At 40.3% G+C, this 57,671-nt stretch carries 54 protein-coding genes and 3 other annotated features (2 of these 57 cut by a window edge); of the genes, 45 read left to right on the top strand and 9 right to left on the bottom strand.

Translation table 11 applies throughout. The features are described from left to right. The 6 genes from AWM74_RS06620 to AWM74_RS06645 all read left to right on the top strand — a co-directional run. Nucleotides 1-74, top strand: partial view of a LytTR family DNA-binding domain-containing protein gene (locus tag AWM74_RS06620; protein ID WP_026465508.1) — the 3' portion only. It extends 364 nt beyond the left edge of the window; the window shows 74 of its 438 coding nt (coding positions 365-438); its start codon lies beyond the left edge, outside the window; its stop codon occupies nt 72-74. Nucleotides 75-87: 13 nt separating this feature from the next. After that, nucleotides 88-495 (top strand): hypothetical protein, encoded by a 408-nt coding sequence (locus AWM74_RS06625; protein ID WP_026465507.1) that lies wholly within the window; start codon nt 88-90, stop codon nt 493-495. 215 nt (nt 496-710) lie between these two features. Further along, entirely contained in the window at nt 711-1,298 is a 588-nt protein-coding gene (locus AWM74_RS06630; RefSeq protein WP_051218155.1) for a chromate transporter, read from the top strand. Further along, nucleotides 1,295-1,864, top strand: coding sequence for a chromate transporter (locus AWM74_RS06635; protein WP_016897804.1), 570 nt, complete (start codon nt 1,295-1,297; stop codon nt 1,862-1,864). The genes AWM74_RS06630 and AWM74_RS06635 overlap by 4 nt, the downstream gene beginning before the upstream one ends. An 84-nt stretch (nt 1,865-1,948) precedes the next feature. Next, entirely contained in the window at nt 1,949-2,962 is a 1,014-nt protein-coding gene (locus tag AWM74_RS06640; RefSeq protein WP_201784315.1) for an LLM class flavin-dependent oxidoreductase, read from the top strand. 420 nt (nt 2,963-3,382) lie between these two features. After that, nucleotides 3,383-3,631, top strand: a binding site (T-box leader). A gap of 76 nt (nt 3,632-3,707) precedes the next feature. Beyond that, nucleotides 3,708-4,544 carry a MetQ/NlpA family ABC transporter substrate-binding protein gene (locus AWM74_RS06645; protein ID WP_026465504.1) on the top strand — a complete coding sequence of 279 codons (837 nt, stop codon included), beginning with the start codon at nt 3,708-3,710 and terminating at the stop codon, nt 4,542-4,544. 121 nt (nt 4,545-4,665) lie between these two features. On the opposite strand, the gene AWM74_RS06650 is transcribed toward AWM74_RS06645, so the two are convergent. Further along, nucleotides 4,666-5,694 carry a 3-deoxy-7-phosphoheptulonate synthase gene (locus AWM74_RS06650; RefSeq protein WP_026465503.1) on the bottom strand — a complete coding sequence of 343 codons (1,029 nt, stop codon included), beginning with the start codon at nt 5,692-5,694 and terminating at the stop codon, nt 4,666-4,668. 179 nt (nt 5,695-5,873) lie between these two features. Between AWM74_RS06650 and AWM74_RS06655 the strand changes: the two genes are divergently transcribed. The 7 genes from AWM74_RS06655 to celB all read left to right on the top strand — a co-directional run bounded on the left by AWM74_RS06655 (nt 5,874) and on the right by celB (nt 11,526). Next, on the top strand, nt 5,874-6,467 hold the full coding sequence (locus AWM74_RS06655; protein WP_026465502.1) for a histidine phosphatase family protein: 594 nt from the start codon (nt 5,874-5,876) through the stop codon (nt 6,465-6,467). Between the two features lie 252 nt (nt 6,468-6,719). Beyond that, complete coding sequence (locus AWM74_RS06660; RefSeq protein WP_026465501.1) at nt 6,720-8,135, top strand: glycoside hydrolase family 1 protein; 1,416 nt, start codon at nt 6,720-6,722, stop codon at nt 8,133-8,135. Between the two features lie 18 nt (nt 8,136-8,153). Further along, nucleotides 8,154-8,858, top strand: coding sequence for a GntR family transcriptional regulator (locus AWM74_RS06665; RefSeq protein ID WP_026465500.1), 705 nt, complete (start codon nt 8,154-8,156; stop codon nt 8,856-8,858). 30 nt (nt 8,859-8,888) lie between these two features. Next, entirely contained in the window at nt 8,889-9,233 is a 345-nt protein-coding gene (locus tag AWM74_RS06670; protein WP_026465499.1) for a PTS cellobiose transporter subunit IIB, read from the top strand. Nucleotides 9,234-9,249: 16 nt separating this feature from the next. Continuing rightward, nucleotides 9,250-9,567 carry a PTS cellobiose transporter subunit IIA gene (locus tag AWM74_RS06675; RefSeq protein ID WP_026465498.1) on the top strand — a complete coding sequence of 106 codons (318 nt, stop codon included), beginning with the start codon at nt 9,250-9,252 and terminating at the stop codon, nt 9,565-9,567. A gap of 34 nt (nt 9,568-9,601) precedes the next feature. After that, nucleotides 9,602-10,099, top strand: coding sequence for a hypothetical protein (locus AWM74_RS06680; protein ID WP_026465497.1), 498 nt, complete (start codon nt 9,602-9,604; stop codon nt 10,097-10,099). 35 nt (nt 10,100-10,134) lie between these two features. Beyond that, entirely contained in the window at nt 10,135-11,526 is a 1,392-nt protein-coding gene (celB, locus tag AWM74_RS06685; protein ID WP_026465496.1) for a PTS cellobiose transporter subunit IIC, read from the top strand. Nucleotides 11,527-11,603: 77 nt separating this feature from the next. Here celB and AWM74_RS06690 read toward each other — a convergent pair whose 3' ends face one another. Together AWM74_RS06690 and AWM74_RS06695 are read right to left on the bottom strand one after the other, a co-directional pair. Continuing rightward, entirely contained in the window at nt 11,604-12,593 is a 990-nt protein-coding gene (locus AWM74_RS06690) for an aldo/keto reductase (protein ID WP_026465495.1), read from the bottom strand. Nucleotides 12,594-12,632: 39 nt separating this feature from the next. Further along, the gene (locus AWM74_RS06695) at nt 12,633-13,469 is read right to left on the bottom strand and encodes an HAD family hydrolase (RefSeq protein WP_026465494.1); all 837 of its coding nucleotides are present in this window, start codon (nt 13,467-13,469) and stop codon (nt 12,633-12,635) included. Nucleotides 13,470-13,670: 201 nt separating this feature from the next. Between AWM74_RS06695 and licT the strand changes: the two genes are divergently transcribed. The 18 genes from licT to AWM74_RS06785 all read left to right on the top strand — a co-directional run bounded on the left by licT (nt 13,671) and on the right by AWM74_RS06785 (nt 33,627). Continuing rightward, nucleotides 13,671-14,501 (top strand): BglG family transcription antiterminator LicT, encoded by an 831-nt coding sequence (gene licT / locus AWM74_RS06700; protein WP_026465493.1) that lies wholly within the window; start codon nt 13,671-13,673, stop codon nt 14,499-14,501. A gap of 223 nt (nt 14,502-14,724) precedes the next feature. After that, nucleotides 14,725-14,955: a binding site (T-box leader), on the top strand. 93 nt (nt 14,956-15,048) lie between these two features. Beyond that, nucleotides 15,049-16,251: an aminotransferase-like domain-containing protein gene (locus AWM74_RS06705; protein ID WP_026465492.1), complete on the top strand. Its 1,203-nt coding sequence runs from the start codon at nt 15,049-15,051 to the stop codon at nt 16,249-16,251. A gap of 421 nt (nt 16,252-16,672) precedes the next feature. Further along, nucleotides 16,673-18,658, top strand: a complete 1,986-nt coding sequence (locus tag AWM74_RS06710; protein ID WP_026465491.1) for a beta-glucoside-specific PTS transporter subunit IIABC — start codon at nt 16,673-16,675, stop codon at nt 18,656-18,658. A gap of 18 nt (nt 18,659-18,676) precedes the next feature. Then, nucleotides 18,677-20,116, top strand: a complete 1,440-nt coding sequence (locus AWM74_RS06715) for a 6-phospho-beta-glucosidase (RefSeq protein ID WP_026465490.1) — start codon at nt 18,677-18,679, stop codon at nt 20,114-20,116. Between the two features lie 382 nt (nt 20,117-20,498). After that, nucleotides 20,499-21,917: a glycoside hydrolase family 1 protein gene (locus tag AWM74_RS06720; protein ID WP_026465489.1), complete on the top strand. Its 1,419-nt coding sequence runs from the start codon at nt 20,499-20,501 to the stop codon at nt 21,915-21,917. Nucleotides 21,918-22,167: 250 nt separating this feature from the next. Then, nucleotides 22,168-22,506: a hypothetical protein gene (locus tag AWM74_RS06725; protein WP_026465488.1), complete on the top strand. Its 339-nt coding sequence runs from the start codon at nt 22,168-22,170 to the stop codon at nt 22,504-22,506. Nucleotides 22,507-22,691: 185 nt separating this feature from the next. Next, the gene (locus AWM74_RS06730) at nt 22,692-24,077 is read left to right on the top strand and encodes a L,D-transpeptidase family protein (protein WP_026465487.1); all 1,386 of its coding nucleotides are present in this window, start codon (nt 22,692-22,694) and stop codon (nt 24,075-24,077) included. A 175-nt stretch (nt 24,078-24,252) separates the two neighbouring features. Beyond that, the gene (locus AWM74_RS06735) at nt 24,253-24,999 is read left to right on the top strand and encodes a methionine ABC transporter ATP-binding protein (RefSeq protein ID WP_026465486.1); all 747 of its coding nucleotides are present in this window, start codon (nt 24,253-24,255) and stop codon (nt 24,997-24,999) included. After that, nucleotides 24,992-25,675: a methionine ABC transporter permease gene (locus AWM74_RS06740; protein WP_026465485.1), complete on the top strand. Its 684-nt coding sequence runs from the start codon at nt 24,992-24,994 to the stop codon at nt 25,673-25,675. The genes AWM74_RS06735 and AWM74_RS06740 overlap by 8 nt, the downstream gene beginning before the upstream one ends. 111 nt (nt 25,676-25,786) lie before the next feature. Next, nucleotides 25,787-26,638, top strand: a complete 852-nt coding sequence (locus AWM74_RS06745; protein ID WP_026465484.1) for a MetQ/NlpA family ABC transporter substrate-binding protein — start codon at nt 25,787-25,789, stop codon at nt 26,636-26,638. Between the two features lie 650 nt (nt 26,639-27,288). Continuing rightward, nucleotides 27,289-27,526: a binding site (T-box leader), on the top strand. Between the two features lie 101 nt (nt 27,527-27,627). Beyond that, nucleotides 27,628-28,194 carry an NAD(P)H-dependent oxidoreductase gene (locus AWM74_RS06750; protein ID WP_026465483.1) on the top strand — a complete coding sequence of 189 codons (567 nt, stop codon included), beginning with the start codon at nt 27,628-27,630 and terminating at the stop codon, nt 28,192-28,194. Further along, on the top strand, nt 28,176-28,736 hold the full coding sequence (locus AWM74_RS06755; protein ID WP_026465482.1) for a GNAT family N-acetyltransferase: 561 nt from the start codon (nt 28,176-28,178) through the stop codon (nt 28,734-28,736). Before AWM74_RS06750 ends, AWM74_RS06755 begins: the two co-directional genes overlap by 19 nt. An 83-nt stretch (nt 28,737-28,819) precedes the next feature. Further along, the gene (locus AWM74_RS06760) at nt 28,820-29,599 is read left to right on the top strand and encodes an amino acid ABC transporter permease (RefSeq protein WP_026465481.1); all 780 of its coding nucleotides are present in this window, start codon (nt 28,820-28,822) and stop codon (nt 29,597-29,599) included. Continuing rightward, nucleotides 29,599-30,432 carry a transporter substrate-binding domain-containing protein gene (locus AWM74_RS06765; protein WP_026465480.1) on the top strand — a complete coding sequence of 278 codons (834 nt, stop codon included), beginning with the start codon at nt 29,599-29,601 and terminating at the stop codon, nt 30,430-30,432. The genes AWM74_RS06760 and AWM74_RS06765 overlap by 1 nt, the downstream gene beginning before the upstream one ends. 25 nt (nt 30,433-30,457) lie before the next feature. Next, nucleotides 30,458-31,297 (top strand): transporter substrate-binding domain-containing protein, encoded by an 840-nt coding sequence (locus tag AWM74_RS06770; RefSeq protein WP_051218151.1) that lies wholly within the window; start codon nt 30,458-30,460, stop codon nt 31,295-31,297. Nucleotides 31,298-31,324: 27 nt separating this feature from the next. Further along, nucleotides 31,325-32,155, top strand: coding sequence for a transporter substrate-binding domain-containing protein (locus tag AWM74_RS06775; protein ID WP_026465478.1), 831 nt, complete (start codon nt 31,325-31,327; stop codon nt 32,153-32,155). A gap of 18 nt (nt 32,156-32,173) precedes the next feature. Continuing rightward, nucleotides 32,174-32,887, top strand: coding sequence for an ABC transporter permease subunit (locus AWM74_RS06780; RefSeq protein WP_026465477.1), 714 nt, complete (start codon nt 32,174-32,176; stop codon nt 32,885-32,887). Next, nucleotides 32,884-33,627, top strand: coding sequence for an amino acid ABC transporter ATP-binding protein (locus AWM74_RS06785; protein ID WP_026465476.1), 744 nt, complete (start codon nt 32,884-32,886; stop codon nt 33,625-33,627). Before AWM74_RS06780 ends, AWM74_RS06785 begins: the two co-directional genes overlap by 4 nt. A 363-nt stretch (nt 33,628-33,990) precedes the next feature. Here the strand turns inward: AWM74_RS06785 and ald are convergent, their stop codons facing one another. Together ald and AWM74_RS06795 are read right to left on the bottom strand one after the other, a co-directional pair. Next, nucleotides 33,991-35,103 (bottom strand): alanine dehydrogenase, encoded by a 1,113-nt coding sequence (gene ald / locus AWM74_RS06790; protein ID WP_026465475.1) that lies wholly within the window; start codon nt 35,101-35,103, stop codon nt 33,991-33,993. 77 nt (nt 35,104-35,180) lie between these two features. Continuing rightward, a complete protein-coding gene (locus tag AWM74_RS06795; protein ID WP_026465474.1) occupies nt 35,181-36,293 on the bottom strand; it encodes a YkvI family membrane protein in 1,113 nt (370 codons plus the stop codon). A 233-nt stretch (nt 36,294-36,526) separates the two neighbouring features. Here AWM74_RS06795 and trmL point away from each other — a divergent pair, with 233 nt between their 5' ends. The 9 genes from trmL to AWM74_RS06845 all read left to right on the top strand — a co-directional run bounded on the left by trmL (nt 36,527) and on the right by AWM74_RS06845 (nt 50,280). Further along, a complete protein-coding gene (trmL, locus tag AWM74_RS06805; protein ID WP_016897767.1) occupies nt 36,527-37,042 on the top strand; it encodes a tRNA (uridine(34)/cytosine(34)/5-carboxymethylaminomethyluridine(34)-2'-O)-methyltransferase TrmL in 516 nt (171 codons plus the stop codon). Nucleotides 37,043-37,760: 718 nt separating this feature from the next. Further along, the gene (locus tag AWM74_RS06810; RefSeq protein ID WP_034257983.1) at nt 37,761-39,515 is read left to right on the top strand and encodes a DUF4153 domain-containing protein; all 1,755 of its coding nucleotides are present in this window, start codon (nt 37,761-37,763) and stop codon (nt 39,513-39,515) included. Between the two features lie 279 nt (nt 39,516-39,794). Further along, nucleotides 39,795-41,888: a transglycosylase domain-containing protein gene (locus AWM74_RS06815; RefSeq protein ID WP_026465471.1), complete on the top strand. Its 2,094-nt coding sequence runs from the start codon at nt 39,795-39,797 to the stop codon at nt 41,886-41,888. A gap of 169 nt (nt 41,889-42,057) precedes the next feature. Further along, a complete protein-coding gene (locus AWM74_RS06820) occupies nt 42,058-42,441 on the top strand; it encodes a YlbF family regulator (protein WP_026465470.1) in 384 nt (127 codons plus the stop codon). A 247-nt stretch (nt 42,442-42,688) separates the two neighbouring features. After that, nucleotides 42,689-43,966, top strand: a complete 1,278-nt coding sequence (locus AWM74_RS06825; protein WP_034257981.1) for a metallophosphoesterase family protein — start codon at nt 42,689-42,691, stop codon at nt 43,964-43,966. A 2-nt stretch (nt 43,967-43,968) separates the two neighbouring features. Then, entirely contained in the window at nt 43,969-46,716 is a 2,748-nt protein-coding gene (locus AWM74_RS06830) for an ATP-binding protein (protein ID WP_026465468.1), read from the top strand. A gap of 24 nt (nt 46,717-46,740) precedes the next feature. Next, complete coding sequence (locus AWM74_RS06835; protein ID WP_026465467.1) at nt 46,741-47,784, top strand: 3'-5' exoribonuclease YhaM family protein; 1,044 nt, start codon at nt 46,741-46,743, stop codon at nt 47,782-47,784. 486 nt (nt 47,785-48,270) lie between these two features. Beyond that, nucleotides 48,271-48,681, top strand: a complete 411-nt coding sequence (locus AWM74_RS06840; protein WP_034257996.1) for a hypothetical protein — start codon at nt 48,271-48,273, stop codon at nt 48,679-48,681. Between the two features lie 21 nt (nt 48,682-48,702). Next, nucleotides 48,703-50,280, top strand: coding sequence for a bifunctional metallophosphatase/5'-nucleotidase (locus AWM74_RS06845; RefSeq protein WP_026465465.1), 1,578 nt, complete (start codon nt 48,703-48,705; stop codon nt 50,278-50,280). A gap of 367 nt (nt 50,281-50,647) precedes the next feature. On the opposite strand, the gene AWM74_RS06850 is transcribed toward AWM74_RS06845, so the two are convergent. The 3 genes from AWM74_RS06850 to AWM74_RS06860 all read right to left on the bottom strand — a co-directional run bounded on the left by AWM74_RS06850 (nt 50,648) and on the right by AWM74_RS06860 (nt 52,681). Beyond that, nucleotides 50,648-51,766, bottom strand: coding sequence for a peptidylprolyl isomerase (locus tag AWM74_RS06850; protein WP_026465464.1), 1,119 nt, complete (start codon nt 51,764-51,766; stop codon nt 50,648-50,650). A 116-nt stretch (nt 51,767-51,882) separates the two neighbouring features. Further along, nucleotides 51,883-52,245 carry a YtxH domain-containing protein gene (locus tag AWM74_RS06855; protein WP_026465463.1) on the bottom strand — a complete coding sequence of 121 codons (363 nt, stop codon included), beginning with the start codon at nt 52,243-52,245 and terminating at the stop codon, nt 51,883-51,885. A gap of 1 nt (nt 52,246) precedes the next feature. Continuing rightward, entirely contained in the window at nt 52,247-52,681 is a 435-nt protein-coding gene (locus AWM74_RS06860) for an HIT family protein (RefSeq protein ID WP_026465462.1), read from the bottom strand. Nucleotides 52,682-52,896: 215 nt separating this feature from the next. On the opposite strand from AWM74_RS06860, the gene AWM74_RS06865 reads away from it, so the two are divergent. From AWM74_RS06865 to trmB, 4 genes are all read left to right on the top strand, one after another. Then, complete coding sequence (locus AWM74_RS06865) at nt 52,897-53,643, top strand: ABC transporter ATP-binding protein (RefSeq protein WP_026465461.1); 747 nt, start codon at nt 52,897-52,899, stop codon at nt 53,641-53,643. Beyond that, nucleotides 53,630-54,877, top strand: a complete 1,248-nt coding sequence (locus AWM74_RS06870) for an ABC transporter permease (protein ID WP_026465460.1) — start codon at nt 53,630-53,632, stop codon at nt 54,875-54,877. Before AWM74_RS06865 ends, AWM74_RS06870 begins: the two co-directional genes overlap by 14 nt. 139 nt (nt 54,878-55,016) lie before the next feature. After that, nucleotides 55,017-55,835: a phosphotransferase family protein gene (locus AWM74_RS06875; protein WP_050857392.1), complete on the top strand. Its 819-nt coding sequence runs from the start codon at nt 55,017-55,019 to the stop codon at nt 55,833-55,835. Between the two features lie 354 nt (nt 55,836-56,189). Further along, a complete protein-coding gene (trmB, locus tag AWM74_RS06880) occupies nt 56,190-56,831 on the top strand; it encodes a tRNA (guanosine(46)-N7)-methyltransferase TrmB (RefSeq protein WP_026465459.1) in 642 nt (213 codons plus the stop codon). 48 nt (nt 56,832-56,879) lie between these two features. Here trmB and AWM74_RS06885 read toward each other — a convergent pair whose 3' ends face one another. Continuing rightward, nucleotides 56,880-57,230 carry a hypothetical protein gene (locus AWM74_RS06885; protein WP_016897751.1) on the bottom strand — a complete coding sequence of 117 codons (351 nt, stop codon included), beginning with the start codon at nt 57,228-57,230 and terminating at the stop codon, nt 56,880-56,882. A 397-nt stretch (nt 57,231-57,627) separates the two neighbouring features. Between AWM74_RS06885 and ytpR the strand changes: the two genes are divergently transcribed. Next, nucleotides 57,628-57,671 carry the start of a YtpR family tRNA-binding protein gene (ytpR, locus tag AWM74_RS06890; protein ID WP_034257975.1) on the top strand. The gene runs 592 nt beyond the window's last position, so the window shows 44 of its 636 coding nt (coding positions 1-44); the start codon lies at nt 57,628-57,630; its stop codon lies off the right edge, out of view.

Raw genomic sequence — 57,671 nt, forward strand, 5'->3', positions numbered from 1 at the left:
AATTACTGAATTTAGAAAAATTAGTGATCAATCGTCATTATACAAAGAACATTAAAGCATATCTAAACATATAAAGGAGAGCATCAAATGAAAAACTTTTTGAATTATAATCTTGCTAATATGACATATATTTACTCAGTACTAGTTTTACTAAGTGCTATTTCCTCAGCTATTGGAACCGAGAATAAAAATATTTCAAGTTTGGATTTGATTCTAATCGCGGTATTGGTTTTATTAATGACTATAATTGCCAATATAGTGGCTACTATCGATTTTAAAACAGCTATTCAGTATCACCTTGCTAACATTTCTGCTCAACTAGGGGGATTAATCCTCCTCCAAGTTATCTTCACACCCAAACCGATAAATGTTATACCATTACTTGGGAATATAATGGTTTTCTTATTGATATATCTTTCAGTTTATAAGATCCATAAAAATAGAATGGAATACTTGGCTACAGAAATAAATCGTAAACTTGGATACAAGCAATAACAAATTTATTTATCTATAATGAAGCATGAGTAAGGTGCCATTCATGTCTGAAAAAATGTTTTTAATAATTATCTATAACCTCTTTTTTTTATTTTGATTTCATTGTATTGGATGAAACGCATGCCATATCAAGGAGTTATTTTTCAAATTCTCAGGGCCAATTCTGTATAATGGAGGGTGAAGATAAGATACGGATTTTATGGGGAGGGAGTCTTATGGAGAATAAACAATCAGATAATCAGTTAGCGATTTTACGGCAATTATTTATGTCGACCCTTATTTTGTCTGCTTTCACTTTTGGTGGGGGTTATGTGATTATCACCTTGATGCGGAAGACTTTTGTGGATGAATTGGGTTGGATTGATAAAGATGAGATGTTTGATTTGGTGGCGATTGCCCAGTCGGCACCGGGTGCCATTGCGGTTAATGGAGCGATTGTAATTGGTTATAAGTTGGCAGGGTTGGCAGGCGTTTTAACGGCTGTGGTTGCAACGATTATCCCGCCGTCTACCATTATCACCCTGATTTCTTTCTTCTATGACGCTTTTCGGTCTAATGTCTGGATTTCCTTGTTACTAGAAGGGATGCAGGCAGGGGTGGCTGCAGTCATTGTGGCGGTAGTCTTTCAAATGGGGAAAGAGGTCACTGACACCAAGAATCCATGGTTAATTACGGCCATGTTCCTGGCTTTTGTGGCCAATTATATCTTCGACATCAATGTGGTCTTGATTATTTTAATGGCTGCAGCTTTAGGTTTGGGTAAATTCTTGATTGACCATTTTAAAGGAGGGAAAAAGGCATGATCTATCTACAACTGTTTCTTTCTTTTTTAAAGGTGGGTGCTTTTAGCTTTGGGGGTGGGTATGCGGCCTTACCTTTAATCCAGGATGAAATTGTGACCAACCACCAATGGTTAAGCCAGCAAGAGTTTACGGACTTGATTACCATTTCCCAAATGACGCCAGGTCCGATTGCTATAAATTCGGCGACTTTTGTGGGCAATCAGATTGCGGGTATACCAGGTGGGATTGTGGCGACGCTTGGATCGGTCTTTCCATCGATTATTTTGGTAACCATTTTGGCCTATGTTTACATGAAATACCGGAATTTGGATTCATTGCAGTATGTTCTAAAAGCTCTTCGTCCAGCGGTTGTGGCTATGATTGCGACGGCTGGGATGTCTATTCTAGTGACGAGCTTTTGGGGCGACCAAGTGGTGGGGGTACAAACCATCAACATCGTTGCGATTGTCATTTTTGCTATATGTTTAACTTTATTATTTAAAACCAAGTGGGACCCGGTGGTGATTATGCTATTGGCTGGGGTCTTGAATGTGGTGGCTTATTTAGCACAAGGATTAGTTTTTTAATTAAAGTCAGGATTAGTCAAGTCGTATTTCTTTCTAGTTCAAGATGCACCGGCTATAATAGTAGGGAGCATAAGAATAGAGAGGATGTTTTTTGTGGAATTAGGCGTGCACGATTTAGTGACGATAAATAAAGGGGAATCGGCTGAGGGTGCGGTTGAACGTACCATGCGATTTGTCCAAGAGATTGAGAAAATGAATTATAACCGGTATTGGTTTGCGGAACATCATAATATGCCAAGTTTGGCGTCGGTTTCACCGGAGATGTTGGTGGCTTATGCGGCGGCTAAAACGGACCGCATTCATTTGGGTACGGGCGGTACTATGATTATGCATTATTCACCACTGAAGATTGCAGAAAACTTTAAGTTGCTGACGGCTTTAGCACCAGGACGGATTGATATTGGGCTAGGACGGGCACCGGGTTCAGGACCTGATGAGATTAAGGCACTAGCTGAAGGGCGGCCACAAACCTTTACAGACATGTATGATAAAATCCAAGTCATTTTAGATTATTTGGCGGATAAACAAGCACCTGATTTTTATGGTAAGGTCCGGGCCATGCCACAAAACCTCAAGCACCTGACTGAACCTTGGATGCTAGGGTCTTCAGGTCAATCAGCCATGGTGACGGCACAAATGGGCTTGGGTTATGCCTTTGCTAAATTCTTTGGGATTGAAACGGATCCGGACGTTTTTAAATTGTACCGGGACCGGTTTGAGCCGAGTGCATTTTTCCAAAAACCCAAAGTCATGGTGTCTTATATGATCATTGTGGGCGAAACAGATGAGGAAGCAGATTATTTAGCTAAGCCCATTGAATTGATGCAAATGGGGATTCGAACTGGTCAACTCTTGCCGAATATGAGTCCTGAAGAAGCCAAAGACTATAGTTTAGGAGCAGGCGCACAAGCTATATTGGATGATTATCTAGCTAAGCGATTTATTATTAAGGGATCAAAAGAAACGGTGAAAGCTATTTTAGATGATGAAATTGAAAGTCTAGGTATCGATGAAATCTTAGTTTACGCACCAATTTTTGATGAAGACAAGCGGCTACAATCATACCGTTATTTAGCGGAGATGTTTGATAAAATTTAATTTGGTTAAGCGATAACGATATATTATGTGGGAACTGTCTGCTGATGGTTCCCTTTTTTTATGGACGAAAAATGGCAGTTTTTTGAAAGCCAAATTGTCCGGCAAATAAGAATTTCAACAAATTAAATACCTTGCTGACAGAAAGGTATATTGTGTACTACACTTATCGAAGCAGTTCAATTGATTAGTTTTAATATCAATAATTCAGAAAAGGTTTTTGATTATGAAATATAGATAACCAGCGTTGGAGAAGGTGTCTGAAGAGACGAAATATTCAACTTTTTTGATTTGGAAAAGGGTTGTTATTTTTTCAAAAATAAGTTGCAAGGAATGTGATAGTTAATTTCGATTAATTTTGATATAAATTCAAAAAACACCAATCATTGACAGGTTTAATTGATTTGGATAATATTTAGATAGACATTACCGAAGACGGGATAAGTAAATAGGCATCAATTTAAGAGAGGTTTCGTTTGGTGAAAGAAACTATTGATAAGCATTGAAGATGGTCCTTGAGGTTGAAGTGATTCGAGTGACAATTCGTCATAAGATGAACTCGTGTGGCGCCGTTATCCGCTAGCCCTATTTTATATTTTTAATATGATGCGGGGATAAGGGAAAGAAGTTCTTTCTGAATTAAGGTGGTACCACGTGAAATACGTCCTTAGTCGAGATAGCTAGTTTAGCTGTTTGGACTAAGGACTTTTTTATTGAAAAAATAGGAAAATGAAAAGGGGAAATAATGATGAAAAAATTGGTTAAATTAATTGGATTTACTTTAGGTGCTTCATTGCTTTTAGCTGCATGTGGTAGTGGGGAAGATACCACCGTAAAAGTTGGCCTTGTAGGTGATGATACAACAGTTTGGGATAGCGTCGCTGAACGAGCTAAAGAAGAATACGATATAGATATTGAGTTGGTTAAATTTAATGACTATAATACACCCAATGACGCATTAGCAGACGGTTCAGTTGATTTGAATTCATTTCAAACAATCATCTTCATGAATAACTATGAGGAAGCTTCTGGGAATGATTTCACTCCAATCGGTAATACAATCATTACACCTCTAGGGATTTATTCTGAAAAACATGAATCAATTGAAGGAATTGGTAAAGGACAATCAGTGGCCATTCCAAATGATGTAACGAATGGTGGTCGTTCTTTAAACTTATTACAAGAGGCTGGCTTTATCACACTTGATGAAGAAGCGTCTGCATCATTTACACCAACTGTTGATGATATTACAGAGAATCCGTATAATTTAGATATTCAAGAAGTTGATGCAGCACAAACTGCCCGTTCAGTTAACGATGTTGACTTCTCAGTGATTAATGGTGGTTATGCAGTGGACGCAGGTTACTATCCTCAAGAGGATGCCTTATTCTTAGAGCCAAATTCTGAATCAGCTCAACAATATATTAATGTAATTGCTGCTAGAACAGATGAAGCTGATAGTGAAACATTTAAACAAATTGTAGAAATATACCAAACAGAAGAAACGGCAACTTTAATTGACGAGGTATATCACGGTGGTCAAGTACCTGCATGGGATGACTACGGTTTTGCACCAGTTGAATAATATCTGACCTATCTGCAGTTATATAGAAATATTCGTCAATTCGTGAACTTTATCAAAAAAACGAGCTACTTGAATTAAAAAATTCATGAGCTCGTTTTTTCTTGTTTGTTATGATACATTTTTAAACATTTTCGGCGATGTAACGTACTAATTGTTCTGATTTTTCCCAACCTAGACATGGATCAGTGATTGATTGACCAAATACGTCGCCACCTGGTTCTTGACGGCCATCTTGTAAGTATGATTCGATCATGAAACCGCGAACGTAAGCTTTGATGTCTTCGTTCCATTGACGGTTTTGTAAGACTTCTTGAACTATTCGGATTTGATCCAAGTAGTTTTTACCAGAGTTGTCATGGTTTGTGTCGATCACAACAAATGGGTTATGGTAGTCTTCTTTTTTGTAGTTATTGATGGTTTTTATTAGGTCTTCGTAGTGGTAGTTTGGCACTACTTCTTTATTTTCAAGTGTACCCCCACGCAAGATAATATGGGCATAAGGGTTACCACTTGTTAATACTTCTTGACCTGAATACATTAACTCTTGTGGTTTTTGCGCCGCATGTAGGGCGTTAAAGGTCACAGTTAGGTTACCTGATGTCGGGTTTTTTAAACCAACAGGGCAGTCTAAACCAGAAGCAACGAAACGGTGTTGTTGGTTTTCAACAGAACGAGCACCTACAGCGTGATAAGATACTAAGTCTTCAACAAATTGTAAGTTATCTGGGTATAACATTTCGTCTGCAGTTGTCATGCCTGTTTCAGTGATAACACGACGGTGCATGTTACGAACAGCTTTCATACCGCGGATTAAGCTTGTTTCACCAGTTGGATCTTGTTGGTGTAACATGCCTTTATAACCGTCACCATTTGTACGTGGTTTGTTGGTATAAACACGTTGTACAATAAAGACTTTATCTTTCACTTCTTCTTGTAATTTGGCTAAACGGTGTGCATATTCAACTACTGCTTCCTCGTTATCAGCGGAACATGGTCCGATAATTAATAAGAAACGATCGTCCTCACCAGACATAATTGCACGTAATTCTTCATCGCGCGCTTCTTTAATTGCATTCTCTTCATCAGTTAACTTTGCATGTGACTTGATCACATCAAAATCAACAGTTTCACTTATTGGTTTAAAGCTCATCATTTACCCTCCTGTAATCATAGCTCTAAGTATATTCTAACAAATTTGTAACCAAATAGCATTGTTTATCAACATTTCTTGTTAATTCTGCAGTTATCCTTTTAGTGAAATAATTGAAAACGCATTCCTAATCTATTATTATCATGATATACGACATTTTGAACGGGGGACGAGTAACTATGACAACAAAAATATACTTAATGCGCCACGGGCAAACATTATTTAACAAGCTGCATAAGATCCAAGGGGCATCGGATTCACCACTAACTGCTAAGGGTATTCGCCAAGCTGAAATTGCGCGCGATCATTTTGAACGTGAAGGGATTACTTTTGACGTAGCCTACGCATCAACATCAGAACGTGCCAGTGATACATTAGAAATTGTTTTTGGACAAAATAAAGACTACCACCGCTTGAAGTCATTGAAAGAATGGGACTTTGGTACATTTGAGGCAGAATCAGAACATTTAAACCCGCCTTTGCCATATGGAGATTTTTTTGCGGGTTATCAAGGTGAAAGAGAAGTAGATTTTAGAAAACGAATTAGCCAAGCCGTTCAAGAAATTGCGGACAACCATCCCGACCAAACGGTCTTAATTGTTAGTCACGGAGCTGCCATCGCACAATTCTTTAAAGATAAAACTAACTTTGAAGGCTCTATTTCAAAAGAAATTGGCTTTACAAACTGTTCAGCTTTGATTTTCGATTACCAGGATGGGGCTTTTGAGTACGTCGATGTTCTAAATCATGACTATAGTGAGTTAGCAGATTAAGGAAGCAGAAAAATTATCAATATTTTTGTAGGTTTAAGGCTTGTAGGATAAGACTACAGGTCTTTTTTTGCAATTAAATCTTGAAAATATTTTTAATATGTAAGCGATTTCTATTGACTGAATCATTTTGTACCCTTATAATTGTTTTCAGAGATGACAATTCGTTTGTTTGTGTAGATAGAATTATTGAGGGAATATTTTTTTCTCAAAATGTGTAAGCGGTGTCATCGAAAGAAGGGTGGAGATGGTTGAATGAATAATGGCAGTATTAAGTTTCCGGAAACGTTTTTCTGGGGTGCATCTACGTCAGCATATCAAGTTGAGGGTGCGAGTTTAACGAATGGGAAAGGACCTTCTAGTCAAGATACGAAAGAATTGCCTGAAGGGACAGCAGATTTAACAGTATCAGTGGACCACTATCATAAATTTAAAGAAGATATCGCTTTGATGGCAGAAATGGGCTTTAAGTCATACCGATTCTCCATCTCATGGTCACGAGTGATTCCTGAAGGTACAGGACAAGTGAACCAAGAAGGCTTAGACTTCTATTCAGACTTAATCGATGAATGTTTGAAATATGGCATTGAACCGATTATCACCATGTTCCATTTTGATATGCCAGCTGCCTTAGATGCACGTGGATCATGGGGTAACCGTGATTCAGTTGAATGGTTTGTCGACTATGCCAAGCTACTCTTCGATAATTATGGGGACCGAGTGAAATACTGGTTAACTATTAACGAACAAAATATGTTAACACTAGTTGGTAATGTGATTGGTACTTTACGTGTTCCTGAAGGTACTGAGAATGTGACCAAAGAAATTTACCAACAAAACCACCATATGTTGGTTGCTCAAGCCAAGGCAATGGAAATTTGTCACCAGCAGTTACCAGAAGCGAAAATTGCGCCAGCACCAAATATCGCCATCGCTTATGCAGCCAGCATGAACCCTGAAGATACACTTGCAGCGCAAAATGCCAATGCCATCAGAAACTGGTTATACCTTGATATGGCCGTTTACGGTAAGTATAACAACTTAGTTTGGACTTGGTTAGAAAGCCAAGACGCCTTACCAGATATAGTAGAGGGGGATTTTGAATCCTTAGCCAACGCTAAACCGGACTTCTTAGGGATTAATTACTACAATACATTAACAGTGAAAGCTTATGAAGCACCTGAATCTGGTAAAGTTGAATTCAAGAGTCAACAAGAAAATTCTGGTTTAGAAAACATGTTCCTTGGGGTAGACAACGAATTCTTACCAAAAACTGAATTTGGCTGGGAAATTGATCCAATCGGCTTTAGAGCAACCCTTCGTGAGATTTACTCACGCTACCATTTACCGATTTTAATTACGGAAAATGGCCTGGGTGCTTATGATGAGCTGACAGCAGATGGCAAGATTCACGATGACTACCGAATCAACTACCTACGTACCCACATTGAGCAAATGAAATTAGCTGTTGGAGATGGGGTAGAGATGCTAGGTTACAATCCTTGGTCAGCCATTGACTTGATTTCAACCCACGAAGGGATTCGTAAACGTTACGGCTTCATCTATGTAGACCGTGATGATGAACAAGTGGGCACTTTAACCCGTTACCGAAAAGATTCATTCTTCTGGTACCAAGGGGTGATTGCGAATAACGGTAGTGATTTAACTTAATAATTGGGAGGTGGTTTCATGGTTAAATATAAAAAAATAGCACAGGAAATCACCAACTACATTGTAGACAACCAGATGAAACGACACGATAAATTACCAGTGATTGATGAGATGGCCATTGATTTCAATGCCAGCAAGTCAACCATCGTCAAGGCTCTAGATATTCTAGAAGCCAAGGGGCAAATTTATCAGGTCCAAGGGTCGGGGATATTTGTACGAGATGTCCATATTCCTGGAAAAATCAACTTAAACCGTCCTGAAGGGCTGAGTCGAACCCTAGTCGGTGCGACCATTGTGAGTCGGGTGGTTAAGGTTGAAATCATTAAACCGAATGCTACTATTCAAGAATATCTTGAATGTGACCCAGATGAAGATATTTATATGGTAGAACGGACCCGATATATTAAAGGGGAGATTCATTCCTATGAAAAGTCTTACTTTAGAAAGAAATACGTCCGTTATATGAACGAGCAGATTGCTAGAGGATCTATTTTTACCTATTTGGAAGATAACTTAGATCTGACGCCTAGCTTTTCAAACGCCTTCTTCCAGGTGAAGCAAATGGGCGTTGAAGTTGCTAGCTACCTGGAGTGTTCGCCCGAAACATATGGCTTAGAATTGATTAACCAGTTTTTCCTATCTAATGGGGCCATATTCGACTATAGCGTCTTGTGGTACAGCCCAGACCATGCCCAGTTCTTCGTACCATCTAACTTTTACTAAAACAATTTAATTTATATTGGAGGAATTATTATGAAAAAAGCACTTATCATTTGTAACGCAGGGATGTCATCATCATTAATGGCGAAGAAGGCAACTGACTTCTTTAAAACGAAAAATGTGCCAATTGAACTCGACGCAACCACTGTAAGTAAGTCATCTGAATTCTTTAAAAAAGGCGAGTTTGACTTATACCTAGTGTCACCGCAAATCAAAATGTACTATGACCAAATCGCCAAAGAAGCAGAAGCAGCGAATAAATTAGTTGCCAATATCCCACCACAAGCATATATCCCAACAGAAGATGGGGTATCTAACTTAGCCAAATTGACCTTCACTGAATTGAAACCTTTGTTACAAGCTGAAAAGAACGGATAAGAGGGGAGGATAAGCAATGGAATCAGCAGAAATTCAAACAATCGCATTTACCATCATTTTACATGCGGGAAATGGTCGGACATTAGTCCATGAAAGTTTCCCATTAATGCGTGCTGGTAAGTATGAAGAGGCAGAGGCGAAATTAAAGGAAGCGAATGATGCATTAGTTGAAGCGCATAATGCGCAAACTGACTTATTACATCAATACGCGAATGGTGAAGATATCAATATGGAAATTATCATGGTACATGCACAGGATCATTTGATGACCTCAACGACCCTGCGTGAAATGGCAGTTGAAATGTTGGAAATGTATAAGGTAATGAAGGCTTAAAGTTAGGATAACTAGAGAAAAGGATGCGGTTGACGTGGCAAGAAGTAAAGAAATTAAGAAACATGAAAAAGAATTGGCTTTGCGGAATTTTAGGTTTAATCGTTTCCTCTTTATTCGTTATGCTTTAGCCTTTAGTGTCATTGCTAATTTATATTGGCTGTTTATGAACTTGTTTACCCAAGTTTCATCAATCATCCTACCGGGTGCGATGGTGGTACTTGGTGGTATGGCCGCATTTGAATACTTGCGGATTTACTGGACCCATCAAAATACATTGAAGTTTTCAAAAATCTATTTCCAAACACAAATTGTTGTAAATGTCCTTTTATTTTTTGCAACTTTTAATGAATCCGTATTCAGTTATTTATATCCCTTCTTAGGGGTGTCAAACGAAGCAATATTACTTGTTTACATTATCCTGGGAGTGGGGTTAGTGGTAGCAGGTATATCTTTATTCAAAGTGCTACGAATCGCTAAAAATAAAGATAAGAAATATCAATATATTCAACGATATGAAAAATACACATCTTAACTGATGAAAAAATTTGAAGAAAAGAGTTGTTGAACATGTCTGAAGAAAATAAATCTACCGGCTTTTTTGGTATCTTAGAAAAATATATTATGAACCCCTTAGGTAAATTGGCGACAACTAAATTTGTACGTGCCATTATGAATACGGGTATTGCCGTTATTCCATTTACCATTGTTGGGTCAATGTTCTTGGTATTAAACGTTTTACCAACAGCTATTCCAGCTTTACAGGGTATTTATGACGCAACGATTGGTAACTTCACACAATTATACATGCTAGCCAATACAGCCACTATGGGTGTGCTTGCCTTATACTTCTCAGTAGTTTTAGGGTATGAGTTTACAAAAGTTTACGTTGACGACGATGGCATCGACATGAACCCAGTCAACGGTGCCTTACTATCACTTTTTGCCTTCTTAATGGCTATCCCACAATTGGTTTGGGAAGACGGCGCGATGGTTCGTACAACTGAAATTACTGATGCTTCAACTATTATTAATGGTTGGGCAATGGGTGGTGACGGGGTAACGCGTTTTGGTACCATTGGTATCTTTACAGCCATCATCATGGGTGTTTTAGCGGTTCAATTATACCGTCTATGTATTGTAAACAACTGGGTAATTAAAATGCCAGATGCAGTGCCGCAAGGTGTTGCTAACTCATTTACTGCCCTAGTACCTACTTTCGTTATTGCCTTCACAGTAATTATCTTAAACGGTGCCTTAGTAATGTTCGGTACTGACTTGTTCCAATTGATCCAAGCACCATTTGGATTCGTAACGCAAATCACGGGCACTTACATCGGGGTACTGGTTATCGTATTCTTAATCCATGCTTTGTGGAGCGTTGGTATTCACGGTTCTACCATCATTTCTTCCTTAGTTCAACCAATCTTATTAGCGAATATGGCTGAGAATGCTGCTGGTGGGAACCACGTCTTAGCGGGTGAGTTCTGGAACTCATACGTTATCGTCGGTGGTGCTGGTGCGACTTTAGGTTTAACTATTTTCCTTGCCTTCTTTGCTCGTTCAGAGCAATTGAAAGCTTTAGGTAAAACAGCTATCGTCCCAGCATTCTTCAACATTAACGAGCCGATTATCTTCGGGGTACCAATGATCTATAACCCATCGATGTTTATTCCGTTTATCGGTGCGCCAATGGTTGCCGCTACAATCGGTTACTTTGGTACACAACTAGGTTTCGTAAACAATATTATTGCACAATCACCATGGCCAATGCCTGTTGGTATCGCAGCATTTATCGGTACAACTGACTGGCGTGCAATTATTCTAGCAGTGATCTGTGTGGTTGCAGCCTTCGCTGTTTACTACCCATTCGTTACTAAATACGACAAAGCCTTATTTGTAGAAGAGCAAGAGCGTGAAGCTGCAGCAGAAGGCGATGATGACGACTTCTTTAGCTTCTAATATGGCTTAATGCATTTAAATATAAGAAAAAGAAAGGTGATTGCGCTTGACGCAATCACCTTTTTGAATACAATATTTTAATTGTTGTTAGCCATCACACCAACTAGTGGATGGGGTGAATACAATTCTTCTAAATAGTGAATGTCTTCAGCTGTCAACTTTAAGTTGACAGCAGCTACGGCACCATCAATATGGTGGACTTTGGTTGCCCCAACAACAGGGGCAGTGGCCTTGGTCAATAGCCAGGCAAGGGATACTTCGGTCATAGTGACCTGGTATTTTTCCGCGATTTCATGGACGCGTTGGATAATCTCCTGATCTTGAACAGCAGTATCTTGGTACTTACTTTTAGCGAAGTTGTCCAGGTTCATTCGCTGGCTACTATTGTCCCCTGCTAGTCTTGATAGACGGCCAGAAGCAAGGGCAGAGTAGGGTGTGAGTGCAATATTATTTTCATTTGCGAACCGGTTCATTTCCCGTTCTTCTTCTCTGAAAATCAAATTGTAATGGCCTTGGATAGACACAAATTCGGTCAGTTTATGCGCACGGGCGTAGGCGTTAGCGGTGGCAATCTGGTAGGCATAGGCGTTAGAAATACCGATATATCTGGTTTTGCCAGCCTTAACCAAGCTGTCTAAGGCCTCCATAATGTCTTCCATGGGGGTGTGGTAGTCCCACATGTGGTAAATATAGAGGTCGACGTAATCCATGCCAAGGTTATTTAAACTGGCATTGAGTGACCCTTCGATATGGTCTCGGGCTGAAACCTTATTTTGGCGCTCTTCTTCTGTCCGGGGGAGGAATTTTGTGGCAATGACCACATCGCCTCGCTTGGCTAATTGACTGAGGGCCTTACCAACGTACTGTTCACTAGTCCCGCCTTGGTAGGCGATGGCCGTATCGAAAAAGTTAATGCCTTGGTCTAAGGCATGACTGATAATCGCGGTCGTGGCTTCTTGGTCTAAAGTCCAAGCGTGTCCGCCTTTGTTTGGGTCACCAAAGCCCATACAGCCAAGGCAAATACGGGAAACAGACAAGTTTGAATTACCTAATTGTACATAGTCCATGGTGGTTAGCTCCTTTTATAACTAGTCGAATAAAATAAATCAAATCAAACCGAAATGTTTGAAGGCATTGTATAAGCCGTTATCTTCAGCGGCATCTGTGATGTAGTCCGCAGCAGCCTTGATTTCACCGCCACCATTCCCCATAGCAACACCCGTTTCACAGATGTTAAACATAGGGATATCAATTTTAGCGTCACCGAATGCGAAGGTGTCTTTTGGATCGACATTTTCATGGGCCAATAAGTCTTGGATGGCCGTTTCCTTAGTGATGTTGGCTAGGGCCACGTCACCAAATAGGGCATGCTCACCGCGTCCACCCCAAGTGCCGACTTGGTAGTCTTTGAAAGCTTCTTTGGCATCTAAATAGTCTTGGTAAGATTCAAGGACGAAGGAGATCTTGTTGATATCATCTCTGTATAAGTTTTGATCAAACAACATGTCTGGGAAGATAGATTCTACTGACGCGTCTTGTGCATTATCTTTTCCTTTGTAAGCGACATAAGATTGGACAGTTTGACGGCCGCGTTCTCTAAAGTTTTTAGACCCATATAAGCCAGAATTTGATTCCAAATAAAATTCTAAATTACGGTCTAGTAACCAGTCGACGATTTTGCGGGTTTCTTCGCCTGTTAAATGCTTGTGGTAGATTACTTCATCCGCCAATTCGATGTAGTTACCGTTCCCGCCAACATAGCCGTCAAAGCCGATGTCTAGGATTTCTTTGTACATTTCGGCTTTGGACCGGCCAGTCACTGTGAATACCTTGTGGCCATTAGCTTGGGCTTGATGGATAGCTTCGACTGCGGATTCTGGAAGGACGTTTTCATAAGAAACTAAAGTCCCATCTACATCTAGAAAAATATACTTACTTGTCATAAATCATACTCCTTTTTCGATTATGTTTGATCGAATGTTGAAAGTAAAGCGTTTTCAAACTTTACATGCTAATGATAGCCGATAACGTTCATATAAGTCAAATTGTATGGTTCTAATTATTTGATTCAGTAAAGGTTGAAAAAGAAACCGGTAACATGATATATTACTCTACATAAGATAAAAATGTTTGGGGGTGGCAGCGTGCAAATTGTTCGTATATTTAATAACAATGCGGTACTAGCGCTTGATGAAGAGGACGACGAAGTGGTCGTAATGGGTAAAGGTCTAGGTTTTAGTCAACATGTGGGCAACGTGGTGGATGAAAGTAAGATTGAAAAGATTTTTAAAGAAAACGCGGTGGATATATCGGTTGAGGAATTATTTGTGACCTTGTCCACCCCTGAAATCGATAGTCTGCTAGCCATTATAGACCTAGCCACGACGAGTCTTGACGAGAAATACCAGGCCAACTTGTATATCACCTTGGCGGACCATATTCATTTTGCCTTGGAACGGTTTGAAAAAGGGCTCGTTATCACGAATCCACTGGCTTGGAATATTCGTCGGCTATTTCCAGATGAGTATCATATTGGTTTTAAAGCGCTAGATATTATTCAAGCCAATCTTGGCGTCAGGTTGCCGGATGATGAAGCCTCTTCAATTGCCTTGCATTTGGTGAACGCCCGGATGAACCAAGGTGAGATGAGTCAGACTATGGAAACGGTGAAAATTGTCCGGGGGATTTTAGAAGTGGTTACCCTCTTTTTCGGTCAGAAATTTGATACCGAATCTATTGCCTATAACCGGTTTATGACCCACTTGCAGTACTTTGCCTTGCGGGTGATTCAGGGGGAAGCGCAGAATGGGTCAGGTCAATTTCTCTATGACCAAGTCAAAGAAAATTATCCTAAAGCCATGGCTTGTGCAGAGAAAATCGATGACTACATTTACCATCAGTACGCCTATCGGATTACAGCGGAAGAGAAATCTTACTTGGCTATTCATGTAAACCGGCTGATTGAGTCTAATTAATAGCATCGAATGAATAATTGGGAAAAGAGCATACAAGGTCAATACAATGATCTCATTTTTTGAAACATATCGTCTAGTATTCTGATAGGCGAATGCTTTCAAACGGTGAGATTTTTTGTTTTTCAGAAATTATGACGAAATACTTTACAATAAAAACAAAAAAGTTGACAGGACGCCTTAAAAACAATAGAATTCTCATCATAATGTAATATATTTTTAATTTAAAAAAGCTTTGAAGAGAAGAGTAACTGAATTATTTTCTGATGCAGAGAACCCTTGGATGGTGAAAGAGGGACTGAAAATATAAGTGAAGATGAGCTCTGAGCAACCAAGCGGTTAACGCCTCTTGGTCGGTCGCAACCGTTATATTGCCGGGTTCTATTTGGAACCCTGGAGGTGCTATGTTCATAGCATAAATTTGGGTGGTAACACGAAAAGCATTTTCGTCCCTTCATTGTACGGATGACGTATGGTGGAGGGGCTTTTTTTTCAATCAGCGTAAATATAAGGACAAAAGCTAGGAAAGATTCGGAAAAGGAGTATTTCAATGACAAACAATTTTGCGAAACGAACTATCGGACTTCAGACGTCTCCCTTAAGAGAGAACGCCAAAAAAGCAGGGACAGATCCCAACACAATTTCTTTCTCGTTTGGTTATCCATCAAAAGATGCCTACCCAATAGACACATTGAGACAGATATCTGATAATCTTTATGATAATGAAGAGCCAGATTCTTATTTACAATATGGTCAAACGGAAGGAGTCCCAGAACTAAGAGAAGCCTTAAAAGAAAGATTAGCGAAAAAAATCCAGTTAGAAACAGACGAAGATTTAATCATCACTTCCGGTGCTACCCAAGGGATTGCACTTTCGGTCAAGTTATTTTGTAATGAAGGGGATATAGTTTTATGTGAGGCGCAAACCTTTCACGGAGCAGTGACTTCTATCAAATCAAACGGCGCTATACCAGAAGGAATTCCGAGAACAACAAGCTCTAATATCGATTTTGATTATTTAGAAAAAAGACTTAGTGAAGATGTGGATAAACGGATTAAATTGCTGTACTTAATTCCGACCTTCCAAAATCCTTTAGGCACAAGTCTTACTTTAGAAGAGCGAAAGACCATCTATGAATTAGCTAAAAAATATGATGTCGTTATCATAGAAGACGATCCATACGGCGAATTACAGTATACAGGCGAAGTGATCCCGCGCATTAAGTCGCTTGATGAGGATGGTCGCGTAATCTATGTGGGTTCTTTTTCAAAAATCCTCGCACCTAGTACGCGTTTAGGTTTTATGATTGCTTCAAGTGACATTCTTGAAAAAGTGATCGTCTTAAAACAAGTGGCAGACTCCCATACCAACAACTATTGGCAACGAGTCTTACTGGGCTTTATCAAAGAATACGACTTTGAAGGCCATGTGGCTTTTTTGAAAGACTATTACGGTCAGAAATGCCAACTTATGGTCGACAAGTTAAATGAAATGCCATCAGAATATATTGATTTTACGGTACCAACAGGTGGTTATTTTATCAATTGTCAGCTTAAAGAAGATGTGGATATTGAGGCCTTCTACCAGTATTTGGCGGACCGTCATGTGGTGGTGATTCACGGTAATGTGATGAGCGTAGACCATGTTGGCTTCGAAGATAATTTTCGGTTGAATTTCACAAGACCGTCCACTGAGGATATTGAAAAAGGGATTGAAGTCATCAAAGAAGCTCTGATAGTAGCAAAAAAATAATGAATTACTACCTACCAGCTAAGGAGATAAACTTTGGCAGCATTAAAGCGATTTACCAACACCAATTTAAAGAAAAATACCTTAACCATTTAGGGTCTGGTGAATGATGATAGTATGGAATCGCCAATTTTTTAGAGACCTTATCACCTGTCAATAAGCGGGCTATGATCACTTTTGTATGCCACCGAGCATTTAATTTCCGCAAAAAGGATTGCCTTTTCCAAAAGACCGTGATAAACTAAAAGTATAGTTAAGCGCTTACATAAAAATAACATACATTCCACTACGGATTGTTACTGGTCAGCAGGCAAAACCTAAATGGAAACATAGTAGAGAGGGAGACTCTTTCTTTTTGGCTATGTTTTTGTTTGGGTTTTTTTATACGAAAAAAGCTATAAAAGAAAGAAAAGAGGGTTTAGAAATGGCAATAAAAGATTACAAAGCTCTTGCAAACGATATTGTAAAAAATGTCGGTGGCGAAGAGAATGTCGATGGGTTACGGCATTGTGTAACCCGGTTACGGTTCAATTTAAAGGATGAATCAAAGGCTAATACGGATACCATCAAAGGTTTAGATGGGGTCGTAACAGTCATGAAAGCATCCGGCCAATACCAAGTAGTCATTGGGAATGAAGTAGCAGATGTTTATGAAGCTATCGTTGATACCACTAAGCTTGGTGGAGACGAAGCGAGTGGAAGCAGTAACAATGCACCTGAAGACGATGACCGTAAACTTGCGGACAAAGCCATCGACTTCATCTCGGGTGTATTCCAACCCTTCTTGATGCCTCTTGCAGCAACAGGGATGATCAAGGGTATCGTGGCTATTTTAGGAACATTTGGCTTAAACGCTACCAACAGTGGTTTATATTTACTGCTTCAAGTAGCTGGGGACGGGTTCTTCCAGTATCTACCAGTTATGGTTGCCTTAACGACGGCTAGAAAATTGAAGATGAATGTATTTACGGCATTAGCCATCGCAGTAGCTTTCCTCCATCCGGCCCTATCAACTTCAATGACCAACGACGTTTTATACACCTTATTTGAAGGGACACCCTTTGCTTCAGATATTTATTCAACGGTCTTTGGCCTACCGGTTATCTTACCGTCAAATGGTTACTTCTCAGCAATCATTCCAATCATTGTTGCGGTATGGTTAGGGTCTCGTCTTGAAAAATGGTTCAAGCAACGCATTCCTTCTACAGTGAATTCATTCCTAACACCATTCTTTACGATTATCATCGCTGTACCAATCGCCTTGATGGTTGTTGGACCAGTTGCCACATGGGCAGCCAGCCTAATCGGCGTATTCTTCACTTGGTTACAAGGGGTATCACCATTAGTCTTCGGTGCTTTACTAGCCGCTTCTTGGCAGTTATTAGTGATCTTCGGGTTACACTGGGGTATCATCCCAATTACCTACTTACTATTAGCTGAAACGGGTTTAAACCCACTTGGGCCACTAATGCAAATTTCAACATTCGGTATCCTTGGGGTTCTATTAGCTATGTTAATTAAGGGTAATGAGAAGAAACTCAGAGATATCGCCATTCCTGGTGCGATTTCGACCTTATTCGGGGTGACTGAGCCAGTTATCTATGGGATTATGATTCCACTGAGACGTCCATTCATCTATGCCATTATCGCCAACATCTTTGCCGGTGCTTATGCAGGTGCCATGGATACCTTGGCTTACCGTACTGGTGGTTTAGGCATTTTCAGTTTAATGAACATGATCGACAACGAAGGGAACTTAGGGGCTAACTTCTGGAACGTGGCCATTTCTTATGCCATCGCCGTCGCCATTGGTTTTATCCTACAAATGGTTTTCCCAGTGAATCGTTTGGAAGAAGAGTTACCAGCCGAAGCATTAGCAGCAGGTGACGCTTCGGGAAATGAACCATCAGCATCTCAAGCTGTGGTTTCTGACGCTGAAATGGCAGCTTCTGCCAAGGAAGAAATTATCGCTAGCCCCTTAGTGGGTGACATTTTGCCATTAAGTGCGGTCGCTGACGAAGTATTCGCCAGTGGTGCTTTAGGCAAAGGGGTTGCTATTCAACCAAGCGAGGGGAAAGTCCTAGCACCAGCCAATGGAACAGTTTCTGTACTATTTCCAACGGGACACGCAGTCGGGATTACGACGGATACTGGGGTTGAATTGTTGATTCATATTGGCTTGGATACGGTGAATCTTGATGGTCGCGGTTATACAAGTCATGTGGAAAAAGGGCAAAAAGTTTCAGCTGGGGATTTACTGGTCGAGTTTGATATCGCTACCATCAATGAAGCTGGTTATGATACCATTACTCCTGTAATAGTGACCAATACGGATAACTTTACGGATGTATTAACTACGAATGAGCCGGTTGTCGCTCGAAATGATTATTTATTTACTATTGTTAAGTAAGAGAAAAGGAGTATGAATATGTCTAGAAAATTACCTGATGGATTCTTATGGGGTGGCGCTACAGCCGCAAATCAATTAGAAGGTGGCTACCTTGAAGGGGGCAAGGGGTTAACAAGTGTTGACTTAATTCCTCATGGCGCACAACGTTACGCGGTTACAGCTGGCGAAGTGCATTATTCGGAAGTAACTGAAGGATCACATTTCCCTTCTCATGAAGCGATTGACTTCTACCACCACTTCAAAGAAGATATCGCCTTGTTTGCTGAAATGGGGATGAAATCTTATCGTTTCTCAATGGCTTGGTCTCGTATCTTCCCAACTGGATTTGAATCAGAACCAAATGAAGAAGGGTTGAAATTCTACGAAGACGTGATTGATGAATTGTTGAAATACGGCATTGAACCTGTTGTAACAATCAACCACTTCGATGTACCCAAAACATTGATTGATGAATTGGGTTCTTGGCGTGACCGTCAGATGGTTGACCTATTCGTTAACTACGCGACAGCTTTATTCAATCGCTACAAGGGTAAAGTAAAATACTGGATTTCTTTCAATGAAATCAACATGTTACTACATTTACCATTTATGGGTGCAGGCATTTACCTTGGCGACTTAAGTGAAGAAGAACGTACCCAAGTCTTATACAAAGCAGCCCACCATGAATTATTAGCGAGTGCTAAAATTACCAAAGTGCTTCGTGAAATCGATCCAGAAGCTAAAATGGGTTCAATGTTGGCAGCTGGTGAGTACTATCCATACTCATCAAACCCAGAAGACGTTTGGGCAGCTAACTTAAGCAACCGCGATAACTACTTCTTTATCGACGTACAAGCGGGTGGTGAGTACCCTGAATGGGCGAAAATCATGTTTGAAAACGAAGGTATTGATATTGGTATCACAGAGGAAGATGAAGCGATTTTACGTGAAAATACTGTAGACTACATCACTTTCTCTTATTATTCAAGTCGTGTATCTAAAGGCCAAATCGCTGAAGATGATATTGTCACAGGTAATGCCTTCTCAGGTGTAAAAAACCCATACTTAGAAGAATCTGAATGGGGTTGGGCCATTGATCCACTAGGGTTGCGTACAACAATGAACGCCCTTTGGGACCGTTACCGCAAACCATTATTTATCGTTGAAAATGGTCTAGGTGCGATCGACACAGTTGAAGAAGATGGGACAATCAATGACGACTACCGGATTGAATACCTTAAAGCGCATATCAATAGCTTCATGGATGCTGTTGAAGAAGATGGTGTACCATTATGGGGTTACACACCATGGGGAATCATCGACTTAGTATCAGCTGGTACAGGTGAAATGTCTAAACGTTACGGTTTAATCTACGTTGACCGCCAAGACGACGGGACTGGTGACTTACACCGTTCTAAGAAAAAATCGTTTGACTGGTATAAAGAAGTTATCGAATCAAATGGACAAGCAGCCCGTTAATTATCCAAGTTATATTTGAATTTCCAAGCCACTCTTTCTATTTAAAGGTGGCTTTTTTATTTTAGAAAATAAAATGGTCATAGCAAGGGACAAAAATATATAAATCGCTCACATTAAAACTTAGTAAGATTATAAATAAGGAGGGGGCCTTTCCAGTAGAACGACACAACATCGTCATGAAACAGCTCTTGCTTTCCTCTCCAAAAGGCATCAATGTGACGGACTTGTATGACCCCTTTTATCTTGGCAAAAACCCCAACATTATTTGTACGGGCATAATCGTTTAAAGTGGTGATTATTTTACAAGAAAGCGTTTTAATGGTATGGTTAGGCTGTAAATAAATTGAACTATACAAGAATATGGAATGGAGCGAATTGTAGAATGAGTCAATATAGATTTCCAGATGGTTTCTTATGGGGCGGGGCTGCCGCGGCCAATCAATTTGAAGGTGCTTTTGATGTAGATGGTAAAGGTTTGTCTGTTCAAGACGTTACACCAAATGGTGGGATGGGTGAGATTACTGATGGCCCGACAGAAGATAACTTGAAGTTAGTGGGTATTGACTTCTATAACCGTTATAAAGAAGATGTGGCTTTATTCGCTGAAATGGGCTTTAAAGTTTTTCGTACATCTATTGCTTGGTCTCGTATTTTTCCAAACGGAGATGACGCAGAACCAAACGAGGCCGGACTACAATTCTATGATGACTTGTTCGACGAGCTCCATAAATATGGGATTGAACCTTTGGTGACTTTGTCTCATTATGAAACCCCATTAAACTTAACCAAACAATACAACGGTTGGACCAACCGTAAATTGATTGGTTTCTTTGAGAAATATGCCACAACTGTATTTACGCGTTACAAAGACAAGGTCAAATACTGGTTAACTTTCAATGAAGTGAACTCTGTTTTACATGCGCCATTCATGTCTGGTGGGATCGATACACCACCTGAAGAATTGTCGAAACAAGACTTATACCAAGCTGTTCACCATGAGTTAGTGGCCTCTGCATCAGTAACGAAAATCGCCCACGAAATCAATCCAGACTTTCAAGTGGGTTGTATGGTGCTTGCCATGCCAACGTACCCAATTACACCTAATCCGGATGATGTAATGGCTGCACACTTAGCTGAAAACCAAAACTACTTATTCTCAGATATCCATGCACGCGGGGAATACCCAGCATATATCAACCGTTATTTTGCGGAAAATAGTATTGAGATTCAATTCGCTGACGGGGATAAAGAGTTATTGAAAGAAAATACAGTGGACTTTATTTCCTTCTCTTACTACATGTCGATTGCTGAAGCGGCTGACCACAGCCAATATGAAGCTGGTGAAGGGAACATTATGGGGGGGATTCCAAACCCATACCTAGAAGCATCAGAATGGGGATGGCAAGTGGACCCTGTTGGTTTGCGTTTAATCTTAAACCAATTCTATGACCGCTACCAATTACCATTATTTATTGTAGAAAATGGTTTAGGCGCCAAAGATGTCTTAGTTGATGGCCCAAACGGCGAGAAGACCGTCGAAGATGACTACCGAATCAAATACATGAACGACCACTTAGCCCAAGTTGGTGAAGCCTTATTAGATGGCGTGGACATCATGGGTTACACAAGTTGGGGTTGTATCGACTTGGTGTCAGCATCAACTGCCCAAATGTCTAAACGGTATGGTTTTATCTATGTTGACCGTAACGACGATGGTAGTGGTACGCTAGACCGTTACAAGAAGAAATCATTTAGCTGGTACAAAGACGTGATTGCAACAAATGGTGGCAACTTAAACTAATCCCTAGATTAAGGCTGGATAGTCGAGGAAAACGGCTATCCGGTTTTTTTATTTGGCTGACATTATTCAGAAAGAAATTTTTTAATTGACGTTAGTGAAAGAAATGCGGGTGTTTTCTGGGAAAGATTTTAAAAGACCGGTTTCGAGGTAAATTGGACTTTCTTTCTATTAAAGTTATATAATGCAGTCAATCGCACAAGACTGAATTGTTAAAAACTAGTAAAGTAGGGCAATGTTTGGAGGGTAAACGATGAATAAACATGATGTAAACCGTAAAGGGACTGAGGACGATCATTCATTTCGAAATGTCTATAAAATTGAAATCAGTGGCTTACATGGGAATAACTACGACGAATTAGACGACAATAATTTGAAAATCAGTATTAAAAGTATCCTATTGAAGGTTGTCGTATCCCTGCTTGTGGGTGTCATTACTTTCTTTATTTTTAAAGAAGATATGTGGTCTACAGATACCAAGGCAGCTTCCTTGGCTAGCATCTATTTTATTGTGACAACGCTGGTTGTGAGCTATTTAGGCACAATCTTAGTGGACCTATTATTCGGTCGGAAAAAGAAAAGCAAGAAATAAGCTGACTGAGTGATTGACTAGTTTTTTATAGTCAAAGGGGTGGCTATGTCGCCAATGAGGGGCTTGTCAATTGGGGGTGATTTTTAAAAATATGATAAATTTATTAATGTTACAGAAATGTTACAAGAAATAAGGTACAATAGGTGAAAGCTTTAAAAGAGTCAATTGGGAAGGGAGATAATTGAATGAAGAAAGTTTCGATGTGGGTATTGGGGGTAGTCTTAGCATTATTAATAGTGGGCTACGGTGTAGGTGTGTATTATTATCAATCACATTTCTTACCGGCGACGACTGTTTCTAATGTAAATGTCAGTGGGATGACAAAGTCTGACGCGGAAGCTGCAGTAGCCAAGGCCAATAATGAACGTACCATGAAAATTACAGACCAAGGTCAAGAAGTGGCTACGATGAATTTACAAGAAGCCGGCTTTCAACCAGCAGAAAATGACTCGTTTGATACGCTGCTAAAACAACAAACGACTTTCACATGGCCAGTAGAATTTGTTAGCAATGCTTTAAAATCAGTAGATGCTAATGAGAATAATGAATGGACAGTTGATCGTGATACCTTTAAGGCATATTTTAATCAATTAAATATTGAGCAAGAAGAGAGAAAACCGTCAACTAATGCGCAAGTCGTGATTAATGATGATACTAAGGCTGTGGAAGTAGTTCCTGAAACTCAAGGAACGGAGGTTTCAGCAGATTCGTTAGCGGATGCTATCTTATCAAAAGTTAAATCGGGCGCAAGTGAATTGGCCTTATCTGATGCCTATGTGAAGCCATCAGTGACAAGCGATGATGAAGCTATTCAAACGACGAAAGCTAAATTGGAAAATATTTTATCAGCGACAATTGGATTACAAATTGAAGATGAAGTGGTGAATATTCCAAGTGAAACGCTGGCTGCATGGGTAAGTACGAATGATCAAGGAGAAGTTCAAGTAGATGAAGAGGCAATTGATCAATACTTGTATGAATGGAACGTTGAAAATGCTGGTTTAAATCAAGACCATCAATTCCAATCTACTGAATCAGGTGAAGTTACGGTGACATCTGGTATTTATGGTTGGTATATTGAGCGTGAAATGACTACACAATTGGTTTCTGAAGCTGTTCTTTCTGGTGAAGATACAGTCGTTGAACCAAATATTTGGGGTGGCGGCTATAATCAAGATGATTTCTTCGGTACATCTTATATTGAAGTAGATTTAAGTAAACAAAAGATGTTTGTTTATATTGATGGTGAACAAAAAATTGCTACTGATATCGTAAGTGGGAATACAGGTACTGACACGGTGCCAGGCGCTTATGAAATCTGGAACATGGAAAATCCATCTGTTTTAAAAGGGTACAATCCAAGAACGCAAAAAGATTATGCACAACCAGTAGATTATTGGATGGCCTTTGACTTTACGGGACAAGGAATCCATGACGCCGACTGGCAATCAAACTTTGGTGGAGATGCTTACCAACAAAATGGTTCTCTAGGTTGTATTAATACACCGCCAACAACAATGGCAGAAGTTTACGAATTAGCTTATATTGGCTTACCAGTTATCGTATTTTAAAAAGAATAGCCTATAAACTACTAAGGTCGAGAAATTATTTTCTCGACCTTTTTTCTATCTGTATAAATAGTTATATAACAGAATGCCCACAAAAGTATAACAGTAAAATGTGCTAGACAGCAATAAAAAATGCTGGTAATATGAAACACAAGATGTAGAAGAAGGTGAAAGATACATGATTGAATTTAAGCAAGTAGCGAAAGAATTTATGAATAGTGGTAACCGCATACAAGCGCTCGACCAAGTGACACTAACCATTCAAGATCAAGAAATATTTGGTTTGGTTGGCGAGAGTGGTGCGGGTAAGTCAACTTTGCTACGATTCATTAATGCTTTAGAAAGACCCACTTCGGGGCAGGTAGTTGTAGACGATGTCTCGGTGAATGAATTATCTGCTAAAGAACTACGGACCTTTCGAAAAGATATCAGCATGGTCTTTCAACAATTCAATCTTCTCAATAACAAAACAGTGGCTGAGAATGTGGCTTTACCCTTGAGTCTACATAAATATGATAATCCCTTAACGGTAGATGAAGTGCTAGGGTTTGTGGGTTTGGCAGATAAGGGTAACCATTATCCAAGTCAATTGTCAGGTGGGCAGAAGCAACGAGTTGGTATTGCTCGAGCTTTAATAACACGTCCTAAATTCTTATTAGCTGACGAGCCTACATCGGCTTTAGATACGCGAACTACGGGTGAAATTGTTAAGGTTTTAAAGGCAGCTTATGATGCTTATCCTATGACCATGATTGTGGTGACACATGAGTTAGAAGTGATTAAGGCATTGTGTCAAAGAGCAGCTATATTAGAAAATGGACAAGTCAGTCAAGTGCTAGCAGTTCAATCAGATATACAAGCTGTTTCTGACAATAGCCAATCTTACGCTCAACAGGTCTTGGAGGTGCTAGCAGGTCATGAATAACTTACAAGTTTATTGGGAACGGTTGCTTGATTTTATGCCTGATATCATTGAAAGTCTTGGCGAGACAGGTATTATGATGGGATTCGCTATGATAGCGGCGATTATTTTAGGTTTGCCTTTAGGTACCTTTTTATTTTTAACTAATGAGGGTAATCCACGAGCAAATAAAGTTGTCTATCAGATTTTGTCCTTCATCGTTAATATTATCCGGTCATTTCCCTTCTTACTTTTGGTGGTATCTATGCAACCATTAATTCGAGCGACTTATGGTCGTGCGACAGGGGACCCAGTAGCTGCATCATTTCCGATGATGGTGATTGCCATCGCGCTCTATGCCCGATTTGTTGAGCAGTCTTTAATGGATGTAGACCGGGGCGTCTTGGAAACAGCGGATGCTTTAGGGGCTAATACTTGGCAATTGGTAACCAAATTCTTATTCGTGGAAGCCAAGTCATCCTTGATTATTGGCTATACAACGGCTTTTGTGTCTTTCATTTCCTACTCAACGATTATGGGGGTTGTCGGCGGAGGGGGTATAGGTGACTTCGCCATTCGCTATGGCTACCAGCGTTATGAAACCGACATGATGTACACGGCTATCGTTTTGATTATTGTGATCGTACAAGTTTGTCAGTGGTTAGGACTTAAACTAGCTAAGAAAGTCGACCACCGTTAAGTTAGTGGTTGTTGAGGCACCATTCATTGGAAAATAGTTTTATTTTCCTTAAGTTAGCGCCAGCTTAAAATATGGTAATCTTTTTTACAAAAAAATTTGGAGGTAAGGTTTATGAAGAAAGGTTTATTGTTTACAGGGGTATTTTCAGCAGGTTTGTTGCTTGCGGCATGTGGGAACGGGAGTGAAAGCGCTGAGTCAACGGCGACTGAATCAGCAGCTTCAAGTGAAGATACAGTAATCAAAGTGGCGTCTCATACGACACCAATGACTGATATCGTGGAATTAGCTGCTGAAGTGGTGGAAGAACCCTACACAATTGAATTGGTAGAAGTGTCCGATAATATTCAATACAACGAAGCGGTTTTAAATGATGAAGCGGATGCATCTTTTGCCCAACATGAACCATTTATGGAAGTTTTTAATGAAGAACGTAACGGTGACTTAGTAGCTATTCAACCGATTTACAATGCTGTCGTTGGTTTCTATGCACCAGCATATGAAAGTATTGAGGATATTGAAGATGGCGCAGAAGTGGCTATTCCAAGTGATATGACCAATGAAGCGCGTGCTTTACATATTTTAGACGCTCAAGGTTTGATTGACGTACCGGATGAAACTTTTGTAACAGTTGATGATATTACGGAAAATGACAAAAACCTAAACTTTACCCATGTCGACTTGTTGAATTTAAATGCTTCGTATCAAGATGGTGTGGACTTAGTCTTTAACTACCCAACTTATATTTCAGAAATTGGTTTAACACCAGAAGAGGCGTTATTCCTTGAAGAAGACGATTCTAACCGTTTCGCCTTACAAATCGTAACTCGTGAAGGCAATGCAGATTTAGAAAAAATACAAGCATTGAAAGCAGCCTTTACCTCACAAGAAGTCTATGACTATTTAGAAGAACTAGCTGCAAGTGGTCACTTAGAACCAGCCTTCGAAAATCCTTCAGAACAATAATTTGAACCAGTAATTAAGTAAGATTTCGGCTTATACTTTATCTATCATTGCCTTAAAAAGCAGTGGGCATGCTAGGTAAGCTCCGTCTGAAACTCTTTCTAGTAGAGATTAATAGGCTAACTTAATAAGTAAAAGCTATTAATGGCACGTTACTTATTATTGTTCAAGGCATTCTTCAATTATGAGAAACAAATATTTTGTAACATAGGCGTGATCATCAATTGGTCATGTCTTTTTTTAGGTCATTTTTGATAGGTGCTTACTATTGATCGCTTATTCAGGTCAAATGATAACCGGAAAAGTTTATCAAGTTTTTTGTCAAAAGTCTGACAAATACTGATATTAGGGTGTTTTTTAATGAATATGATTTGCTTAAAAGGCACATAAAATACAATAATTGTGTTTTATGTACCTTTTTTTGATCGCTATTTTTGCCACTTCTATATCAGTGATGATAGCGGTTAACGATTAAAAGAAGATGATAATTAGATGAAAACCTAAGAGGGATAAAGGGTTTTGTCCTTTTTTCAAAAAAAGGCGATCAGACGAAAGTGAATTCATTGATTGTTTTTCCTAGGCAGTAATATTGATGTAGATGCATGAGATTTGTTAAATTTACTGCAAGCAAAAGTTGCAAATCTTTTTTATAACCAATTGCTTTGATGAGTAGAGTAATTATGCAGGTAATCCACAGCGAGTCTGAATTTGGTGAAATCAGATGTTTACCGGTAATGAAAATGAGCTCTGAGCATCTAGTCAGTGAAAGCTGGTTAGACGGGTGGGACCGTTATTTCTTTCAGTATGTAAGGTATTTACTGGATAAGAGATTGCTCGCGAGGGCAATTTGAATAAGGGTGGCACCGCGATTGTTAACCAATCGCCCCTTCCTAATAGACAAGGTTGTTTATTAGGGAGGGGTTTTTATTTTTCAAAAAATGTCTAGACGTATGAAATCAGTGAAAGCAATCACCAAAGAAAGAGGTAAGAATATGACAAAAGTAACTTTAATTGTAGGCGCAAATTCATTATCTTCACGACTGAATGGTTTGGTGGCCTATGCCCAGCAGGTGTTATTCGAATATAAGATTCAAACGCAGGTGATTCAGGTCCATATGTTACCAGCTGAAGCTTTGATGACGGCGGACTATACGGATAAGACGATTCAAGCGGTCAACCAACAGGTATTGAATTCAGATGGGGTTTTGGTATTTACGCCAATCTTTCAAGGAAGCTACTCAGGGATTTTAAAGGCATATCTTGATGTATTGCCGCCAAAGGCGCTGCAGGACAAGGTGGTTTATGGCTTGGGATTAGGTGGGTCGAAACACCACTTGTTGGCCTTACAATATGCTTTGGAGCCTGTCTTGAAGGAACTGGGTACAGAAGAATTGTTACAGTCAACCTTTGCAACGCAAGACCAAGTAGTGAAAGATGGTAGAGATTTTATTATCGAAGACAGTGTAACCAATCGAATAGATGAACAACTTTATAGATTTACCAGCCGTATCGGCCATGAGGTTATTAAGGAGGAAGCAAGATGGGAAAAGATCGTATAAGAATTGCTACTAAAGAGGACGCACCAGCATATTTAGCCCTTATTCAAGAGTCATTCCAAGAGGTGAAGGATTTAGGTATTGATTGGCCGTCAACAAACGCTACGTTAGAATCGGTCACTGAAAATATTGAAACGGGGATTGCTTTAGTCTTAGAGCGGGATGACCAGTTAATTTCAACCATCACGATTCGACAACCCTGGGAAAATAACAGCCCCATTTCACATTATCCTTTCTTGTGGTGGTTTGCGACTGCGAACGAATTTAAGGGACAAGGGATTGGGAAGAAATTCCTGAAACAAGTGGAAGAGGAATTCTTGGTGAAAACCTTAAAAGCACCAGCCTATGTCTTAGGAACTTCTGGTAAGAGACATCCATGGTTACTGGATATGTATTTGAGAAATGGCTACCAAGTCTTAGGCACAAGAGAAGATTCGAATGATATCGGGGTTTCCTTGTATAAGGTCTTGATTCCCGAACGGTTTGATGAAAGCGTCCTTCGGGTTGAAGCACCTTATTATGAGTACCAAGATTTGACCATTTAATGATTTTAAATTTTAGTGAATGAAATGATAGTGATGGCTGAATAGCCGACTTAACAGTTCCAACAAATAGGAGGAGAAAACTCATGTCAGAATTTTTTAAATGGGAATATGTTGTATCATTTTTCCCGAAAATATTATCCGCACTCCCTACGACACTAGCCATTGTGGCAGTTGCCACTGCAGTCGGAATGGTACTCGGCTTGGCCATTGCTTTTGTGAGAATTGAAAAAGTGCCAGTCTTGTCACAAATTAGTCAGGTGTTCGTGTCTTTCATCAGAGGTACGCCAATTCTAGTGCAATTGTTCTTAATTTATTACGGGCTACCGATTGTCTTTACGGCTTTAGCCAATATTGAAAAGATTGACTATGTTTACATTACATACGGTTTGAGTACGGCGGCCTTTTTCTCAGAAATCTTTCGGTCAGCGATTTCAAGTGTCGCAACCGACCAGAAGGAAGCGGCAGCCTCTGTTGGCTTGACCAAACTGCAAACCTACCGCCGAATCATTTTGCCACAAGCAGTACGGATCGCTATTCCTGCTACAGGAACCATGATTGTAAGCCTATTGCAAGATACATCACTGGCCTTCTCACTAGGGGTTATCGATGTGATCGGGAAGGTTCGGGCCCTAGCAGCCTTAACGTATCGGTCGCTTGAAGGGTATTTCGTGGCAGCCATCATCTTCATCGTCTTATCTATCGTCTTGGAGCGGGTATTTGCTTGGTTAACCAAACGATTCCAATTCCAATCAAAAGCGAAAACAGAAGTGGCACAAGCTGGACTTGATCCAGAGATTTTAATTAAAAATGATGAACTATTTAATACATATACACTTAAAAGTGGAAAAGGGGAGACCTACTAATGAAGAAGAAACCAACTTTTTTACGATGGGGATTATTAACTTTTGCAGCAACAGCAGTCCTTGCAGCTTGCGGGTCAGCTGAAGCAACGGATGAAGACGCAGCAGCATCCTCTAATCCAGATGCAGAGACAGTTGTCGTTGGGACAGGGAATGCCTACCAACCATTTGTTTACTTAGATGAAAATGGCGAATTAACAGGATATGATGTGGCTGTCCTTGAAGCAATTGACGAAAAATTAGACGACTACAATTTTGAATATGAATCTTCTGATTTCAAGAATATCTTGACCTCATTGTCAGCTGGGAAGATTGATTTAGCGGCCCACCAATATGAATACAATGATGAACGAGCGGAGAAATACCTGTACGGGGAGGTGGGCTATACCGACTATACCCTATATATTGTCAATATTGCAGGTGACAAGCAATATGCAACTTTAGATGACCTACAAGGGAAGAAAGTATTCGCTTCACCAGGATCTAACGTGGCTTACTTATTGGAACAATATAACAGTGAACATGAAAATGCAGACGAACAAATCTCCATTATTTATAACGAAGGTGCCAATGAAATCTTTGTTTCAGGCTTACAAAACGGGACCGCTGATGCAGGGATTTTAACTAAATACGATACCAACAAATACAATGAACAATTCGACGCCAACTTAGAAATTGCCTCTGAACCGATTTCGGTATCAAAAACCTATTTCTTGTATGACAAGGTTGACGAAGAGTTGAAAGAGGCTGTTGACGGTGCCTTACAAGAGTTGATTGATGACGGGACTTTGGCAGAATTATCGGTTGAATACTTAGGTGACGATTACACCAAATAGAAGAGGAAAAGGTGGACAGCACAGTATGCAGAAAATTTTTGGCAATAAAATTAAAAAACGGTTTGTGTTAACGGGTATTGCCTCAGCCTTATTACTTGGGGCTTGCGGGAATGCGGATGCTTCAGAAGACGACCAAGAATCGGCGGCCAATCCGGATGCAGAAACGATTGTTGTTGGGACTGGGAATGCCTACCAACCATTTGTTTACTTAGATGAAAATGGCGAATTAGAAGGTTATGACGTGGCCGTTTTGAAGGCCGTCGATGAAAAATTAGACCAATATAACTTTGAATACGAGTCGTCAGACTTCAAGAATATCTTGACTTCCCTACAAGCTGGGAAAGTTGATTTAGCGGCCCACCAATACCAATACAATGATGAACGAGCGGAAAAATATCTCTTTGGTGAAGTTGGCTATAACAATATCACCTTACATATTATTTCGATTGAAGGTGAGGGCGAATACAACAGCTTAGACGACCTACAAGGGAAAAATGTGATCGCCTCACCAGGAGCTAATGAAGCCCATGTTGTTGAAGAATACAATAGCGAACACGGGGAAGATGAACAAATCAACATCGTCTATAACGAAGGTGGTAGTGAAATCTTTATCTCCAGCCTACAAAACGGTACGGCTGATGCAGGAATCCTAAAAGAATATGACGGTAACAAATACAACGAACAATTCGATGCCAACTTGGCCATCTCAGAAGAACCAGTTAGTGGTTCAAAAGCCAATTTCTTATATAGAAAAGGCGAGGAAGAATTACAGCAAGCCGTTGATGGCGCTGTCCAAGAGTTGATTGATGAAGGAACTTTAGCAGAATTATCCATCGAATATTTAGGCGATGATTATACACAATAAAAGTGAGAAAGTGGGATTTAGAATATTATGAAGAAAATGATACAAGCAAGATTCAAAAAACAGTTTATATTTACGGGTATTGCCTCAGCCTTTTTACTAGCAGCTTGCGGATCAGCTGAAGCAACTGATGAAGAAGCCACAGCTAATCCAGATGCAGAAACCATTATTGTGGGAACAGGAAATGCTTACCAACCCTTTGTTTACCTAGATGAAAATGAAGACTTACAAGGTTATGATATTGAAGTCTTGCGGGCAGTGGACGAAAAGTTAGACCAATACGACTTTGAATATGAATCTATGGACTTCAAAAATATCCTAACCTCACTTTCAGCCGACAAGGTCCAACTTGCAGCCCACAACTACGCTTATAACGACGAGCGCGGGGCCAAATACCTATACGGGGAAGAAGCCTACAACAATTACGCCCACCATATCGCAGCCGATGAATCTACCGGTCAAGTTTACCAATCTTTAGATGACCTTAAAGGCAAAAAGGTATTTGCATCCCCAGCTAGCGAGGTAGCCAATATTTTAGAGACCTATAACGCTGAAAATGACGATGCTATAGAAATTGTCTACAGTGAAGTGAATGGTGAATTATTGGTCTCTGGTCTACAAAATGGAACAGCAGACGCAGCCATTTTGACAAAATTTGACGTTGATAAATACAACGAGCAATTCGATATCAACCTACAAGCCTCAGATGAAGCCCTAAAAACTGCTGGTATCTACTACGTCTTCCAACAAGGTGATGAAGAATTACAAACAGCCGTAGACGGGGCTATCAAAGAATTACGAGAAGAAGGGACCTTATCAGATCTTTCAATCGAAATCCTTGGCGCTGACTACACCGAATAAAGAAAGGAGGGCGCCACAATGCCCATCGATTTTACAGCAATAGTAGAAGCCTTTAAAGCGGCCGTTCCATTTATCCCAGTCACCTTACGCTTGGCCTTCATTCCCTTATTCATCGGGATGATCTTTGGCCTACTCATCGCACTGGCACGTTTCTTCCAAGTGCCTGTCTTAAGCAAATTTCTCGCGGGTCTAATTACCATTGGAAAAGGGGTACCAGTTGTTCTAAGTTTAATGGTTGCTTACCTACTTTTCTCAGACTTGTTCGATCAAGTAGCCACTAGCTTAAGCTTGCCGATACGTTTTTCAGATATCAACCGTGAATACATTGGCATTTTTGTCCTTAGTTTCACGGCAACCATTTCCCTTTCGGAGATTTTTCGTGGTGCCTTATCTGCCATTCCAAAAGACCAATGGGATGCAGCGGCATCCATTGGTTTGACCCAATTTCAAACCATTGCCCGGGTCATTTTCCCACAAATGATCCCCATCGCATTACCCATGATTTGTAGTCAATTAATCGTCTTAATCAAGGCATCTTCATTGGTATCCTTGGTCTCAGTGGTCGATGTCTTGAACGGGGCTTTAATTACAGCGACAACAAGCTATACCTTCCTAGAATCTTATATCGCAGCAGCCGTCATTTATTGGGGGCTGTCGATTACAGTGGAACAAGCATCGCAATTATTTGAACGCAACTACACCAGAAAATTTGTGAAAGGAAGTGCCCTATGATACAAGTTGAAAACATCCACAAAAAATTTGATCAAAATGAAATCCTTAAAGGGATCGATTTAACCATTAACCAAGGTGAGGTGGTCGTAATTATTGGCCCATCTGGTTCAGGGAAGACCACCTTCCTTCGCTGCCTAAACTTTTTAGAGCGTGCGGATAAAGGACATCTGAAAATTGGTGACCAACAAGTAGACTTTGAAAAAGTTTCTAAGAAAGAAATTCTAGATATTCGTAAGAAAACGGCTATGGTTTTCCAACAATATGCACTATTTTCAAACCGGACGGCTTTAGAAAATGTCATTGAAGGTTTAGTGATTGCTCGTAAAGTGCCTAAGAAAGAAGCGACAGAAAAAGGGCGTGACCTCTTAGCTAAGGTTGGCTTGGAAGGGAAAGAGGACCACTATCCACATGAACTTTCAGGTGGGCAACAACAACGGGTGGGGATAGCGCGTGCTTTAGCCCTGAACCCAGAAGTTATTCTATTTGATGAACCAACATCGGCCTTAGACCCAGAATTAGTAGGGGAAACCCTGGAAGTCATTAAAGATGTAGCCCAAAGCGGGTCTACTTTAGTCATTGTGACCCATGAAATGCAATTTGCTTATGAAGTTGCAGATAGAGTCATCTTTATGGAAAATGGCGTCATTGTTGAACAAGGGACACCTGAAGAAGTATTTGATAATACTCAAGAAGAAAGAACGCAAAACTTCCTGAAAAGAACTGCTGTATTTGCACGTTAGACTTTTGATAAACAGTTTGTAATGTCTAATGTGCATGCTAAAGATATCTTCCTTTTATATAGAATTATTTGCAATTGATTGTGTTAGTTCTTTGTGTTCAACGACTATGGTCCGTCTTGAATAGGCAGGGGCAATCTTAAAAATGAACATCTGAAACGTAAGATTGCTTTCAACGCTATGTCACAGGTATGATCTGATATCTTGCCTAACTGTTTAATAATGGTCAAAAACGTTTTACGATACATATCTATCTCATAAGATGTGTGTGAATAGAATTTGCAAGCTTAATCAAATTTATCGATAACAAAAAACCGCTATCCTTTTCAGAGGTGGCGGTTTTTTGTTGCTGATAACAGCTTTAATTTATTTGTTTAGTAGGTCTTGGATTGGTGTGTAGTCACGGTTTTGTGATTCGGCTACACCTTCGTGGGTCAGGTGACCTTGGTAGGTGTTGATGCCTGTTAGAATAGTTTCGCTGTTTTTGGCAGCTGCCTCTACACCTTGGTTAATGATTTGGTTGGCAAATTTCATTGTGGCGTTTGTTAAGGCCAATGTTGAGGTACGTGGTACTGCACCCGGGATATTAGCTACTGTGTAGTGGGTTACCCCATGTTTTACATAGACTGGGTCTTGGTGGGTTGTTGGGTGAGAGGTTTCAAAGTTACCACCTTGGTCAACGGCGATATCCACCAATACTGATCCAGCTTTCATGGTCTGAACCATTTCTTCGGATACGAGTACCGGCGCGCGACGACCAGTGACTAATACAGACCCAACGACAACATCCGCGTCTTTGAGGACTTGACGGATATTTTCTTCGTTGGACATTAAGGTAGTAACTTTGCCGTTTAAGATGTCTTCTAGTTGAGCGAGGCGACCAGTATTGACGTCTAAAATCGTTACGCGAGCGCCCATGCCAACAGCTATTTTGGCTGCGTTGTAACCAACGGTACCACCACCAATGACAACGACATGACCGGATGCAACTCCTGGTACACCTGAAAGTAAGATTCCAGAACCGCCGTTTTGTTTTTCCAGATAATGGGCACCAATTTGGATAGCCATTCGTCCAGCAACTTCAGACATAGGTGTTAGTAGGGGCAGGCTGCCGTTTTCCACCATGGTTTCGTATGCGATAGCCGTCACTTTATGGTCTAACAGCGCGTCAGTTAGTTCAAGTTCTGGCGCTAAATGGAAGTAGGCAAACAGAATCAAGCCTTCGTGGAAGTAGTCGTATTCAGACGCTAACGGTTCTTTGACTTTGATAACCATCTCGCTGGCCCAAATTGTAGCTGGTTGATCTTCAATGCGCGCACCAGCTGCAGCATATTCGTCGTCTGTAAAGCCCGCGCCGTCACCAGCACCCGCTTCAACCAATACATCGTGACCATTATTGACCAAAGTTCGTACATTACCAGGCGTTAAACCAACGCGGTCCTCTTGCGCCTTAATCTCTCTTGGTATACCAATCTGCATGTAAACATCCTTCTTTCTATTTAATGTTTGTATCAAAATCATTATACCACGAAAAGAACAATTCCCAAATTCACCTATTATTTGGCTAATAGTCTAGTTAAAGCACGCCAAATCATCATAAACAAGAAAACAATCCCAAAATAACCAGCCACCACATAAACGATATTAACAAGTTGGTCAAAAGGTAGAAATAAGCCGATTGCCGTCGCGATGAAACCTAAAACGGCCGTCGCTAACTTATTACTTATTGTGCCATCAGACGTTACGGATGCTGCCACATTCCACAACATGGACACAACCGTCGAGTAAATCGCCAATAGGATGATCACGATGAAGGCATAGCCAAGCCAAGGATGAAGTTGGTTAGCGATGGTTAAAGTCGGTACTTGTACACCCGCAATCAGTGAGAATGCCCCCATAAAAGCCATGTATAGGATGAAAATTCCCAGGGCATAGATCCCAGATGAGAAAAGAGCTGCTGCCTTCGTTTCTGTCTGGTTATTGGCTTGAATACCAATTTGGGCAATAAAACCAGCGTTTAACATAATGATCAAGCCCACATAGTTTAAAGCGGACACCAACCAATTTCCAGAGGCAGCTTGAATAGTGCCTGAAGCTACGGCATTTTGGACCATAACAGAAGCTTGATCAAGGTCACCGTTATTGGTGAATAAACTGAGTAAACCTAATACAATGGCAAAACCGGCAATCGTCGGGCCAATATTTCCTAAAATCCTGGTGATTTTGTCCATACCCAACATCACGGTTAGGGCGGAAGCGATATACATGAAACCAGATCCTATATATACGGGGACACCAAATTGTTGTTGGATGGTGGCACCTGCGCCAGCAACCATTACGGCATAGGTTAAAAATAGGGTGATTAAGGCGATGTATTTATACAAGCCACCGATCTTATCACCGGCAAATACCTTGAAAACGTCATTTGGACTATCTAGGTTTTCTTTGCTGGCTAAACCTGCTTTAAAGAAGGCATCGCATGAAAAGCCTACTGTTAGGAAGGTGGCGATGACCCCTAAAATACCTGTCCATTCGTGGGCTACAAAGTATTGCATAATTTCCTGACCGGTCGCAAATCCTGAACCGATTAAGGTCGCAGTCATCGCGCCAGCCATCACAAAGACTAGCCCCCAATTGGTCGTACTAGTGTGTTTTTTATTGTCTTTCATAGTCAATCCTTTCAAACCGATTTAGATGTAATTACATCTAACGGCGATGATTTTTCTTTTTTACTAATAAATATCATAACAAAATTTAGGACCGGTGTAGATAAAAAGGCAATGAAGGCAATCATTAGAAGGGACCGAATAACTTTCAAATATGATATAATTAATGGGCGAAAGAAGCCATTTGGTTTCATATACGTGATGAAAACAGTATTTATATAGAAAGAAGCGACATAATGACTAACCATATTGTATTATTTGAACCAGAAATTCCAGCAAATACAGGAAATATTGCCCGTACTTGTGCAGCGACTGATACCCACCTACATTTGATTGAGCCTTTAGGGTTTAAAACAGATGACAAGCATTTAAAACGTGCTGGGTTGGACTATTGGAATGCTGTAGATATTACTTACCATGCGAATCTAGACGCCTTCATGGCATATCTAGGCGACAAGCAATTATATTTAGTAACAAAATTTGCTAACCATGTGTATTCAGATATTGACTACGGTAATAATGATCAAGACCAAGATATCTTCTTGATGTTTGGAAAAGAAACAACAGGATTGCCTGAAGAGTTTATGCGTGCGCATGAAGACAAATGCATTCGTATTCCAATGGATGATACCCATGTTCGTTCATTGAACTTATCGAATTGTGCGGCCTTGGTGATTTATGAAGTACAACGTCAACAATCTTTTAATAAGTTAGAGTTGACCCACCATTATGAAAATGACAAATTAGATTAATCCAACTAAGCGTGGTTAGGACAAACAAATCCTGATAACGCTTTTTTTTGTATCATAAGTTATCAAGAAAATTGGCGGTCTTTGGTTTCATGTCTTCTTTATCATTACCTTAAAATCAGGATGTGATTCAGGGCGTTCAGGCTGGTAACACTGGAAGGAATATGCCGTGGCAAGTTTACTTGCTACAAATATTCCTGAAGTGGAGACCTGCTTGCCCTGTAGAGCTCAACTTGCAGTGGCACCGCTAGGGCGTGATAGGAAATCCCTCACCTCGGGCTAAATGGCACTACTAAATTTTCCACCCCAAGTATCAGTAGTATTTTGATACTTTTCAAAGATATGTACTACTTATAAGGCTTACTATACTTAATTTCCAAAACAAACGTGGAAAAGAATCATCATTTAAACAAGGGTAAATACAGGCAAGTAAATGCATAAATTTCAATATTGATTTTACTGCAAGTTTTACTAATTACGTGTGCCTTGCTTTCCATGTAGAGTCACCGTTGAAATTATGAACCACTCCTAGTATCTCCCTTAGGTAGATTTACTAGCTTCAATAGGCATTATTTTCCCGATAATACTGATAATAGAGCCACTAAAATCCTGCTATAAACCAATTTTCTACCATATGATGCCTACTTCCTATAATCTTAATGATATAATAGATGGATAATAAAGTGATTTCAAAATCTATTTACCAATTTGGGAGGTGCTGATGATGCGGAGGTTTCAATCTCTAGATGAATGGAAGGGTAGTTTACTACGATTTCCAATGGTAGTCGTGTTCGGTTTTATTGCGGCTACACTATCCATGTACGTGGAACGTATGCCTTACGACCAGCCGACGATGATGGCTGAGGTGGGGATTTATGCTAGTACGGTCGGCATGTTGCTGGCGACTGTGGTCCAGGTGGCTTATGAGCGTTTTTTGAAAGATGGCAGTCGGGTTCAGGCGCTTGGCCTTCAAGGTGTGGCCGGCTTTGGGGCAGTCGTTTATTACCTCTTTGCCAGTCGGACGGGGGATTTCTACTCTAGCCACCTGTTTACCCGAACCAATATTGCCATGTTCTTGCTAACTTTATTGATTATTTGGCTACCATCGATTAAGAATGAAGGGCTGGATTTTGCCCAGAGTTTCCGGATTTGGTTTAAGTCTTTCTTCGTGTCGGCGGTTTATACCGGTATCTTAATGATCGGCATTAGCTTGGTCTTGGCTGGTTGGTCCATCCTAATCTCTAATGTTGAGGGTGAATTGTATTGGGATATCTTTTCGGTACTTATATACATTTTCTTCCCTTGGTACATCTTGTCTCAGCAGTCAGTATTCTCCCGACCTTTTGTCGAAGAAGAAGGTAAGATGTCATCTGATGTCAGCAAATTCTTAGATGTCCTTTTAACCAAAATATTTATCCCAATTGTAACGGTGTATACGGTGATTATTTTCATCTATTTCTTCTCGACATTGGGTAATTGGACGGATATTACGATTGAAATTGTGATGGTGTCCTACTTGGTGGTGGGCTGGATGGTTCTCTTCTTAGTAGCAGCGATTGAACGGGCTTTTGTGGTCCGGTTTACTCAGATTTATGCGGTGGCAGTTCTGATTGCCTCGGTATTTCAAATTTACCGGTCAGTCATCTATTCTAATGTATATGGGGTGACCATGAGTCGGTATATGTTGATTCTCTTCTGCTCGATTTCAGCTGTTGGGGCGATTTTATACCTGATGAAAAATGAGTGGTTGCCGCTGGTGCTTGCGGCCGGTTTATTTGTGGCTATGATGCCACCTGTTGATGCGATTTCTGTGTCAGCAGCTAGCCAAGGGGAAATAGTCAATGATATTATTACTGACTATCCTGATTTGATAACGGACGGCCAATTGCAATTAACCCCGGAAAATGTAGACCAGTTGGATGAAACGACGGCCCAGAAAATGAAGCAATCGCTGAGATATTTAGATAAGTACAATGAATTAGGGCGGGTGTCGTCAATACCAGAAGATTTTGATGTCTACCAGGACTTGCGGGCCTTTGACGGGGTTCATACGGACGATGACTATGACTATTCAGATAGTTATTATTTCTCAGCCCACTTAAACTTTGACGAAGGGTCTTCAACTGCCTTTGCAAGTAGTGGTGGCGGTGAATTGGTCTTATTGAATGCTAACGATAGCCCGGTGACTTTCACTGCTTTAGGTAAAAATTTTAACCATGAAATGGTGGACGTGACTAGGTTACAAGTGACCGATAAGGATAGCGGTGAAGCCTTAACCTTTGACCTATCTGGTCTTGAGGATTTAACGGAAGCGGAGAATATTTCTTTAACGATTGACCAAGCGACATTTAGCCAAGAATCTGATTCTTATACGGCTACCTTGGTGGTCCAAGACTTCTCTATCTATTCGTCAAGTGGTGTGGACAGTGACCGGACGGGGTCAGGCTATTTTATCTTGATACTGTCTGAAAAATAAATGTTAATTTGAATGAGGGCAAGTAGCTGGCAATTTTTGTAAAAGAAAATGCTGGTTACTTTTTTTGCTATCTTACTAAATTTATGTTAATAATCGCTTTATCCTATTGTGCTTTGTTTTGCAGCGTGCGAGAATAGGTTAAAATGTCCGGCTGATCGCTTTTTAGGGCAGACATTTTTTGCAATATCCAACCAGAGTCTGAGTGATTGTATGGGATTTCTGGTAAAATAGTAATGAAAAATGGAAAATACTGTAGACAAATAAGATAGGAAGAAAACAATGCGAAATAATTTTGAATCGAATGATCGAGATATGTATTCGGATGATTCAAATCCCACTTTGTGGCAAAAGTTCCGCAGCTTGTGGCAACGATATCGGATTACCCGATGGTTGATTTTGATCATCTTGGCTTTTGGATTTGTCTTGGAATCCTATTTACTAATAGGGGCTAAAACGACTGATGTGAGTGACTTGCCGGCAAAACTGCAAGTGACAACGGAGTTTTATGACCAAGACGGCGAGTATGCTGGTGAAATATCCAATGATGCCGGTACCTATGTTGAATTGGCAGATATATCGACCAATATTCAAGATGCGGTCATTTCAACAGAGGATAAACGATTTTATGACCACCAGGGATTTGATCCTATTGGGATTGCCCGTGCGGCTTTTGGTTATTTAACAAGTGGACAAATTGTCGGAGGTGGGTCAACCATTACCCAGCAATTAGTGAAGAATGCCTTTTTGGACAATGACCAGTCCTTGATGCGTAAGTTAAAAGAGTTATTCTTGGCATTTGAAATCGAGAAGAATTATACAAAAGATGAAATTTTAGAAATGTATTTAAATAATGCCTACTTCGGTAACGGTGCTTATGGAGTAGAGGATGCCAGCTTGAAATACTTTGGGGTGTCAGCATCCGAGGTGACTGTTGATAATGCAGCGGTCATTGCCGGTGCCTTGAAAGGACCAACCCTGTATAACCCAGTGGATGATTATGATGCGACGGTGGAACGCCGTAATACCATTTTACAATTAATGGCCGATAATGAATTCATCACACAAGAGGAAGTCGATGCCGCGATCAATACAGAATTGGTGCAAATGAACAATGACACCTCTAGCGATACCTATGCTTATCCTTATTACTTCGATGCGGTAATCAATGAGGCAATCGATAAATACGGCTTATCTGAAGAAGATATTATGAACGGTAATTACAAGATTTATACCAACTTAAATCAAGCTTACCAAACGGGACTAGAGGCTTCATATGAGAATACATCGCTATTCCCAACGTCGCCATCTGGTGAATTGGCCCAATCAGCGTCCGTTGTGATGGACCCAGCAACTGGTGGGGTAATGGCCTCAGTCGGTGGTACCGGTGACTATTCATTTAGGGGCTTTAACCGGGCGACACAAATTTCAAGAAGCCCAGCCTCAACCATCAAACCATTATTGGTTTATGCCCTAGCCTTGGAAAAGGGCTACACTGCTCAATCTGTCATCCCTGATGAAGAACTGTCATACGGAACAGAAAACTATACGCCACAAAACTGGAACTTTGAATCTGTGGGGGAAATTCTACTATGGGATGCCGTGGCTAAGTCGAAAAATACGTCAGCTGTTTGGTTGATGAATGAACTTGGTGTGAATGCGGCCGTATCCAAATTAGATGACTTTGGGATTCCATATAGTGATGCCGATAAGAACTTGAGTTTAGCTTTAGGTTCATTCACGGATGGCGGGGTATCGCCACTGCAAATGGCCTCTGCCTATTCTGCTTTCGCTAACGGTGGGGTGCGTTCTGAAGGTCAATATATTACCCGAATTGAAGACCAACAAGGGAATGTGGTTGTTGAAGAACAAGAACCGGTTCAAAACCAAGCAGTATCAGAAGAAGTAGCAGACGAGATGACTGCTATTCTAATGTCTGTTTACGATGAAGGTGGTACTGGTTCGACTATGGAACCTGAAGGATACGAGATTGCTGGTAAGACAGGTTCAGCTGAATCTGCAAACTTCTCTTCAGGAAACAAAGATGAATGGGATATTGCCTATACACCAGATGTGGTCATTGCCACATGGTTTGGATTTGATGATACCGATGAAGATACTTACTTATGGTATCAGTCAGAAGGGTCATCTAAATTGGCCTTCTCAGACATCCTAGAGGGTATCTTGAATGCCAGCCCAGGAACTGAACTTACGGTGCAATCAGCTTATGATGAGTACAACCAAATTCAATCTGAAGAAGCTGCAGCATCTGAAGAGTCATCGTCTGAGGAATCAACTTCTGACAGTGAATCAACAGGGGGATCAGTCTTTGATTCTGTACAAGAATTCTTCCAAGGATTATTTGGCGGACAATAGGCCACCCCCCTTTGGCTTTCAATGATTCTGAAAGCATGTTATATTGGAAAATGTAGTTGAAAAGAAGCGGCGCGACATTAAGTCGCCTGACGCTCGATTTGATAACTATTGTTAAATAGCAACTAAGGACGTGACCCAGTTGTCACATACCTAAGAACATTTTTGAGGAGTGAACATTTTGTCAAATATTTACGATACAATTAACCAATTAGAACGCGACATTCGTGAAGAAGCAGCTTATAAAGATTTAGTAGCAGCTGTTGAAGCATTAAAAAATGACCAAGAAGCATTCGATATCTACACTGAATTCCGTGCGTTACAATCAAGCTTCCAATTCAAGGCTCAATTAGGGCAAGAAATTACTGAAGAAGATGAAAAAAATGCTAACGAATTACAAGAGAAATTAGCGAACAACGAAGTAATTTCTAGCTTGATGGATAAAGAGCGTGCTTTAAACACTTTAGTTGAAGACATTAACAAAGGTGTTTCTGGTCCAATCAACGAAGTATACCAATCATTAGCAGAACAAGCAGAAGGACAAACAGAAGCGTAGTTCTAGTTGATTGGCAAAAATTAAATTAAAAGCGAAGCTAGTTTAACAGAGGCTTCAAGCTTAAAAGAGGGCGAGATGATCATCTCGCTCTTTTTTTATGGTTATTTTGCCAAGTTTTAGATTCTTTAAAATCCTTTAAGACGGCGTCATCTTTCACAAGTTTCTGGTCTGTATGTTAAAATAAGAATAAGGCAATTTAACAATTTCTAAGCAAAATGCCAATAAATTTATGAACGGAGTAATCAATATGGTGAGATTTATACACACAGCAGATTTGCATTTGGACCAGACCTTCAAAAATTTACCAATCAAAGACGATTACTTGCAATATGCTTTATCAGAAGCAACTTTAAATTCATTCGACAACTTAATTCAAACAGCGATTAATGAACAAGTAGACTTTTTCTTAATTGCCGGTGATATCTACCATGGGGCGCGTGCTACTTTGCGTGCGCAATTTGCCTTTTCCAACGGGATGCAACGGTTAGCTGACGCGGATATTCCAGTATACATGATTTACGGTAACCACGACTTCGATGCTGACGCTGATCACCGCTTGAAATTACCTAAGAATGTCTATATTTTCGGGGCTGAACCTGAAACGAAATACCTATCAACACCAGCTGGGGAAAGTGTGGCTATCACAGGTTTCTCTTATGACCAGCAATGGATTTCAGAAGACCGTTCAGAGGCCTATCCGAATCGTGACACCTTAGTCGACTACCACATCGGGTTGCTACACGGAGACAATTCATCTACTGATGGGCAAAAGCGGTATGCACCTTTTAACCCAAGTCAATTAGCTAGCCACGGCTATGACTACTGGGCGCTTGGTCACATTCATAAAGGACAAGTGATCTATGAAAATCCTGCTATGGTGTACCCAGGAAACATTCAAGGGGCTAGCTTCAAGGAAGACGGGGCTAAAGGCGCCTTAATCGTTAACTTAGCTAAGGGCGTCCCAGCTGAATTAGAATTTATTGAAACAGCTGAATGGCAATTTCAACATTCAACTCGTGATCTAGGTCCAGTTAACAGTCTAGATACCTTACGTAACAACATTGAAACGGCCTTGCATGAACATATCATGTTCGCAAAAGATGAGGCAGTCAATGTAATTTCTCGCATGACCTTCCTGACAGACGGAAATGAAGAGGCGCTTTACTGGTGGAATACCTATGCGGAAGAGTTATTGGAACAATTACAATGGTCTCTTCGCAATCAAAATGCCAGTCGTGAACAGAAAGTCTACTTGGTTTCACTTGATATTGAGGTGAAAGATCAGGCTGTATGGTCACCTTCACCAGTCTTCAACGAGAGCATGAAACAAGCCTTCAAAAATATTGTCGAAGACACTGACCAATACCAAAAAGTCATTGAAGACCTTGAGAAGAACGGACAATGGCAGCGACTAATTGGTTCTGCAATCGACCCAGACCAATTCAAGGCAGATATTTTGGCCAAGGCGAAAGAGAAAATCATTTTAGAGCAAGCAAGTTATAGCCAGGAACAAAGGAGATTTTAGCCATGCATATTCAACGCTTTGAGATTTTTGGGTATGGAAAATGGGTTGACCAATCCTTCCAGCTAACACCCAATTTAAATATTTTTTCTGGTTTGAATGGGTCAGGAAAAACCACCCTAATGTCATTTCTATTAAGTGTCATGTTTGGTTTCCCAAACACACGCCGTAAAAATGCTAGAAATTATGATACCAATGATAATATCAAATACGGTGGCCGTTTATACCTTACAAATACTAAATACGGGGATGTCATGATTGAACGAACCAAAACAAATGGCAAACAACAACTGACTTACACAATTAACGAAGGGGAGAAACAAGTCACAAACGATGTTTCTTTCTTGTGGAATGATTTAAGTAAGACAGATTACCTTGCCTACTTCGGTTTTTCAGAAGAAGATTTAATGGACTTTGTGTGGGATGATGAAGAAGACTTTGCTAAAAGTTTGATGTCAATTGGGATGTCGGGACGCCAAGTCTTAACCGATATCACTCCTCATATGGCTAAACAGGCTGAAGAAATCTACAAGCCAAACGGTAAGAACCCAGTCTTAAACCAAAAGATCCAAGAGATTGAAACAGCTGAAGGCAGACTAACAAAGGCGCAAGATAAGGAAGCAGCTTACTTTGATTTACGCCAATCCTATGAGCAAGAAGCTAGTCGTTTAAGCCGTCTGCAAACCAGCTTAAAGGACGCAACAAGTGGTGAAATTCAACTGGAATTAGCCAACCAACAGTCTACATCAATGAACGAATATCTACAATTGCATGATGAACTGGAATCATTTGAATTTGTGGACTTTGAACCTGAATTGGCCAATAAATGGTTACAACATGAAAATCAAAGCCAACACATTACCCAACAATTGGCCGAATTAACGGACGAAAATGATGGGCTAGCAGCAGATGATCAAACTGCTGCAGGCAATTCTTCTGGTATGGACTGGATTTTGAACCATCCAAATGTCAGTGAACAAATGGTGGTTGAAGCCCGTGCCTTTAGAGACCGTATGCGTCAGAACGAAGAATTCAGTCAAGAATTGATTGAACGTCGTTATGAGAAGCAACGGTTAATGTCCTTACTTGGTGCTGAAGAAATGGCCGAGTTACCGGATGAATTATCCGCAGATGAAAGATCTTATTGGCAACAACGATACAAAGAATTAGAAAACAAACGCATTTTCTATAACCATAGCCAAAGTGATATGACAAACTTATCTGAAAAGGCTAGCTCTTTGGAAAATGAATACACTCAGTTATCTTATGAACGGGATGAACTTGAGGCTAATGGCCGACAAGATGACCGTTGGATCCGCTTATTTGGTAGTGTCCTTGCAGGAATGGGGATTGTCTTACTCGTTGCTTACTTTGTGACGTCAATGACCTTCCTATTTGGTGCTGGTGTGACAGCGACTATCGCAGGTATTATTATTTTGATTATTGGTATGATGGTACAAAATGCCAAGTTAAAACAATATGAAGATAAACTTGAAGCCTATGATTTAGATTTAGAAGACATTCAATCTGAATTAAACGAAGTCCACCGCAACAAAGAAATTCAAGAAGAACAATTAGTCCATTTATCTGATGAATCAACCGATATTGTGACTGAATTAGATAAATTATTAGCAGAAAAAGGTGGTTCTTCAAATATTTCTTCTCAAGTATGGTTAGAAGATACTTATGTAGATGAAATATTTAACCTAGACCACAAAATCCAACAGTTAGAAATGACCCTTGGTGTCTCTAACTTTGGTAAAGCCCACGAACAACAATGGGCTGAATATGCTAATTCACTAGAAGTTGGGGAAATCAGCGAAGATGCCTACTTCCAACAATTTGAAGATGACTATTTAGCTTTAAGACGTCAACAAGCGGACCAAGACTATGCTTCATATGAAGAACAAAGTCGCGCCAACCGTCGTCAACAATTACAAGCAGAATTATCTGCTATTAAGGCTGACCAAGAGCGAATCCTTGATCAATATAATTACCGGTCTGGTGACGAGTTACTAGCAGCCATTGACCAGCAAAAACAAATGAAACAAAAACAAAATCGTCATGATATCTTAGCTAACCACTTAGACTTAAACTTGGCCATCTACTTACAACAAGACCGTCCAGTCGACCAACAATTAACTGACTTACGTCAAAAGATTGCGGACATGGAAACAGAAATTGCGGACCTAACTCGGTCAACTGCTGACAAACGTAGCCAAATCCAGGAGATTGCTAGCGAGGGTATGGCACCAGATTTATTGCAAGCTTATCAAGCACAAGTGGATGAAGCTTATCAAATGTCTGTTGAATGGGCAGCCAACAAGTTGGCCATTGCGACCTTTGAAAAGGCCACTGTTGGGGAATCGTCAGATGTCAAAGAACGTGTTTTAACAAACGCATCGCGGTTCTTGGTTGATTTATCGGATAGCCGTTTGACCAATTTAGCCTTTAGTGAAGAGGGGATGACGGTTCGTCTAGCGGATGATTCTGAAGTGTCTGTAAACCAATTGTCTCGCGGTGAGAAAGCCTTATTATTCGTAGCTATGCGGTTCGCCTTTATGGATGCACAGCTTGGTAACATTGAATTACCGATCATTATTGATGAAGCCTTCTCACATTTAGACCGTAAATACCGGTCAAACATTTACCGCTTCTTACAAAAATTCGCGGCATCGCACCAAATTATTTTCTTCACGGTTGATGACACCTTGTTAGACCTTGTAGAAGCGCCAGCGCAACACGTACTCTAGACGTGTGCGATAGAAAGGATACACATGGACAACTTACAACTTTTTGATGTGGCTTTAGACCAAAATTTCGATATCTTTGTATTGATTAAAGTTGCCGAAGTACGGGAAGACCGTAACGGTAAAAAGTACATCTCATTCACATTCCAAGACCGGTCTGGCTCAATCGAGGGCAAGTTTTGGGGAGCAACTGACGAAGATATTGAACAATATACTTCTGGCCAAGTAGTTGCCTTAGCGGGTAAACGAGAACTTTATAACGGGAAACCACAAGTTCGTATTAATGGTCTTCGCCTAGCCACTGACGGGGAACCCAATGATCCCTCTGACTATGTTGAACGTGGGCCAATGACCAGAACGGAAATGGTGAACGAAGTATTGGCTGCAGTGGAAGGTTTTGAAAATACCACCATTGACGCCATCGTTCGTTACTTATTACGTGAAGTGTCATGGGATTTCTTTACCTACCCAGCAGCGAAGAAGAACCACCACGCCTATGTAGGTGGTTTAGGCTTTCATACCATTTCAATGCTTCGCTTAGCCCAAGCCGTTGTCAGCCAATACGATAACATCAACAAAGACTTATTGTATGCTGGTGTGATTATTCATGATATCGGCAAAACAGTTGAATTCACTGATCCGATGTCTACTGAATATACTGTTGAGGGGAATCTTATTGGACATATCTCAATTGTCGAAGAGATGATAACTCTTGCCGTTGATAAATTAGGGTTCGACCAGTACAGCGAAGACGTTGTCTTGTTGAAACATATGGTATTAGCCCACCACGGTAAACAAGAATGGGGTAGCCCAGTGTCACCGCATTTATTAGAAGCTGAAATCCTACATCATTTAGACAACTTAGATGCTTCTATTCAAATGATGACAACTGCATTGGACCATACAGAACCTGGCGAATTTTCAGCCCGCATTTTCGGTATGGACAACCGGGCTTTCTATAAACCTAAAGGGCAAGTTGCTAGCGAAAAAAATCAAAATCAAGAGACAGAAAACGAGGAAATTACCCTAGATTTCCAAGGGTCAAATGATGACCTACCATTTTTTGAATAAAGCATTATAATAAGAGAACCAAGTCTTTACCTGCAAGCAATCAGGTAAAGACTTGGTTTCTTTTTTTGCATAAATTTCCTGTAAATTTCGAATTTACGCAAACAATATCCCAATTCTACAGAAATTAACATGGGCGTGATATTCTGTACTACTGCGAAGAAAATGTACTTTATGATGCCTTGATTGAGTTAGGCGATGAAGTGGCGCCAGTAGCCAAGTTACATGGAGCGACTACGGGTAAATAGTGACGATTGGGGATATCCAAGTTTTTTCCAATAGTCAGACCACGAGATTAAAGGTATTGCGAGCATTTTTATCCAAACGCCTGAAGCCAAATTTGTCCATACGGGCGACTTTCGTTTGACGGGCTACCATCCTGAAAAAGTCGATCAGTGAGAACGGGCTATCAATCAATTTGAACCAGCTTATGCTAAGGTCTACCATGCCTTTTACCCGGATGCGGATTTTCTGATATTGTTCGAGGATATGTCAAATGATGTGGGTTCTAGTCTGGAAAATAAACTGGACTATATCAACCTAAAAACACTGAAAAAAGACCCAGAATTGTATCTTTTACAAAATGCTTTTGAAAATATGTCAATCTTGGCAGCCTTAAAACCAGCGATTTATCTGCATACAAGAGGAGAACCAATTGGAGAATATATGCCAGCTTATAGCCAAAGGATTGCTTATTTAGAAAGTATAGACATCTCCTACGTGTCATTTAGGGTCAGTGGTCACGCTAGCCAGATGAATTTACTGTATATAGTCAATCAAATTCGAACCAACAATATCATTCTTTGGCATACATTCAAACCGGATTACTATGGTAAACTAATAGCAAATTTAGGGTTGCAAGTTGTATATCCAAAATATAAGAAAAGCTATATAGTTTAAGGGGGGATCCTCATCAAACAGGTGACAATTTTTCAAACGAGTGATATTCACGGGTATATCTATCCTACAAGTTACTTGACTAGAGAAGAAAACCAGCCATTTGGCCTGTTAAAGGTCAATGAAAACTACTTACGAGAGAAAGGTCGCTTGGCCGATAAAAGTAGTTTGCTGATTTCTACAGGAGATATAATTCAAGGATCGCCACTAACCCATTACCTACAAAAGCACCGCCATTCAGCGGCAGCCATTGTAGAAAATATGAATCGGATGGGTTACGACATAGCGGTGCCGGGAAACCATGAATTCAATTACGGGCAAGAATACCTGTTGAATTCATATCAAAACGCACAATTTCCCATTCTATGCGCCAATATTTTAGACGACACTGACCAACCATTTTTCGGTAAACCCTATAAAATATTTGAACGCAATGGGATTAAGATTGCCGTTTTGGGGCTAACCACTCAATACATTCCCAACTGGGAGCATCCTGCCCATATCACTGGCCTGCAGTTTAGGTCAGCTGTTGAAACAGCCAAGGAATACGTGCCCATGTTAAGCAGTATGGCTGACGTAGTCGTTGTCGCTTACCACGGAGGCTTTGAGTGTGAACTAGACACCCTTGAACCAGTAGAACAAGGCGCCGGGGAAAATGAGGGCTACGCTTTAACCCATGAAGTGCCAGGGATTGATGTCTTATTAACTGGCCACCAACATAATGAAATTGCCCGCGTCGTGAACGGTGTGGCAGTTGTCATGCCAGGAGACAAAGGCCGCCATCTTGGTAAAGTTACATTAGACTTAAACAAATACGATGGCGATGAGCACTGGACCTTAGTAGATGCAGTGCCTGAATTAATAAGCACGACCGTGGACACACCAATTCGAAAAGAAGCCGCCGCAAGATTAGCGGACCTACAAGCAGAAATTGAAAACTGGTTGGACCAACCGGTAGGGACCATTCAAGGGGACATGAAGATTGACAGTGTGGATATGGCTCGCATCCATGATCATCCATACGTCGAATTTGTCCACCGGGTACAGAACTATTACGGGCAAACAGAAATCTCGGCGGCAGCCTTATTTAATAATGATGCCAAGGGATTTCCAAACGCAGTAACCGTCCGTGACGTACTCAATAATTACCCATTCCCTAACACCTTAGCAGTGGTTAAAATCACCGGAGCAGAATTGAAAGCAGCTATCGAGCATTCAGCGGAATTTTTCATTTTGAATGAAGACCAAGAAATCGTCATGTCTAAAGATTGGCAATATCCCAAACCAAAACCCTATAATTATGACATGTATGAAGGAATTGACTACATCATTGATGTATCAAAACCAATTGGTCAACGGGTAACCAAATTAAACTACCACGACCAACCATTGGATTTAGAAGCTGAATTCGAAGTGACCCTCAACCAGTATCGAGCTATAGGCGGTGGCGACTATCACATGTTTGATTCATCAAAAATTGTCCGTGAAGTCAATATGGAGATGAACCAATTAATCTCTCACTACCTTGAAACACATCAAGAAATCAAAGCCACTTGTAACAACAATTTCCAAGTGGTGAACGGCAATAATTGGCCAGAATAGTAACAACGGGATACCTCGTTTAAGGGGTATTCCGTTTTTTTATGTCAGCTTAAAGTATGCGAATAAAACCTAAATATGATATAGAGGATTAATGAGTTTAGACTTATTCGACGCAGTTTACACGGCAGCAACACGTACAGAAAGCAGTTCCTTATTGATATCAACGATGAAGTAGCAGATTTAGGCAAAAAAGGGCAACCGACAGTCACGTTGAATTCTTCACGGCAGACAGTTGTCTACTTCAAAATAGTTTGCAAATATCATTACATAAAATTCTGCCGAAGGCTGATGAATAGATAAAAGAATTAGTCATCAAAAAAGCCCATCCGAAACCGGATGGACTTTCCATTTAGGTATGTCTATTAGCTTATTCAGCTGAAGATGATGCTTCGCTTGAAGTTGATTCTTCGTTAGAAGATTCAGTTGAAGAAGACTCTGTTGATGATTCCTCTGTGCTAGATTCTTCTGAAGTAGATTCTTCTGAAGTAGATTCTTCGCTTGATGCTGCAGATTCGCTAGCAGCTGATTCACTTGCTGCGGCAGCTGACTCAGCTTCAGCATCTAATGATTCTTGTTCTTCTTCAGTGATGATCACGTCATCTAGCGCAGTCTTCAAGTCATCGTCTTTAATGTCGATGTTGTGAGCTGTCATGATGTCAGAAACGATACCAGCAACTAAAGTAGAATCAGTTAATTTTTCAGCAATAATAGATTCTTTCAGTTGTTCAGTTTCGTCTTCTAGGGAACCTTTTTCAGGTTTTTCGTCCATCTTGATAATGTGGTAACCGAAGTCAGTTTCAACTGGTGTAGTTGTGTACTCGCCTTCAGCTAGTTCTTGTGCTGCTGCGAAGAATGTTTCATCTAAACCAGAATCAGCATTAACTTCACCTAATGAACCACCTTTTTCAGCAGATGCTGTATCTGTTGAGTTTTCAGTTGCTAATTCAGCAAAGTCCGCACCATCATCTAATTGAGCAATTAAGTCATTAGCAGTTTTTTCATCATCCACTAAGATATGTGAAACAGTGAATGAAGGTGTGTAATCATCGTAGGCTGTTTGAATTTCTTCGTCAGTCACTTCGATGTATTTAGATACAGATTCACTCATTAATTTGTAGTAGTAAACTTGGTGTTCGTAGTCTTCACGGTTTGAGAAACCAGAAGATGCCAATACAGTATTGAATTCGTCTTCTCCGCCATAAGCAGCGATTAGCGTTTCAACTTCAGTTGTTGCTTCTTCTTTTAATTCTTTAGCTCGGTCATCACCGACTTCGTTTACGAATACTTCTTCCATAATTAATTCTTGCAATACGGTGTTACCGTATGTTGATTTTAATTCGGCTTGTAGTTCTTCGTTGGTTACTTCAACACCATCACCAGTTGCAACGGCGCTTGAACCATCACTTGAGCCAGTTGAGCATGCTGCTAGGGCAACAGTACTTAATAAGGCAATTGAAGTAAGTTTGAATTTCTTACTAATCATCATTTTCTCGATTCACTCCTGTCAAATCTTCATAATACAAGTCTTAATATAGCATACCAAAAATGCTATACACAATGATTCAGAAGATTAATCAAGAAATCTTCATATTTAAAACATCATTAAAAATCAGTGTTTTTCTCGTTAGCACGGATATCCGCTGCTGATAAGTCATTTTGTAGTTTTGCCATTTGTTTTTGAATTTCTGAAATTTGTGGGACTGCTGATTGGTTGAAATCATTAATTGCTAGTGTGATTTCGTCGCGGGCAACTTTTGCAGAAGATAAGCCTTGTTGAGCTAAATCTGTAACTGCATTTTGTGCTTGAGCGATTGAGCCAGTTAGGTCATTGGCTGCAAAAGTGACATCGTCTAAATAGTTTTTCAAACGTTCTCTATTTTCAGTACCTGAGTGTGGTGTTTTTAACAGGGCGTAGCCTGCACCAGCAATGGCACCAAATAGAATACCAGTAATAAATTTTTTCATATTATCCCTCGATTTGTTGGTTGATTGTGTTGGTAATGTTCTTCAAGTCTTCATCAGAGTATGTGCCTTCTTGGGCTGGTTCCCATTTCAAACCAAAGCCGTCACTTTCCCCGTTGTATCTAGGGATTAAATGGACGTGTGAATGGAAAACAGATTGGTAGGCCATCTCGCCGTTGTTGTTTAAAATGTTTAAACCTTGCATATCTGAGAAGGCATCTTTTAATGCGTTGGCAACTAATGGGATGCGTTTGAAGACTGCGCCAGCGTCATTTGATGAGTAGCCGAAAATGTCTTGAATGTGTTTTTTAGGTACCAGTAAGGTATGGCCTTTTGTGACTTGGCTCATATCTAGGAAGGCTATCACCACTTCGTCTTCGTAGACTTTGTTTGTGGGGATTTCACCGTTTGCAATTTTACAGAAGATACAATTATCCATGAATAGTCCTCGCTTTCAATATTGGGTTAACTTTGGCCGTGTTAATTCATCGCATTTACTTGAAAATAATGTTAAATTAAAGCCTATAATTGTATTAATTTTAACATAAATGATGGGAAGGGAACAATTTCAGTGCTATGCTAGATTGGAAATGATTTCTTTATCATTAAACTTAAATGCTAGATTAAATCTAGATCAATAAAAGGATGAACAAAATGACATTAACAGTTAAAGGACTTACAGGGGGCTATTCTAGTCAACCTGTACTAAAAGATATTAATTTTGAAATTGCATCAGGTGAAATCGTTGGCCTGATTGGGTTAAATGGTGCGGGTAAATCGACTACCATTAAACATATTATTGGCCTGATGCGGGCAATGAAGGGTGAGATTGCTATTGATGGCCATCAGTTAACCGATGATACCAATGCATACCGTCAATCCTTTACTTATATTCCTGAAATGCCGGTACTATATGAAGCCTTAACTTTGAAGGAACATATTGAATTAACGGGTATGGCCTACGGTTTAGGGAAGGAAGAGGCACTAAGAAATGCCCAACCTTTACTAGAAACCTTTCGTTTAGATAAACGGTTAGATTGGCTGCCGATTCATTTTTCAAAAGGAATGAAGCAAAAGGTGATGATTGTCTGTGCCTTCCTAGTGGAGACGTCTTTATATGTAGTGGATGAACCGTTTCTTGGTTTGGACCCACTGGCTATCCATGATTTTATCGATACATTGAAAGCCAAACGTGATGCGGGTGCGTCGGTATTGATGACCACTCATGTCTTAGCGACAGCTGAACAGTATTGTGACCGATTCTTATTCTTGGCGGAAGGTGAGTTAGTGGCGGCAGGTACTTTAGATGAAATCCGAGTGCAATATCAACTGCCAGGAGCTACTTTAGATGACCTATATCTACACTTAGCGAAGGGGGCAGATGACCATGCGTCTGCTTGATACTTACCAGAAACGTCGGCAAGAAGGGCAAGATTTATTTCTGAAGAATGCTAAATATATTTTTAATGACCATGCCGTAATCGTCCTCTTCTTCCTATTTGGCGCATTGGCTTACCAGTATTCCAACTGGCTATCAGGCTTGTCACAAGGATTGGTCGGGGTTTGGGTCCACGTAATTTGGGCGGTTCTGATGACGGTTGGGGTATTTATTACCAGTGTGGCTTCACATATTGTGGCAGCAGACTTGGTCTTTCTCTTACCTATGGAGTCGAAATTTACGGACTGGTTCCGGTCAGCCTTGAACCATTCATTACTGTTACCGAGTGCTATGATTATCCTGTTGATTGCTGCTTCTTACCCACTGCTGATGGCTATGGTGGGCTATTCGATTTTTGAATTGATTGTCTTGGCCGTGATTTTGATTTGCTTTAAGACCGCCCACTTAAATACTATTTTGGAAAGCTGGCGTTATACCAGCGACCGGGTGATTAAAATTCACAAGGCAATCTTGTATCTAGCAGTTTTTATCACGCTATTATTGGCTTCCTTTGTGACACCATATCTCTGTTTAGGCGTTGCACTGCTGTATTTAATCGCCATTCATTTTACCGGGATTCGTCCTTTTTCAGATGGGAAAAAGGGTTGGCACTGGGATAAGATTGTCGCAGTGGAACAAGACCGTCAGCAACAAATAAAGCGCGGACTGGCCTTGTTTGTAAATATGCCACAAGATGCCGTTTCAAGTAAACGACGCAAGTATTTGGACGGCTTTATTAAAGGGATCAACCGTGGGGACAATCCTTACGCTTACTTATACAGTCGGGCCTTTTGGCGGGCGAGTGATTATTTCCCACTTTGGGGCCGGATGACTTTAGTAGGGATTTTGTATTTGGTCTTTGTAACCAATAGTCACTGGTTGAACTTAGTGGTGATTTTATTGATTCAATACTTCAGCCATTTCCAAATTTTACCTATGGCTAAGAAAATCAACCAACATGTCTTATTGCAAGTCTACCCAATGGATCAAAGTTCACAGGTGACTGGCTTTAAACAGATGATGGCTCAACCAATTTGTACGCAAATTGTATTATTTGCTGTAACGAGTTTGCTTACCCACGACTGGATTTTTGCCGGTGCAGTGTTACTTTCTACCATTATATTAGGCTTATTCTTTCTTTATCTCTATTTACCGCGTTTTATCCGCAAGAAAGAAAAAAAGGTTAGAATACGCTAAGTCTGTTGACTAAGTCCTGTTTTCCAACTAAAATAACTAGTACTCAAGAAAAAAGGAGTAAGCATCTCAAGGGGGAGTCGCTGCTCACTTTTTTCATTTATACAGTAAGTTGATACTACTTGGGCAAAAGAGAGGGGGAATGGTTTTGGAATACAAATTTGATCGCGAGTGGATTCTCGAACCCATTGGAGGGGATACGGGTCAAGCCTATGTTGGCTATAATGACGCCAACGATGAACGTGTATTTTTAAAACGTAATTCTTCACCCTTGTTAACCATCTTGTCGATGGAAGGCTTTGCGCCCAAGTTGAAATGGACCAAGCGTGAGTCTAGCGGGGACATAATGACAGCCCAAGATTGGGTGTCTGGTAATGTCTTGTCCCATTTTGAAGTGGCTCAATTGCCGGTAGTCAAATTGATGTACCGCTACCACCATTCGGATAATTTATATAACATGCTGGTTAAAATCGACGGCGAGGTTTACGAGCCAGACCGCTTTTTACAGGATTATGAAAGTGATTTGGCAAAAGAATTACGTCACCACCAGTTACTAGCCGAGGTGACTGCTTGTCTATGGGACACTCTTCATTTGGTTGATGGGGTCCGCAAAACGGTGTGTCACGGGGACTTGAACCGCCGGAACTTTATCCGAGCTGAGGACAATCAGTTATATCTAGTGGACTGGGAAATGGTGAAAATCGCTGATCCTATTCTAGATATCAGCCAATTGTTGGTGCAATATGTTGATTTTAAAAATTGGGATGCCTGGTTTGATTTATATGGCTTGCACATTACATACGATATTTACCAACGTATTGAATGGTATTCGATGTTGAATCTCTTGAATATGATCAAAAAAGACTTCAGAGAAAATCGGATGATTGCCATGAACCATAAAATCTTAAAATTAAAACATATCTACAACAACCGTTACTTACATCAAGTAGGGGAAATGTAAGGAAGGTGTGACAAAAGTCGTTAAAACTCGACGCTTCTATCGCATTTAGGAGAGTAAACGCTAAAGCGTAAACTCTCTCATAAGTTGGACCAAAATCGGGTTCGCCCTTCCAGAAAGGACTGCTTTTCAGATTAGATTGCAAAGTTTCCTTTCTTGGCGTCGGCTCTTACACCTTCAAAAGCCGAACAATTACTGCGAGTAATTGGCGCATTTTGGGTAGTGTCGGAAGAACTTGACTTATGAAGCCCAATATAAGACCGTTATTGGCCAAAAAAAGGGGGATGTGAACTTCATGTCACGTCTCTTTTTTCTTGGAACGACATCATTTATAAAACAAATCATTAGGAGGATATTATGCGCGTAAGAAATAAACCGTGGGCAAAGGACGCCATGGCAGAACATAGAGAGTATGTCATTTTAGAACCGGAAACGATGCAGGGGAAATGGCAATCTGAATTTAAAAACGACCATCCTGTTCATTTAGAAGTGGGAACTGGTAAGGGGCAATTCATTATTGAGATGGCCCGCCGTAATCCAGACGTGAACTTTATTGGTCTTGAATTACAAGATTCAGTATTAGTGATGGCGATGGAGAAAGCTTTGGAAGGTGAAGTGTTACCTAATTTACGCTTTATTTTAGGGAATGCCCTTGAACTATCTACTTATTTTGAAGAGGGTGAAGTGGCCAAGTTATTCTTAAACTTCTCTGATCCATGGCCAAAAGCGCGTCATGCGAAACGTCGTTTGACTTTTAAAACCTTCTTGGACCAATATAAACATGTCTTACAAACAGAAGGTTACCTGCAATTCAAAACGGATAACCAAGGATTATTTGAATATTCACTGACTTCAATGTCACAGTATGGCATGGATTTCTTAGAAATTTCGTTGAACTTGCATGAGTCGGATATTGAAGGCAATGTCCAAACAGAGTACGAAGAAAAATTCTCAGCCCGTGGCTTTAGAATTAACTATATGTTGGCTAAATTTAAATAGAAAAAATGAGGGACTGTGACTTCAATTGTCATAGTCCCTCAATTATTCTTACAGCTTATAAAAATCTAGAAAGTTGCCGGTACTTGGGTCTGCCATAAATTCGTATTGAACTAATTCGTTGTCTTCTGTACGAGAGATTCCGCCGTAGAAGACTTCTTGTTTTTGGCCAAAGCGTTCTGCTTGAATGGGTTGTAATTCAATCCAAGAACCTTCGATGGTACCTGGGTCGGTGAATAGGGCTTTGGCTTTTTGAAGGACGTCATTGCCGTCTACTTTTTTAGAATGGTCGGCTACTAATGCGCCCACAACGCCACCGATAACTAGTCCGCATCCAAATAGGAAACCTGCTAGTAGGACGTCATCACGTTTTGTTGGTTGTTGGTTGTATTGATTAGACATATAATCGCTCCTTTGTTGTCATAAGGGTGAATAAGTGAATCTATTTCGATAAGTGATCATGAACATATTATAACAATCATGGCTGGCAAAATATAGTTTTACCTATTCATAATTGTTTGGCGTATATGGCGGATTTGATTTTGTGAAGTGATTTCAAATAATGGCGGAACCATTTATGCCATTGTGGAAAGTCTTGGCTGTCGGGGAAAATGATTATTTTTCACAGTCTATTATTATTTGCACTTTTATGACTAGGAGTATATAATCGAGTAGAATATTATACGTTTTAATAGGACATTACCGGTCTAGTTGATGACTAGGCTTTTTTATTGGTTTATGTCGTAAGTTTTACTTAATTTTATTTTAAAAAAGAAATATGAAGGGGATTTTAACGAGTATGTGGATTAGTATATATAATCGAGATGGCGTCGGTGACGTTAT

Origin of the sequence: Aerococcus urinaeequi (assembly GCF_001543205.1) — a bacterium.
Taxonomy (GTDB): domain Bacteria; phylum Bacillota; class Bacilli; order Lactobacillales; family Aerococcaceae; genus Aerococcus; species Aerococcus urinaeequi.

Bases quoted from the DNA above. Each gene is read 5' to 3' on its own strand.
- AWM74_RS06725 (WP_026465488.1), top strand. From the start codon at position 22,168: ATGAATAAACATGATGTAAACCGTAAAGGGACTGAGGACGATCATTCA.
- AWM74_RS06660 (WP_026465501.1), top strand. From the start codon at position 6,720: ATGAATAATGGCAGTATTAAGTTTCCGGAAACGTTTTTCTGGGGTGCA.
- AWM74_RS06640 (WP_201784315.1), top strand. From the start codon at position 1,949: ATGTTTTTTGTGGAATTAGGCGTGCACGATTTAGTGACGATAAATAAA.
- AWM74_RS06635 (WP_016897804.1), top strand. From the start codon at position 1,295: ATGATCTATCTACAACTGTTTCTTTCTTTTTTAAAGGTGGGTGCTTTT.
- trmL (WP_016897767.1), top strand. From the start codon at position 36,527: ATGACTAACCATATTGTATTATTTGAACCAGAAATTCCAGCAAATACA.
- AWM74_RS06650 (WP_026465503.1), bottom strand. From the start codon at position 5,694: ATGAGCTTTAAACCAATAAGTGAAACTGTTGATTTTGATGTGATCAAG.
- AWM74_RS06690 (WP_026465495.1), bottom strand. From the start codon at position 12,593: ATGGACTATGTACAATTAGGTAATTCAAACTTGTCTGTTTCCCGTATT.
- AWM74_RS06625 (WP_026465507.1), top strand. From the start codon at position 88: ATGAAAAACTTTTTGAATTATAATCTTGCTAATATGACATATATTTAC.
- AWM74_RS06705 (WP_026465492.1), top strand. From the start codon at position 15,049: ATGACAAACAATTTTGCGAAACGAACTATCGGACTTCAGACGTCTCCC.
- AWM74_RS06745 (WP_026465484.1), top strand. From the start codon at position 25,787: ATGAAGAAAGGTTTATTGTTTACAGGGGTATTTTCAGCAGGTTTGTTG.
- AWM74_RS06835 (WP_026465467.1), top strand. From the start codon at position 46,741: ATGGACAACTTACAACTTTTTGATGTGGCTTTAGACCAAAATTTCGAT.
- AWM74_RS06865 (WP_026465461.1), top strand. From the start codon at position 52,897: ATGACATTAACAGTTAAAGGACTTACAGGGGGCTATTCTAGTCAACCT.
- AWM74_RS06735 (WP_026465486.1), top strand. From the start codon at position 24,253: ATGATTGAATTTAAGCAAGTAGCGAAAGAATTTATGAATAGTGGTAAC.
- AWM74_RS06695 (WP_026465494.1), bottom strand. From the start codon at position 13,469: ATGACAAGTAAGTATATTTTTCTAGATGTAGATGGGACTTTAGTTTCT.
- AWM74_RS06715 (WP_026465490.1), top strand. From the start codon at position 18,677: ATGTCTAGAAAATTACCTGATGGATTCTTATGGGGTGGCGCTACAGCC.
- AWM74_RS06825 (WP_034257981.1), top strand. From the start codon at position 42,689: ATGGTGAGATTTATACACACAGCAGATTTGCATTTGGACCAGACCTTC.
- AWM74_RS06850 (WP_026465464.1), bottom strand. From the start codon at position 51,766: ATGATGATTAGTAAGAAATTCAAACTTACTTCAATTGCCTTATTAAGT.
- AWM74_RS06860 (WP_026465462.1), bottom strand. From the start codon at position 52,681: ATGGATAATTGTATCTTCTGTAAAATTGCAAACGGTGAAATCCCCACA.
- AWM74_RS06830 (WP_026465468.1), top strand. From the start codon at position 43,969: ATGCATATTCAACGCTTTGAGATTTTTGGGTATGGAAAATGGGTTGAC.
- AWM74_RS06630 (WP_051218155.1), top strand. From the start codon at position 711: ATGGAGAATAAACAATCAGATAATCAGTTAGCGATTTTACGGCAATTA.
- AWM74_RS06785 (WP_026465476.1), top strand. From the start codon at position 32,884: ATGATACAAGTTGAAAACATCCACAAAAAATTTGATCAAAATGAAATC.
- celB (WP_026465496.1), top strand. From the start codon at position 10,135: ATGTCTGAAGAAAATAAATCTACCGGCTTTTTTGGTATCTTAGAAAAA.
- AWM74_RS06730 (WP_026465487.1), top strand. From the start codon at position 22,692: ATGAAGAAAGTTTCGATGTGGGTATTGGGGGTAGTCTTAGCATTATTA.
- trmB (WP_026465459.1), top strand. From the start codon at position 56,190: ATGCGCGTAAGAAATAAACCGTGGGCAAAGGACGCCATGGCAGAACAT.
- AWM74_RS06645 (WP_026465504.1), top strand. From the start codon at position 3,708: ATGAAAAAATTGGTTAAATTAATTGGATTTACTTTAGGTGCTTCATTG.
- AWM74_RS06675 (WP_026465498.1), top strand. From the start codon at position 9,250: ATGGAATCAGCAGAAATTCAAACAATCGCATTTACCATCATTTTACAT.
- AWM74_RS06760 (WP_026465481.1), top strand. From the start codon at position 28,820: ATGTCAGAATTTTTTAAATGGGAATATGTTGTATCATTTTTCCCGAAA.
- AWM74_RS06765 (WP_026465480.1), top strand. From the start codon at position 29,599: ATGAAGAAGAAACCAACTTTTTTACGATGGGGATTATTAACTTTTGCA.
- AWM74_RS06870 (WP_026465460.1), top strand. From the start codon at position 53,630: ATGCGTCTGCTTGATACTTACCAGAAACGTCGGCAAGAAGGGCAAGAT.
- AWM74_RS06815 (WP_026465471.1), top strand. From the start codon at position 39,795: ATGCGAAATAATTTTGAATCGAATGATCGAGATATGTATTCGGATGAT.
- AWM74_RS06655 (WP_026465502.1), top strand. From the start codon at position 5,874: ATGACAACAAAAATATACTTAATGCGCCACGGGCAAACATTATTTAAC.
- AWM74_RS06750 (WP_026465483.1), top strand. From the start codon at position 27,628: ATGACAAAAGTAACTTTAATTGTAGGCGCAAATTCATTATCTTCACGA.
- AWM74_RS06740 (WP_026465485.1), top strand. From the start codon at position 24,992: ATGAATAACTTACAAGTTTATTGGGAACGGTTGCTTGATTTTATGCCT.
- AWM74_RS06755 (WP_026465482.1), top strand. From the start codon at position 28,176: ATGGGAAAAGATCGTATAAGAATTGCTACTAAAGAGGACGCACCAGCA.
- AWM74_RS06855 (WP_026465463.1), bottom strand. From the start codon at position 52,245: ATGAAAAAATTTATTACTGGTATTCTATTTGGTGCCATTGCTGGTGCA.
- AWM74_RS06795 (WP_026465474.1), bottom strand. From the start codon at position 36,293: ATGAAAGACAATAAAAAACACACTAGTACGACCAATTGGGGGCTAGTC.
- AWM74_RS06720 (WP_026465489.1), top strand. From the start codon at position 20,499: ATGAGTCAATATAGATTTCCAGATGGTTTCTTATGGGGCGGGGCTGCC.
- AWM74_RS06885 (WP_016897751.1), bottom strand. From the start codon at position 57,230: ATGTCTAATCAATACAACCAACAACCAACAAAACGTGATGACGTCCTA.
- AWM74_RS06710 (WP_026465491.1), top strand. From the start codon at position 16,673: ATGGCAATAAAAGATTACAAAGCTCTTGCAAACGATATTGTAAAAAAT.
- AWM74_RS06875 (WP_050857392.1), top strand. From the start codon at position 55,017: ATGGTTTTGGAATACAAATTTGATCGCGAGTGGATTCTCGAACCCATT.
- AWM74_RS06775 (WP_026465478.1), top strand. From the start codon at position 31,325: ATGAAGAAAATGATACAAGCAAGATTCAAAAAACAGTTTATATTTACG.
- AWM74_RS06780 (WP_026465477.1), top strand. From the start codon at position 32,174: ATGCCCATCGATTTTACAGCAATAGTAGAAGCCTTTAAAGCGGCCGTT.
- AWM74_RS06670 (WP_026465499.1), top strand. From the start codon at position 8,889: ATGAAAAAAGCACTTATCATTTGTAACGCAGGGATGTCATCATCATTA.
- AWM74_RS06770 (WP_051218151.1), top strand. From the start codon at position 30,458: ATGCAGAAAATTTTTGGCAATAAAATTAAAAAACGGTTTGTGTTAACG.
- ald (WP_026465475.1), bottom strand. From the start codon at position 35,103: ATGCAGATTGGTATACCAAGAGAGATTAAGGCGCAAGAGGACCGCGTT.
- AWM74_RS06665 (WP_026465500.1), top strand. From the start codon at position 8,154: ATGGTTAAATATAAAAAAATAGCACAGGAAATCACCAACTACATTGTA.
- AWM74_RS06840 (WP_034257996.1), top strand. From the start codon at position 48,271: ATGTCAAATGATGTGGGTTCTAGTCTGGAAAATAAACTGGACTATATC.
- AWM74_RS06810 (WP_034257983.1), top strand. From the start codon at position 37,761: ATGATGCGGAGGTTTCAATCTCTAGATGAATGGAAGGGTAGTTTACTA.